Consider the following 57,502-nt stretch of genomic DNA (forward strand, 5'->3'; position numbering starts at 1 on the left):
TTGCGTCGTCGGCATTGAAGCGAACGAGCAGCGCATCGCCGACATCATGGAACGTTCGCTCATGCTGGTGACGGCGCTGGCGCCGACCATCGGCTATGACAACGCCACCACCGTCGCCAAGACCGCCCACAAGAACGGCACCACCCTGCGTGAGGAAGCCATCAAGCTCGGCTTCGTCACCGAGGAAGAGTTCGACCGCGTGGTGCGCCCCGAAGACATGATCGGCCCGAAATAGGCCGTACGCTTTGCTCCGCCGCTTCGGCGGCGGAGCCTGAGAGGCTCCCATGACCCAGCCGATCAATCTGCGTCAGTTCCGCAAGAAGAAGGCGCGTGAGGACAAGGCCAAGCAGGCCGAAACCAATCGCGTCCAGTTCGGTACGCCCAAGGCCCAGCGCGAGCTAGAGAAAGCCCGCGAAGCCAAACTCAAGGCGGCGCTGGAGGCGCACAAGCGGGAGCCTGACAAAAGGTCCGATACATAAAAAACGGCGGCTCGATGAGCCGCCGTTTTCATTTCGGGACGTCCCGTTTCTAGAACCGGTGACGGATTGTCAGGCGCGCATTGAGCGGCTTGCCGGTCGAGATATTGTCGTTCGAGTGCGCGTCGGGGAAGTATTCCTCGTCGAGCAGGTTCTCGATATTGAGCTGCAGGCGGGTCTGTTCGGTCAGATCATAGAACACCGCCGCATCCACGCGGGTGTAATCGGGCACTTCGACAGCATTGTTCTCCAGTACGAAGAAGCTGTCCTGATAGGTCACGCCCAGCGCGAGCGCGAGCTGATCAGTGGCCTGGTACTCGTTCCAGATCGAGATCATGTTCTCGGGGGTCTGGCGGGTGGCGTTGCCATCAAATGCGCCGCCCTCGACCGTGCTGTCGAGATAGCTATAGCCCGCATTCACGGTCCATTGATCGGTCAGCCGGCCCAGCAGCTGAACCTCGAAACCCTCCGTCGTGCTGCCCGGCACCAGCGTGACGATGGAGGGGTCATCGGGGTCCACCGTGGTGAACTGGCCGCGCTCCAGACGGAACAGGGCCGTGGTCAGGCTCAGACGCTCTGCGAAATCCCATTTGACGCCGACTTCGGTGTTCTCGAACCGCTGGGGCTCGATGTCCTCGCTCGTGGTCGTCAGGGTCAGGAACTGATCGCCGGAGCTCGGCAGGAAGGTCTCGGCATAGCTGACATAGACCGAGACGTTTTCCGCCGGCTTGTAGATCGCGCCCAGACGCGGCGAGAATTCCTCGTCCACCCGGCCCCGACGGCCGTCATCGGTCGGGCTGATCGCCAGACGGTCCAGCACCGCCACGTCAAACCGGTCATAGCGACCGCCCAGCACCAGCTTGAACTGGTCGGTGATGTCGATCTGGTCCTGAAGGTAGAGCGAGACAAACTCCACATCCGAGGAGCGGTCGCGCACATTGCTGGTGAAGGTATAGCTCGGCACGACCACCGGATCGGTCAGGCTGACGCTGATCTGGTCGTCCTGAGTCGCGGCGAACAGGGTGTCCTGGCGCGCATTGGTGGTGGACTGGTCGCCATATTCAGCGCCCAACAGCAAAGTGTGCTGGAAGGGACCGGTGGCGAACTCGCCCACCAGATTGCCCTGGATGATCAGGTTCTGACGTGTCGTGGGATCGCGATAGCCGTCGAGCGTGAGCGTGTCGGTCGTCGCATCAAAACCCGCCGCGTAAATGTTCTGATAGAGCTTGTCATAGTCTGCGTACTGCACCGTGACATTGCCGCGCAGCGCGTCCGAGAAGGTGTGTTCGACACGGCCGCGATAGATGCTGGCGTCCAGTGTCGTGTTATTGCCGTCCGCATCGCCAAAGAAGGTATCGCGATACCCCTCAAGCGGCGCATCCGGACCATTGGCGACGGAGACCGACGGCACGCCCCGATCCACCACGCGATCATCGCTCATATACTCATAGCTGAGCACGGCCTGAGTCCGGGCGCCGAGATCGAATGTGAAAGTCGGATTGATGGCGTACCGCTCGCCGTCAAACACATCCCGATGGCTTTCCAGATGCTCGCCATAGGCGTTCAGGCGAAACGCAATTGCGTCAGACAGCACCGTGTTCACATCGCCCGCCAGCTGATAGGCGCCGAACGTGTCCACGCTGGCGTTGAGGCCTGCAAAGTCCTCGTCCAGCTGCGCGGTCTTGGTGACGCGGTTGATCACGCCCCCGCCGCCGCCGCGCCCGAACAGAAGCGCGTTTGATCCGCGCAGGATCTCCACCTGCTCGAGATTGTAGAGCGGACGGTAGTACTGAACATCATCACGCAGACCATCGAGGAAAAAGTCCGCCGTGCTCTGATTGCCGCGGATGATGATGGAATCGCGGTGCCCCTCGCCCTGGCTGACCGCCAGGCCCGGCGTATAGCGCAGGATGTCGCCAATCGAGGTGAAGGCCTGATCCTCGATCTGGGCGCGGGTCACGATCGACAGGCTCTGCGGCACGTTCAGGATAGGAGTGGGCGTCTTCACGGCATTCAGCTGGTCGATCGACAGATAGCGGCCCGTGACCACGATCGTGTCCTCAACTGTCTGATCAGAGGTTTCAGCCGCCTGAGCCGAGCCCAGCGACAGGATGGCGGCCAGCGCCGTCATCATGCGCGCCTTGGTGATGAGCATGGAGATCCGTCCGGTTTGAAGATGAGAATGCTTTTCGTTGTTATGAATTATAAAATGCCGTTTCGATAATCAATCTCATTATCAGTCGCAACTGCAGACACTATGATCCGGAGCTCGAAGGCGCCCACGGGGAAGCCCGGAAAATATCCTCATAGGCGAAACTGCGTATTGCTCTGAAAATTATGGAAAATATCTTGGTCTCGGCAATCCGAGGGGCGCCTTCCCCAGACAAGTCCCTTGATTGTCGCGCGCGATATATCCAACTGATCGCCGTTCATTCGTGCTTTCAGGGGACCCTTCATGCCGAACACCAACGCCCTCTTCCAACCGTTCGAGCTTGGCTCGCTCCAACTCAAGAACCGGATCGTCATGGCGCCCATGACGCGGTCCAAAAGCCCGGGCGGCGTGCCCAACGACAATGTGGTCGGCTATTACGAGCGCCGCGCGGACAATGATGTCGGCCTGATCATCACCGAAGGCACCACCATCAATCGCCCCGGCGCCAGCTTTGATCCGGCGATCCCGAACTTCCACACCGAAGAGGCCCTCGCCGGCTGGAAGAAAGTGGTGGACGCTGTCCACGCCAAGGGCGGCAAGATCGCGCCCCAGCTCTGGCATGTGGGCCTCGCGCGCAAGCCGGGCACCGGTCCGCATCCGGACGCGCCGTCCGACAGCCCGTCCGGCATCATGCCCGGCGGCAAGACCGTCGGCGAACCGATGACCCAGGCCGAGATCGACGACACCATTAAGGGTTTCGCGGACGCCGCCGAGAACGCCGCGAAGATCGGTTTTGACGCCATCGAGCTGCACGGCGCGCATGGCTATCTGATCGACCAGTTCTTCTGGGAGGGCATGAATCAGCGCGACGACAAGTATGGCGGCAGCCTGCTGTCGCGCACTGAGTTCGCTCAGGAAATCATCCGCGCCGTCCGCGCCCGCATCCCGGCGGACCTGCCGCTGATCCTGCGCTACTCGCAGTGGAAGCAGCAGGACTACAACGCGAAGCTGGCGCAAACCCCAGACGAGCTTGAAGCCTTCCTCGCCCCGCTCTCTGAAGCCGGCGTCGACATTTTCCACGCTTCCACCCGTCGCTTCTGGCTGCCCGAGTTCGACGGTTCCGAGCTGAATCTGGCCGGCTGGACGAAAAAGCTGACCGGCAAACCTGCCATAACAGTGGGATCTGTTGGCCTTAATAGTGACTTCATTGGCGCCTTTATGGGGGAAGCCTCTGAAAAGTCTGGCCTCGACAAGCTGATCGAGCGCCTGGACGCGGGCGAATTTGATCTCGTGGGCGTGGGCCGGGCCCTGCTGTCTGATTACGCCTGGGCCCGCAAGGTCAAGGACGGCCGCTTTGAGGATCTGGAAGACTTCAACGCCGAAGCGCTCAAGGAACTGGCCTAGACACCATGCTCAAGAAACGTTCAGTCACCCTCAAGGGACACGCGACCTCTCTGGCGCTCGAGCCGGATTTCTGGTCAGTGATCGACGATGAGCTGAACGATACAGGCGGATCTCTGGCCGGGCTCATCACCTCGATCGACGAGATGCGCGAGCCTGATCAGCCCCTCTCCAGCGCCTGCCGGGTGTGGGCGCTCAAACGCGCCCTGGGCGCCGGTCAGGACTGATCCGGAGTTGACGATACGGGGCGAGCGGGGTTTGAAGATGGCATGAGCACCGCCGTCACCCCGCCGCCCCTGTCGCCGCTCGACAAACTGCTGCGCTATCTCAAGAACAGCTTTGCTGACGGGCGCTCGCCTGCGCTGTGGCTGCTGGCGCTGGTGGTGGGCGTTGTGGCGGGCTACGCCGCCATCGGCCTGCGTCTCGCCATCCAGTCCGTGCAACTTGTCGCCTTTGGCGAATTCTCCGAACGTCTCGCCAGCACCGCCTCCACCCTGCCCCCGGTCATGGTGATCCTGGCGCCGGTGACTGGCGGCTGCGTCGTCGCGCTTCTGCTCTATGTGGGCCTGAAAACAAACTGGCTGCCGGAAGTCCGCGCCGAGGGCGTCGCCGACGTCATGGAAGCACGCGCCGCACAGGGCGGGAAAATGGCGCTGATGCCCAGCGTCTGGTCCGCCCTGATCCACGCTGTCTCCATCGGCGCAGGCGGCTCCACCGGGCGCGAGGGGCCGTCGGTCAATCTGGGCGCCGCGCTTGCGAGCTTCATCAGCCGCCCGCTGAACCTGCCGGCCCGGGGCGCGCGCATCATGCTCGCCTGCGGGGCCTCCGCCGCCGTCGCCGCCAGCTTCAACGCGCCGGTCGCCGGCGCCCTGTTCGCATTCGAGGTGGTGCTGGGCCATTACGCCCTGCGCTCCATCGGTCCGGTCGCCGCAGCCAGCGTGATCGGCGCGATCCTCTCGCGCATCCATTTCGGCGCCACGCCCGCCTTTTCGGTGCCCGAGATCCCGCCCGCAAGTCTCGCGGACTTCATCGCCATCATTCCGCTCGGCCTCGCCTCGGCAGCGCTCGCCATCGCCTGCGTGATGCTGTCCTTCAACCTGCCGCGCGGCCTCGCCCTGCGTGCTCAGGCGCTCTCGGTCCCGCTCTGGATCCTGCCGCCCTTCGGCGGGCTGCTGATCGGAGGCCTGGGCGTCCTGGCGCCGGAAGTGCTCGGCGTCGGCTATGAAGCGACCTCGATCGCGCTGGCGGGCGGCTACGCCATCGGCACGCTGGCGGCGCTGATCGTGCTCAAGCTCGCCGCCATTGTCGCCACCATGGCCTTCCGCTTCGGCGGCGGCATCTTCGCGCCCTCGCTCTATCTCGGCGCCATGCTGGGCGCGCTCTATGGCGCGCTGATCGCCCCGATCCTGGGGCCTGACAGCGCCGGCAGCGCCTATTTCGCCGTCATCGGCATGGGCGCTGTGGGCGGCGCCGTGCTGGGCGCGCCGCTTTCGACCACGCTGATCGTGTTCGAGCTGACCGCCAGCTATGAAGCCTCGATCGCGCTGCTAGTCTGCGTGTCGCTGGCCAGCGTCATCACCACCTCGATCACCAAGGGCAGCTTCTTTCACAAACAGGTCGAGCGGCATGGCTTTGACCTCACCCAGGGCGACGCTCGCGTCATCCTGCAGACCATTCGCGCCCGCGATATCATGACCCCGCTCGACAGCCATGACACGGCGGGCGAGCTCGATGAGGCCTGCGTCTATGACGATGATTATCTGGGCCGGGTGATGGGTTTCTTCTCGGCCGAGAAGATCGACGGCGCCCAGGTCCGCTCCCGCCATGGCGACCAGCCCATTGTGGGCTACATCACCAAGGCCGACGCCCATGCCGCCTACGCCAGCGCGCTGCAAGCGAGGCACGAGGAAGAGCATCGCTAGCGTGACTTGATTTGTTGCGTGTTACGCACTACGTTACATCATGATCCAGAGCTTTGCGGACAAGGCGAGCCGAAGCTTCTTTCTGACCGGCAAGCTTACGAAAGGCTGCGGCTGGTCGGATGTGCAGCGCGTTGTCGCCCGCAAGTTACTGGCGCTTCACGCCGCAACCGCGCTGGAAGACCTGAAGGCTCCACCGGGCAATCGTCTGGAAGCTTTGAAAGGCGACCGCGAAGGACAGCACTCGATCCGGGTCAATGATCAATGGCGCGTCTGTTTCGTCTGGACGGCGCAAGGGCCTGAAGACGTCACCGTCACCGATTACCATTAGGGAGGACTGTAATGACCAAGATTGACACCCCCCTGATGACAGGGCTGACCATTCATCCTGGCGAGTATCTGGCTGAGGAATTCCTTGAGCCACTGGGCCTGTCCATGCGTCGGGCGGCCACTGCGCTCAATATCAGCGCGGCGAACCTGTCCCGGTTCGTGGCGGGCAAACAGTCTGTCTCCACCGAGCTGGCTGTGCGGCTGGGCGCAGCCTTTGGAACGTCGGCGCAATTCTGGCTTAACCTTCAGCAGGCCTATGATCTGGCCGAACTCAGAGCCGGGCGCTGGACCGATATCGAAGCCGAGGTTGAGCGCCTCTCCGCCTGACCGATGACATCGCCGCCCCTACGCTTTGCAAGCGGATGTGCTAGTTTCGTTCTCCTGTGCGAATCGAAGTGCGAAAGCCTGCGTCATGTCCTCTGTCCCCCTTTCCCAGCAGGCGGCCCCACGGGCGCCGCGTGCGGACGCCGCCTATCTTGACGGGTTGAACCCCGAACAGCGCGCCGCGGTCGAGGCGGTGGACGGCGCGGTGCTGGTGCTGGCGGGCGCGGGCACGGGCAAGACCCGCGTGCTGACCACGCGGCTGGCGCATATCCTGGCGACCGGCAAGGCGCAGCCCTGGAACATTCTGGCGGTGACCTTCACCAACAAGGCCGCGCGCGAGATGAAAGAGCGGGTGGGCAAGATCATTGGCGAACAGGTTGAGGGCCTGCCCTGGCTCGGCACCTTCCACTCCATCGCCGCCCAGATCCTGCGCCGCCATGCCGAGCTGGTGGGACTGAAATCCACCTTCACCATTCTGGACACCGACGACCAGCTGCGCCTGCTCAAGCAGATCCTCGAGGCCGAGGGCATTGATACCAAGCGCTGGACGCCGCGCCATCTCGCCAGCCTGATTGATGGCTGGAAGAACCGCGCCCAGACGCCCGAACGCATCCCCGAAGAGGACAAGTGGAGCTTCGCAGACGGCAAGGCGCAGAAACTCTACAAGCTCTATCAGGATCGCCTGAGCGTGCTGAACGCGTGCGATTTCGGCGATCTTCTGCTGCACAACATCACCATCTTCCAGAACCATGACGATGTGCTGGCGGATTTTCACCGCAAGTTCCGCTATCTGCTGGTGGACGAGTATCAGGACACCAACGTCGCCCAGTATCTGTGGCTGCGCCTTCTGGCGCGCGGCTCGGGCAATGTGTGCTGCGTGGGCGATGACGACCAGTCGATCTATGGCTGGCGCGGCGCGGAAGTGGACAACATCCTGCGCTTTGAACAGGACTTCCCCGGCGCCACCGTCATTCGGCTCGAGCGCAATTACCGCTCCACCGGCCATATCCTGGGCGCTGCGGCGGGGCTGATCACCGCCAACAAGGCGCGGCTGGGCAAGACGCTGTGGACCGAGGATCAGGCCGGCCACAAGGTCCAGGTCTCCGGCCTGTGGGATGGCGAGGCGGAAGCGCGCTTTGTCGCCGACGAGATCGAGGCGCATATCAAGGGCGGCGGGCGTCACTCCGACATCGCGGTTCTGGTGCGCGCGTCCTGGCAGATGCGCGCCTTTGAAGACCGGTTCATCATGCTGGGCCTGCCCTACAAGGTGATCGGGGGGCCGCGCTTCTTTGAACGCGCGGAGATCCGCGACGCTCTCGCCTATCTGCGGCTGGTGCGCAGCCTGTCAGATGATCTGGCGTTCGAGCGCGTGGTGAACACGCCCAAACGCGGCGTGGGCGATACGTCCGTGCAAAAGATCGCCATGGCCGCACGCGGCGCACAGGTCTCGATGGCCGAGGCCGCGCGCCTGATGACCCAGACTGACGAGATCAAGGGCAAGGGCCGCACCGGCCTCATCGCCTTCCTGCGCGACCTTGAACGCTGGGCTGAACAGGCCGAGACCATGCGCCATGACGAGCTGGCGGAAGTCATCCTCGATGAAAGCGGCTATACGGCCATGTGGCGCGAGGACAAGAGCCCGCAGGCCGCAGGCCGGCTCGACAACCTCAAGGAACTCGTCCGCTCCATGGGCGAGTTTGACAGCCTTGAAGCCTTCCTTGAGCACATCGCCCTCGTTTCGGATGCCGACCGCACCGAGAACGGCGATGAAGTCTCGATCATGACGCTGCACGCCGCCAAGGGCCTTGAATTCCCGCTGGTCTTCCTGCCGGGCTGGGAAGAGACGGTGTTTCCCTCCCAACGCTCCATGGATGAAGGCGGCACGGCGGCGCTCGAAGAGGAACGGCGCCTCGCCTATGTGGGCATTACCCGCGCCCGCGAACGCGCCGTCATCAGCTTCACCGCCAACCGGATGATCTTCGGTCGCTGGCAATCGGTGCTGCCCTCGCGCTTTATCGACGAAATGCCGGCCGAGCATTGCGAAGCGAAATCGGAGACCGGCTATTACGACGCCGGGCCGGGCTTTGAGGGCGTCGCCGAAGTCGCTGACCCGTTCAAGTCGAGCTATGAAAGCCCTGGCTGGAAACGCTTCCAGGCCAGCAAGGCGTCCGGCCGCCGCGCCGATCCCGGCGTCATCGAGGGCAAGGCCACGCTGATCGACACCAGCTCGGTGAGTGGAAACTCGAAATGGAAACGCGGCGACCGCGTCTTCCACCAGAAATTCGGCTACGGCACCGTCAAAGCCGCCGACGGCGCCAAGCTCACCGTCGCCTTTGACAAGGCCGGCGAGAAAAAGGTCGTCGCCAGCTTTGTGGGAGCGGCGCCTTAGTTTTCCTTTATTTATCGGTGTCATCCCGGACGCCACAGGCGATCCGGGATCTACCGGAACCACTCTGTTCTGATCGCAGAAACGCTATCAGTAGATCCCGGCTCAAGGCCGGGATGACACTCTGTGTTTCCAGCTCGCCCGGGGTTTCATTTGGTTGAAATGTTTATCGGCGCTAGTTTGATCTGAAAACAGAACCGGATACCCCCATGCGCCTCGCCCTCTGCCTCACCGCTGCCCTCCTCCTCTCAGCGCCTGCGTGCGCTCAAGACCCGTACGCCGACGCGCGCCCGATCAGCTGGCGGGATCTGCTCGACCGGGAACGTGCGCCCGCCGACGCCCGGATCGAATACGGCCAGGGCGAGGAGCAGTATGGCGAGCTGTGGCTACCAGAGGGCGACGGCCCCTTCCCGCTGGTGATCATGATCCATGGCGGCTGCTGGCAGGCGGCCATTCCGGGCACCATCCTGCAGGACCAGCTGAACGCGGACCTCAAGGCGCGCGGCATCGCCGTGTGGAACATCACCTATCCGCGTCTGGGCCATGAGACGGGCGGGTATCCCGGCACCTTCAATAGCGTGGCCATGGCGACCGATTATGTCCGGGCGCTGGCCGAGACCTATCCCATCGACCTTGAGCGCTCCGTGCTGATGGGCCATTCCGCGGGCGGGCATCTGGCATTGTGGGCCGCCGCGCGCGGCCAGCTGCAGGACACGCCGCTTTATATGGAAGACCCGTTCATCCCCAACGGTGTCATAACGCTCGCGGGCATCAATGATCTCGAGCTTTATCGCGCTGAAGGCCCCGGCCGCTGCGGCGAGCCGGACACGGTGGACGCCCTGATCGCGGGCCATCCCGGCGATGCGCCCTATGCCGACACCTCACCCGATCAGCTGCTGCCAATGCATGTGGAGCAGGTGATCGTTTCAGGCGAACTCGACCCGATCGTGCCGCCGCAGTTCGGCGCGGCCTACGCCGCTGAAGCCGAAGCCGCAGGTGATACGGTGACCGAGATCACGCTGGAAAACGCCGGTCATTTCGAGCTGATCGACCCGACTGCGCCCGCGTGGGCGGTTATTCTGGATGAGGTCGAGCGGTTGCTGGGGGAGTAGGCGCTCACTTTCTCTTCCCCTGCATAGGCAGGGGCCCAGAGCCGACAACGCAAAGTCCTGATGATCACTGGGTCCCCGCCTTCGCGGGGAAAGAGGAAATTCAAATACCTCGCACACATGTCATCCCCCGCTTCATGCGGGGGATCCATGCCGGTGGCTCAGATCACAGGTCACGGCATGGGTTCACCGGATAAACCGGTGAATGACACGTTGAGAGGGAGAGGCGCTCACCCCCCGATGAGCGCCAGCCATTCATCCTCGGTCATCGTCTGGACGCCCAGCTCCTGCGCTTTCTTCAGCTTGGAGCCCGCGCCGGGACCGGCGACGAGGATGTCGGTCTTGCCCGAGACGGAGCCCGAGACCTTGGCGCCGAGTGATTGCGCCTTGGCCTTCGCCTCGTCCCGGGTGAAGCGTTCCAGAGAACCGGTGAACACCACCGTCTTGCCCGCGACGGGGCTTTCGGCGGCCACCTGTTCGGCGTCTTCGACCGTCACATGGGCGAGCAGGGCGTTGAGCGCGTCCTGATTGTGGCTTTCGGCGAAGAATTCGGCGAGGGCTTTGACCGCCGTCTCGCCAATGCCGTCAATGTCCATGAAGGCGGCGAAGGCTTCGCCAGGCTCGTTCGCGGCTTCCGCTGTCTCGCGCACGACCTGCCAGCTGGTGAAGCTGCGCGCGATCAGACGCGCGGTTTCCTCGCCCACATGACGGATGCCGAGGGCGAACAGGAAACGCGCGAGGCCAATATTGCGGCGCTGATCGATGGAGCCAAAAAGGTTCGCCGCCGAGCGCTCGCCCCAGCCTTCGCGGGTCTGGATGGGCGGGTTGATCTCGCCCGCCTCGTTGCGTGCACGCAGGGTGAAGATGTCGGCGGGTTGCTTGACGAGGCCTTCATGGAAGAAGGCCTCGATCTGTTTGGCGCCCAGCCCTTCAATGTCGAACGCCTTGCGGGAGACGAAATGCTTGAGCCGCTCGACCGCCTGTGCGTCACAGATGAGACCGCCCGTGCAGCGACGGACGACCTCGCCCTCCTCGCGCACGGCATGGCTGCCGCAAACGGGGCACAGGGTGGGGAAGGCGAAGGGTTCGGCGGCCTCGGGGCGCTTGTCGAGGACGACTTCAACCACCTGCGGGATCACATCGCCGGCGCGCTGGATAATCACGGTGTCGCCCACGCGCACATCCTTGCGCTCGATTTCATCCTGATTGTGCAAGGTGGCGTTCGACACCACCACCCCGCCCACGGTGACGGGTTCGAGCTTGGCGACAGGGGTCAGCGCGCCTGTGCGGCCCACCTGGATCTCGATGGCGTTGAGCCGGGTGACGGCCTTTTCGGGCGAGAATTTGTGCGCAATCGCCCAGCGGGGCGCGCGGGCGACAAAGCCCAGCCGCTCCTGCCAGTCGAGCCGGTCCACCTTGTAAACCACGCCATCAATGTCATAGCCGAGATCGGCGCGTTTGGCTTCGAGCGCGCGGTAATGGGCGAGCACATCCTCGACGCTCTCAACCCGCACCATGTCGTCATTGATGACGAATCCCAGCTGCCCGAGGCGTTTGACGGCGTCATACTGGGTCTCGGCCAGAGGCTCGCTCAGCTCACCCCAGGCATAGGCGAAAAAGCGCAGCGGGCGCTCTGCCGTCACATTGGGGTCGATCTGGCGCAGGGAGCCGGCGGCGGCGTTGCGCGGATTCTTGTAGGCGGGCTTGCCGCGTTCTTCCTGCATGGCGTTGAGCTGGGCGAAATCAGCGTGGCTCATATAGACCTCGCCGCGCACCTCCAGCACGTCCGGAACATCGCCCTCAAGCCTGTGGGGAATGTCGGCGATGGTCTTGAGGTTGGCGGTGACGTTCTCGCCCGTCCGGCCATCGCCCCGCGTGGCGCCGATCACCAGCTCGCCCTGTTCATAGCGCAGATTGGCGCTCAGCCCGTCGATCTTGGGCTCGGCGGTGAAGACGAGTTTCTCGTCCTTGAGATTGAGGAAGCGGCGGATGCGGTCGGCGAAATCGCGCACATCCTGATCTTCGAACGCATTGCCCAGCGACAGCATGGGCACGGCATGGACCACTTCACCGAACTGCTCGGACGGTTTCGCGCCCACCCGGTCAGACGGGCTGTCCTTACGCTTGAGCTCGGGAAAGCGCGCCTCGATGGCGCTATTGCGCGCACGCAGGGCGTCATAGGCCGCATCCGAGATCTTCGGCGCGTCCTTTTCGTAATACGCCTTGTCGTGCCTGGAGATTTCACGGGCGAGACGTTCAAGCTCGGACGCGGCCTCATCGGAGGTCAGCGCGTTTACATCCTTTAGCGCAGCGGTCATGAGCCCATCAGCTGGTCGGCGGCGGCGCGGGCCGCATCGGTGATTTCCGCGCCCGACAGCATGCGGGCGATCTCTTCTCGGCGGTCGGCTTCGGCGAGGCGCCGCACCGTGGTGCGCATGCCCTCGCCCTGCTCCGCCTTCTCGATACGATAGTGCGCATCGGCGCGGGCGGCCACTTGCGGGCTGTGGGTCACAACCAGCGCCTGACCGGTTTCAGCGAGACGCTTCAGGCGCGAACCGACCGCATCGGCGACGGCGCCGCCCACGCCCTGATCCACCTCGTCAAACACCATGGTGCGGGCGTCATCGCCCACAAGGCAGACCTTCAGCGCCAGCGCAAAGCGCGAGAGCTCGCCGCCCGAGGCGATCTTGTCGAGCGGACCGAACGGCGCGCCGGGATTGGTGGCGACTTCAAAGGCGACCTTGTCCCAGCCCGAGGTGCCGGGCTTGTCTTCATCGGTTTCGACGCGGACCCGGAAGCGCGCCTTGTCCATTTTCAACGGCGCGAGTTCGGCCTCGACCGCGCCAGCGAGCGTATCGCCCGCGCTCTTGCGCTTTGCGGTCAGGGCTTTCGCGGCGCGGCCGTAATCGGCTTCAGCGGCCTTGAGCGCGCCTTCGGCCTCTTTCAGCCGGTCGTCGGCGTGCTCGATCATGTCGAGACGACTGGCGAGGCGATCGCGCAGCTCGGCCAGCTCATCCACGTCCACATGATGCTTGCGAGCGGCGGCGCGCAGGGCGAACAGGCGCTCTTCCACCTCATTGAGCCGGCCCGGCTCCACATCAAAGCGGGCGGCGGCTTCAGACAGCGCCTCCTCGGCCTCGTTGAACTCGATGAGCGCGCGATCGAGCGCCCCCGCGGCGCGCTCGACCGAAGCATGGGCTGCGCCCGCCTCGCCTTCCCCGCCCTCCGCGCCTTCAAGAGCCGCGCGCACGCGTTCGAGACCCCGCAGGGCGGTGTTGAGACGGTTGGAGAGGCCATCGCCCCCGGCCACCGCATCCATGGCGTCGTTAAGTTCGGAGAGCGCTGATTCGGCCTGCTGGAGGAATTTGCGCTCGGCGGCGAGACCGTCCTCTTCGCCGGTCTGCGGGTTGAGCGCTTCAAGCTCTTCCACGCTGTCACGCAGGAACGCCTCTTCGCTCGCGGCCTTGTCGCGCGCATCCGTCAGCTCATCCAGGCGATGGCGGGCTTCGCTCAAGGCTTTCCAGGCCGCCTTCACGGATTTGAGCTCAGCGTCCGCATCGGCATAGGCGTCCAAAAGGCCGCGATGGCTCTTGGGGTCCATGAGGCCCCGCCCGTCATGCTGGCCGTGGATCTCGACCAGCACTTCGCCGAGTGAGGCCAGAAGACCCACGCTGGCGGGCTGATCATTCACATGAGCGCGGGAGCGACCATCGGCGGTCAGGGTGCGGCGCAGAATCACCGGCTCACCCGGCTCCACAATGACGCCCGCCTCATCGAGCAGCGCATAAACAGGATGGCCGACAGGCGGTTCGAACAGGGCGGTCGCCACGGCCTTGTCGGCGCCGGCGCGCACCTGGGCCCGTTCGGCGCGCTCGCCGCAGGCCAGCCCCAGAGCGCCCAGAAGTATGGATTTGCCCGCACCGGTCTCGCCCGTCAGCGCGGACAGACCAGCGTCAAACGTCAGATCGAGCGTGTCGATCAGGACAATGTCGCGGATGGAGAGCGAAGCCAGCATTCAGGTTCGCAATCTGGTTCGAGCCTAGCCGAAGACGCGGTTCAGGGCGCGCCGCAGCAGGGACGGTTCGCGCTCCTGATCCTCCGATCCCGGCACGGCGATGCCGCGCGAGGTCAGAAGGTCATAGCTGTCCTCATACCACTCCGAGCCCGGAAAGTTGTAACCCAGAACGGCCGCGATCTGACGCGCTTCCTCGTCGACGCCCAGACTGACATAGGCCTCGACCAGTCGGTGCAGCGCTTCAGGCGTATGGCTGGTGGTCTCGTAATCGCGGATGACGTTCTGGAAGCGGTTGATCGCCGCCAGGTGATAGCCATTGCGCAGATACCAGCGACCCACGCTCATTTCCTTGCCGGCCAGGTGGTCGCGGGTCATGTCGATCTTCAGACGGGCGTCCTGAGCGTAGGGCGTGTCGGGATAGCGCCGCACCACCTGCTCCAGCGCTTGCAGCGCCTGCTGGGTGGTGGACTGGTCGCGGCCCACATCATAGATGCGCTCATAATAGCTCAGCGCAATCAGGTAATAGGCGTAAGGCGCGCTGGCATTGCCCGGGTGGAGCGCGATGAAGCGCTGCGCATCCGAGATCGCCTCGTCATACTTGGACTGGCGGTAGTTGGCGTAGGCGGCCATCAGCATGGACCGGCGCGCCCATTCGGAGAACGGGTGCTGGCGCTCCACCTCGTCGAAATAGGCGGCCGCCTCGTCATAGCGACGGCGCTGCATCTTGTCGAAGGCTTCCGCGTAGAGCGTCTCGACAGGCTGCTCCACATAGGCCAGCTCTTCGCGATCCCGCCCTGCACAGGCAGTCAGGGACAAGGCGACGGCGCCCAGTAGTGCAACACGCAGAACAGTCTTCATGGACGTACGCCCTCAAGCCGGCGACCGCCTGCCCCGGGGTTCGGAACGCAGCGGACTCTTAGGTATTGAGAATAGTTTAACCCATCGCGGGCGCGGGCAAAAGCACCCTGTCAGGCCGAGTGTGAATAAGATCGGCTTTTGACGGGAAAATCAGGAATGAACGAGACGCTCGCTCTGCACCGAGCTGTCGCTCATGGAGGTCCAGCGCCAGGCGCTTTCATCGGCCAGCAGCGCCGCGAGGGCCTTGGCGTTCAGGCCATGCCCCGGACGATGCGCCTTGTAGAGCCCGATGATCGGGGCGCCAAGAAGATACAGATCTCCCAGTGCATCGAGCGCCTTGTGACGCACGAACTCGTCCGCAAAGCGCAGACCCTCGGGGTTGGCGACGCCGTCATCATCAACCACCACGGCGTTTTCCATGGAGCCGCCGCGCGCCAGTCCTGCTTTCAGGAGCGCGCTGAACTCACGACGGAAACCGAAGGTGCGCGCCGGCGCGACCAGCTCCTGGAAATTGGCGCGGCTGACCTCGAAGGCGAAGTGCTGGCGACCAATGGCGGGGTCGTCAAAGTCGATCTCGACATCAATGCCGGGGCGCAGGGCCGGCAGGAAGACCGCATGACGCGCCCCATCCTCGACCTCGACAGGCTTGAGCACCTGCAGCGCCTTGCGCGGCGCCGGGCGGGTCTTCAGGCCGGCATGCAGGATCAGGTCGACAAACGGCGCGGACGAGCCGTCCATGGCCGGCACCTCAGGACCGTCGAGCTCGATGATCAGATCATCCACGCCCAGACCGGCCAGCGCCGCCATCAGATGCTCCACCGTCGCCACCGAGGCGCCGGCGTCATTAACCAGAGTGGTGCCCAGATCCGTCGAGCGCACAAACTCGCGGCGCGCAGGAACAAGACGGTCCGACACATCGAGATCGGTCCGCTCAAAGACAATGCCCGACCCCAGAGGGGCGGGCTTCATCGCCATGCGAACACGGGCTCCGGTGTGCAGGCCGATCCCGGCGCAAAGCGCCGGCGCCGCCAATGTTGCGCGTTCAATCATGAAGCAAGCCCAATCCAGTCTTTTATCAATCCAGGAGCCTGACATGCAGGAAGATGCTTAACAGGCTCCGCCCCTCGCCCTGCACACTACGGGCCGTGATGCATCCCGCAATTAAAGGATTGTTGCACCGTGTTACGAAACCGGGGGCGCAATGAAAAACGCGCCGCTCTGGACTGACAGAGCGACGCGTTTTCAAGGAGTTGGCGCTAGAGCCTAGTTGGCCTGGCGACGCAGGAAGGCCGGAATTTCCAGCTCGTTCTCGTCCAGTTCCTCGCCGAACAGGTCGCCAGACGGCTGGCTCGGACGCGGTGCGGACTCGACCGGACTGACCACAGAGGGACGCTCGGGCTGGGCCGGCGCCTTGTTCTCGACCGGGGCGGACTTGCGGCGGCCGAACAGCGACAGACCGCGACGCGGCTCACGGGCAGGCTGGGCGTCTTCGGCCTTGGGCTGTTGAACCGGTTGCTGCGGCTGGACCTCGACCGGCTGCTGGTGCTGCATGTGCGCCTGCGGCTCGGCCGGGTGGGTCATTTCACGCTCAAGGCGCTCACGGGTCTCGACAACGGCCGGCTTGGCGACCGGATGGACCGGCTGTCCGCCGGTAAAGCTGTCCGGCGCACTGACCGTGTCGCCACCGCGCGCCGTGACTTGCGGCGCTGACGGGGCTTCGGCCCGCGGCGTTTCATTCACCGCGACGGCGTCAGAAGCGCGACGCACCAGGGGCTCGGCCTGCCGCTGGGGGCGGGTTTCACGACCTTTCCAGACCGGAGCCACCGGCTCGGCGCCCTGACGGCGACGCGGGTCATGCATTTCGTTGAGTTCGGCGTCGATGCCGGTGGCCACGACGGACACGCGGATGATGCCTTCCAGCTCGGGGTCGAAGGTGGAGCCGACGATGATGTTCGCGTCCGGATCGACCTCGTTGCGGATCTCGTTGGCGGCCTCGTCGACTTCGTACAGCGTCATGTCCATGCCGCCGGTGATGTTGATGAGCACGCCCTTGGCGCCCTTCATCGACACATCGTCGAGCAGCGGATTGTTGATGGCGTTGTGTGCGGCTTCCACGGCGCGTTTCTCGCCGCTGGATTCGCCGGTGCCCATCATCGCCTTGCCCATCTCGTTCATCACGGTGCGGACGTCAGCGAAGTCGAGATTGATCAGGCCCGGCATGACCATGAGGTCGGTGATGCCGCGCACGCCCGAATGCAGCACCTGGTCGGCCATGCCGAAGGCTTCCGCAAAGGTCGTCTTCTCGGTGGCGATCCGGAACAGGTTCTGGTTCGGGATGATGATCAGGGTGTCCACATGCTCCTGCAGGCGCTCAATGCCCGATTCGGCCAGGCGCATGCGGCGGGTGCCCTCGAAATGGAACGGCTTGGTCACGACGCCGACGGTCAGGATGCCCTGCTCCCGCGCAGCGCGCGCGATTACAGGCGCAGCCCCGGTGCCGGTGCCGCCGCCCATGCCGGCGGTGATGAACACCATGTGCGCGCCTTGCAGGTGCTCCTGGATTTCCGCCAGGGAGTCTTCCGCCGCCTGTTCACCCACTTCCGGGCGCGCCCCAGCGCCCAGACCTTCGGTGATCGCAGCGCCCATCTGGATGCGGCGATCGGTGCGCGCGCGCTGAAGCGCCTGCGCATCGGTGTTGGCGACCACAAAGTCCACGCCCTCGAGCTGGGCGTCGATCATGTTGTTAACGGCGTTGCCCCCGGCGCCGCCGACACCACACACAAGAATGCGAGGTTTCAGTTCGGTGGTTTCCGGCGCGGACAGGTTCAAGGGCATGGCAGGTCTCCGTGGGGCGGCAGGGTTAACGAATCACCCCGTGAGACTGCGCTCGCTTGTTTAATCGAGCGTTAAGCCGCTCCCCTCAGAGCAAACCTTTTTTCGCATAGAATAACAGGACCCTGAGTCTGTTCGAGGAGTCTAGAAACTTTCCGCGAACCAGCGCCAGACCGCCTTCATGCCGCCCTCGCCCGTCGCCCGTTCGCGAATGCGGGCCGGACCCTGGTCAAACCGGGGCGGGCCGGAGATTGCTTCTGATGGCCCCTGAACACATCGCAGCAGCAGACCGGCCGCCGCGCTGAAGCCCGGACCGCTGACCGCATCGCCCAGTCCGGCGAGCGAATCAGGACGCCCCAGACGCACCTGCTTGCCCAGCACCCGACCGGCCAGCTGGGCGGCGCCCGGCAATTGCGCCGCGCCGCCAGTCAGGACCACAGAGCGGCCCGACGCGCTGGCGGCGCCGGCGGCGTCCAGCCGATCACGCACCATTTCGAAGACTTCTTCCAGACGCGGCCGGATGATGGCGTTCAGAAGCGCCTTGGGCTGCTGGTTCATGGTCACCACGCCAGACCCGGCCACGGGGGGCGTCTCGATCATGATCTGATCGTCATCGGGACTATCAAGCGCACACCCATGCAGCGCCTTGATCCGCTCGGCCGCGTTGACCGGCGTGGACAGCCCCCGGGCGATGTCGTTGGTGACATGGGCGCCGCCGACCGGCACCCCGTCCACATGCTGTAGAGAGCCTTCATTGAAGACGGCCACGGTCGTTGTATGTGCGCCCATATCGATCAGCAGCGCGCCGAGATCGCGCTCATCCGGCGCCAAGGCCGCAATGCCGGAGACATAGGGCGTCGCCGCCACGCCCGCGACGGTCAGCTGGCAGCGCTCGACGCAGGAAATGAGGTTCTGCAAGGGGTCGGCGGCGGCGCTGACCAGATGCAGGTCCACGCCCAGGCTTTCGCCGAACATGCCGCGCGGATCCTTGACGCCGCGATGGCCGTCCACGCGCCAGGAGAGCGGCAAAGCGTGAAGGAGAACCCGGCGTTGTTCATGGTGACGGCGCAGCGCCTCGGCGAGAATGCGGCGCAAATCCCGGTCGGTCACTTCACGGGCGGCGAGATCCATCTCGACGGAGATGCGCGCGCTCGCGGGGGCGCCCGCGGACGCCGCCAGATACACCTCGCTGACCGTGTGCCCGGCCATGCGCTCGGCGTTCTCCACCGCCGCGCGGATGCTGTCCACCGCCAGATTGACGTCCACCACCTGACCGGCGCGCACGCCTCGCGTGGACTGGTGGCCGACCCCGATCACCCGCGGACGCAGGCCCGCCAGCGTCTCTTCGGTCTTGGCGATGAAACACACAGTCTTGGACGCGCCGATATCAAGCGCGGCGAACACGCCCGCCTTGCGCGGCGGCGTGGCGGCGCTTGCAGCGCCTCCTGACTTGAAAAACCCCATCGCACCCATCGCTTAAGCCCCTCGCCCTGCGCGTTCCGCCGCCCGGTCCGGCCAGGGGCGCATGACCATCTCCCCGGCATTTCGAAGATCAAGGATCTGCGCCTCGTAATCGAGCACGCCGCGTTCCTCATGCATCGCCGCCAGCAACGCCAGCGCACTCGCCGGATCATCCTCTGGCAACAGCACATCGCCGCCGCTCTGCAGGCGCAGATTCCAGCGCCGCTCGCCCACGCGAATGGCGTTGGTCACACGGTCGCGAATTTCAGGATGAAGCTCGAGCAGCGCAATCACAGCATGGGCTTCACGGTTCGCGCCTTCTCCCACCACGCGCGGCAGGTCCAGAAAGTCGCGGGGATCCGCCGCATCGATGACATAGCCATCGGGATCAATCACATGATGGGTCTGGTTGATCTGCCAGATGGCATAGGGCTGGCGCTCCTCGATCAGCACCGCGATCCGGTCCGGCCACAGGCGCAGGACCTCGGCGGACTTCACCCAGCTCAGTGACTGGATGGAGTCGCGCGCCGCATTGAGATCCACGCGGCTCAGCCCCCGGCCAGGCGCGGCGCCCACAGCGAGGGCCACTTCTTCAACCCCCGTGCGTTCAGCGCCCGCCACATCAAGCCAGTCCAGCGTATAGCCCGCGGTTTCAAGCTCGCGCTCGGCCCGACTGGCCAGCATTCCGCCCACATCATCGATCTGGCCAAACGCGGTGAGGATCAGGACCGTGCCCGCCAGGAGGACGCCGCAAACGGTGAGAATCAGCTTGAAGGCGTAGCCCGCCCGGTTCCGCGCCGCACGCCATTGCGCCGCCGCCCAGTTGGACAGCTTGCGCCCGCCCGCCGCTTTGGGGGCTGTCTTTGACTTGCGCCGGGCTTTCGATGTGTCTCGAGCGCCGGCGGCCTTCAGTTTGGACACGCCGCATTCTCCACCATCCACGCTACGAGATCGGGAAAACCGATGCCGCAGTGCGCCGCCTGTTCGGGCGCGAGGGATGTGGGAGTCATGCCGGGTTGGGTGTTAATTTCGAGTAACCACACGCCGCCTGTTTCCGGATCATACCGGAAATCGGACCGGGTCAGGCCGCGGCACCCAAGGACCTGATGGGCCTTCAGCGCCTCGGCCATGCACTCGTCAAAAACAGCTTGCGGCACATCGGCGGGCAGCTGGTGCACCGAGCCGCCATCGGAATACTTGGCGTCGTAATCATAGAAGGCGGTCTTGGGGACGATCTCGGTGACGGTCAGCGGCTTGTCGCCCATGACCGCAACAGTCAGCTCGCGGCCCGGAATGAAGCGCTCGATCAGCACTTCCTCGTCATAGGGCCAGTCCTCCGAGCCCAGAATGGCCGGCGGACGGTTCGCGCCCTCAGGCACGATCACCACGCCCACCGAACTGCCCTGCGCATTGGGCTTGGCCACATAGGGCGGCTTCATGACATGGTCACGCGCGGCTTCGAACCGGCTGATCAACTGGCCTTCAGGGCACTGGATGCCCGCCTCGCGCAGCACCGCCTTGGCGCGTTGCTTGTCCATGGCCAGCGCCGACGCCGCGACGCCCGAATGGGTGTAGGGATAGCCCAGATAATCGAGCACGCCCTGCACCCGGCCATCCTCGCCCCAATCGCCATGCAGCGCATTGAACACCACATCAGGCTTTACGCCGTCGAGTTGGTCGATCCAGTCGTGATCGCGAGGATCGATGGGGGAGACCTGATAGCCCTTGGCTTCCAGCGCCTCGATCACCTTCCTGCCCGATACAAGCGAGACGTCGCGCTCCGGACTGCGCCCGCCCAAAAGAACCGCCACATGCTTGCTCATTCGGGCTCTCCGATCCGTTTGACTTCCCAGTGCAATTGAACGCCGAACTTGTCTTTCACCTCGGCGCGCACGGTTTCGCCCAGGGTTTCGAGATCGCTGGCGGTCGCCGTGCCGTCATTGATCAGGAAATTGCAATGCTGTTCGGAAAAGCGCGCGCCGCCAATGGGTTTGCCGCGCCAGCCCGCCGCATCCACCAATTGCCAGGCCGAGCGCCCGCCCGAGGTTTCCGGATCGGGGTTCTTGAAGGTCGAGCCGGACGTCTTCTCGCGAATGGGCTGGCTCGCCTCGCGCCGCTCGGTGATGGCGTTCATGCGTTCTGTGACGGCTTCAGGATCATCCGCCTGCCCTTCGAATACCGCCTCGATGAAGATCCAGTCTTCCGGCGCGTCCGAATGGCGATAGGCGTAGCCCAGCTCTTCCACCGGCGCGATGATGCGTCGTCCGGTGCGATCAAGCGCGACGGCCTCGACCAGAACGTCCTTGGTTTCGGTCCCGTAGCAGCCCGCATTCATGCGCAGCGCGCCGCCAATGGCGCCCGGCACGCCCACATAGAATTCCAGTCCGGCGATCCCGGCTTTCGCGGCCGCCTTGGCGACCATCTTGTCGAGCGCGGCGGCGCCCGCGCGAATGCGATTGTTCTCCAGCGCCTCGACCTTGCCGAAGGCGGGGGTGAGCTTGACCGTCACGCCCGGCAGGCCGCCATCGCGCACCAGCGTATTGGAACCGGCGCCCAGCACCCGCACGTCGATATCGCGCGGAGTTTCGGCCAGAAAGCGCGCCAGATCAGCTGCGTCGGCGGGCAGGAACAGAACCTGCGCCGGACCGCCCACACGCAGCCAGGTGATATCAGCAAGGGACGCGTTCTCGATCAGCTTGCCGCGCACGGACGGCAGGCGATCCAGAAGGGACGGCCAGCCCATGCTCAGCCCTCCAGACGGGCAGGCAGGTCTGCGGCCCAGGCGGTGATGTCGCCTGCGCCCAGACAGACGATCAGATCCCCCGGCTGCATCACCGATTTGAGGTCGTCAGGCAGGGTCTCGCGGGTCGTCGCATTGGGATTGCGATGGCCGTGACGTTGCAGGCCCGCCACCAGGGAGTCCTGGCTCGCCCCCTCGATCGGGGCTTCGCCCGCAGCATAGACCGGGGTCACCCAGACGCTGTCGGCGTCGTTGAAGCAGGTGCAGAAATCCTCAAACAGATCATGCAGGCGCGAATAGCGGTGCGGCTGCACCACGGCGTGCACCCGTCCCGCGCCCACGCGCTGGCGCGCGGCTTTCAGCACCGCCGTGATCTCGACCGGGTGATGACCGTAATCATCCACCACCGTCACGCCATGCGCCTGGCCCGTGATCGTGAAGCGGCGCTTGACCCCGGTGAAACCCGACAGCGCCGTGCGCGCTTCCTCCTCGCCGCCGCCCAGCGCCTGAACCACCGCCAGAGCGCCTGCGGCGTTGAGCACATTGTGTTCGCCCATCATGGGCAGGCTCATCCCCGCCCAGGTGACCGGCTCGATTCCACGCGGCTGGAAGGTCAGGTCGAAATGACCACCCGTCTCGTCCATGACGAGATTGGACAGGCGCACATCCGCTTGCGGAGAGAAGCCATAGGTGATGACCCGGCGATCCTCGATCCGCGCGGCCAGCGCCTGCACTTCAGGATGATCGATGCACAGCACGGCGAACCCATAGAACGGCAGGTTCTCGACAAACTGGGCGAAGGCGTCGCGCAAGGCGTCGAACGAGCCGTAATGCTCCATATGCTCGGGATCGATATTGGTGATGATCCCGACCGAGCCGCGCAATTTGAGGAAGGAGCCGTCGCTTTCATCGGCCTCGACCACCATCCACTCGCCCTCGCCGATCTTGGCGTTCGAGCCATAGGCGGAAATGATCCCGCCATTGATCACGGTCGGGTCAAAGCCCGCCGCATCCATCAGGCAGGCCACCAGCGAGGTCGTGGTGGTCTTGCCGTGGGTGCCCGCGACCGCCACCGCGTGCTTGAGACGCATCAGCTCCGCCAGCATCTCGGCGCGGCGCACCACCGGGGTGCGTTTGGCGCGCGCGGCGACGAGTTCAGGATTGTCCTTCTTGACGGCGCTCGAGACGACGAGCGCGCCCGCGCCCTCCACATTCTCCGCGGCGTGGCCGATATGGACGACCGCGCCCTTCTCACGCAGGCGCTGGACATTGGCGCTGTCCTTGATGTCCGAGCCCGTGACCTTGTAGCCGAGCGTCAGCATGACTTCGGCGATGCCGCTCATGCCGATGCCGCCAATGCCGACGAAGTGAACAGGACCAACCGAGGCGGCGAGATCAATGGGCGGCATCAGAGTTTCGGCTCCGCAGCTTGTACAATCAGATCAGCAAGACGCTCATGAGCGTCAGGTCGGCCCTCTGTCCGGGCCAGGCGCGCGCGCGCATCCAGAGCTTCGCCGTCCGCCAACAGGGTTTCAAGGCGCGCCCGCAGGTGATCCACGGTGAAGTCGGCCTCGGTGATCATGTCGGCTGCGCCCTTGCGCACCAGTCCTTCGGCATTCGCCGTCTGGTGATCATCCATCGCAAGTGCGAGGGGCACGAATATGGCGGGACGGCCGATCGCGGCGATTTCGGACACCGATGACGCGCCCGAGCGCGAGATCACGAGATGGCTCTCGGCGTAGAGCCGCCCCATATCGCGGAAGAACGGGCTGAGCTCCGCCTGAACACCGGCTTCGGCGTACACCTGGCGCGCGCTATCAAGGCTCTCTTCACGCGTCTGCTGAACGACCTTCAGGCGCAGGCGCAAGTCTTCCGGCAAGGCTGCCACCCCCCGGGGCACGGTTTCAGACAGGATGCGCGCGCCCAGCGACCCGCCCAGCACCAGAAGCCGGATCTCGCCTTCCGGCCCGGGCGGCGCATAGTCAACTTCACGCGCCTGAAGCACATGGGCGCGCACGGGATTGCCGGTGACGGCGTGCACAGCGCCCTGGGGCATCTTGTCGAGCCGGGCGAAGCCGGACGCGACACTGACCACCGAGCCCGCAAACAGGCGATTGACCCGTCCCAGAACGGCGTTCTGTTCGTGAATGATACGGGGAATGGAATAGCTCCACGCCGCGCTCAGAACCGGAAAGGCGGGATAGCCGCCAAACCCGGCGACCACATGGGGCTTGAATTCAGCCATGATGGTGCGGGCCTGAAACACGCCCCGGGTCAGCTTCAGCACCGACTGCGCCATCCTGACCGGGTTCTTGGCGAAGGGGCTCGACGCCTCGATCTCACTCACCGGCTCTCCGGGAAAGTCTGTCGCGTGACGCGCCCCGCGCGCATCGGTGACCAGCTTCACCGACCAGCCGCGCGCCATGAGCGCGTCCGCGGTGGCGCGAGCCGGGAACATATGGCCGCCGGTGCCGCCGGCGGCGATGAGCAGACGTTTGGGGGTCACGCGGACAAATCTCCCTGACGAGGGCGAGGCGCATAGGCGCCGGGACGGCGGCGGGTCAGCGCCAGCAGCAAGCCCGCAGAGAAACACAGGGCCAGCATGGACGATCCCCCGTAGGAGATGAAGGGCAGGGTCATGCCGGTGGGCGGGGCGATATCGAGATTCACGCCGATATTCACAAGCGCCTGCAGCGCGAAGAGCAATGCCAGGCCCGACGTGGCGAGCTGGGCGAACGGATCGGTCAGACGCAAACCCAGCATCCAGGCGCGCGCGAACAGGAGCGCGTAAAGCCCGATGATCGCGAGGGAAGCGATCAGGCCATATTCCTCCGCCGCCACCGAGAAGACGAAGTCCGTATGCGCTTCAGGCAGGAGGTGCTTGACCTGTCCCTCGCCGGGACCCGCGCCCCAGACGCCGCCGCGCGCCATGGCGTCGAGCGCGGTTTCGGTCTGTGTGCGCTCGCCGCCCGGGCCAATGAAATCCAGGATGCGATCGCGGACATGCGGCAGAGCGACATAGGCGCCGCCGCCGCCCACAAGCGCCAGAGCGCCCAGAACCATGGAATGCAGCCAGGACAGGCCGCCCGCCCACAAGAGCGCGCCAAACACCAGCGAGATGAGAACGGTCTGGCCAAAATCGGGCTGCAGCATGAGAAGCACGACCGAGACGCCGTAGAAGCCGAACGCCACCAGCCGTCCCGGCACCGGCGCGCCGCGATCCTCTTCGGAGAACAGCCAAGCGGCGATGACCACGAAGGCCGGCTTGAGAAATTCGGAAGGCTGCAGTGAAAAGGATCCGATCCTGATCCAGCGCGTCGCGCCCTTCACATCCGCGCCCAGCACTAGCACCAGAACCAGCGTGATTAACGCCGCGACGAGCGCCAGCCCCGCGAACCGCCTGACCCCTGTCACGGACAGCGCGGAGGTGAAGCCCAGAATGCAAAGCCCGGCACCGACGAAGAAGAGCTGGCGATACAGGTAATAGAACGGATCGTCGATCCAGCTGGTGCGCTCGACTGCCGCCGGGCTGGCGGCGAAGGCCAGAACAATCCCGATCGTCATCAGAAAGATCACGATGACCAGGATCGGGCGGTCCAGTCCGCTCCACAATCCGGCCTTGCGACGGGTGCTCATGGGCTCTTCCTAGTTCGGCGGCTCCTTGCGCGGCTCAGACCGGCAAGCGCGCCCTATCGCAGCTTCAGGGTCGACAGGCCGATCAGGGCCAGAACGAAGGCGATGATCCAGAACCGCACCACAATGGTGGATTCCGCCCAGCCCAGCTTCTCGTAATGATGGTGAATCGGCGCCATGCGGAAGACCCGCTTGCCGGTGAGCTTGAAACTCGCCACCTGGACCATCACCGACACGGCTTCGAGCACGAACAGGCCGCCAATGATCACGAGAACGATCTCGTGCTTCACCGCCACGGCGATCGTGCCCAGCGCGCCGCCCAGAGACAGCGAACCGGTATCGCCCATGAACACCATGGCGGGCGGGGCGTTGTACCAGAGGAAACCGAGACCCGCGCCGATCATTGCGCCGCAGATCACGGCAAGCTCGCCGGTGCCCGGGGTGAAGTTCAGGAACAGGTATTCGGAATAGACCGAGGAGCCGACGAAATAGGCGATGAAGCCGAAGCTGCCCGCCGCGATCATCACCGGCACGATGGCGAGGCCATCAAGGCCATCGGTGAGGTTCACCGCATTGGACGCGCCGACGATCACCACCATGCCGAACAGGTAGAAGGCGAAGCTGAGCGGGACCATCAGATCCTTGAAGAAGGGCACGGCCACGGACGTCGCGAAGTTGTCCGGCGTGTCCGGCGCGGTGTCGAGCAGGTAGACCATGGCCACCACCGCCACCGCCGCGATGGCGAATTGCAGGATCAGCTTGCCCTTGCCCGACAGGCCCTCGGTGGATTTCTTGGTGACCTTGCGCCAGTCATCAATGAAGCCGATGCCGCCAAAGCCCGCGGTCACGAAGATCACCACCCACAGATAGGGGTTGGAGATGTCGCCCCAGATCAGCGTACCCGCCAGAATGCCCGCGAGGATGATGAAGCCGCCCATGGTGGGGGTGCCCGCCTTGGCGACGATATGGCTTTCCGGACCATCGGTGCGAATCGGTTGGGAGCCCTTCGTGCGCAGCCAGCCAATGAAGGGATTGCCGATGGCCAGCGCCAGAATAAAGGCGGTCATCATTGCCGCCCCGGTCCGAAACGTCAGGTAATTGATCAGGTTAAGGGCCTGGAACTGGTCTGCGAACGGAGACAGCAGAAGATAAAGCATAGTCGGTCAGGCCCTTCAGGCGGAGGCAGGTTTGGCTTTGTCGCGCAGCGATGACACAAGTTTATGAACACCGGAAGCGTTTGATCCCTTAACAAGGACCACATCGCCATCCCGCGCCAGTTCGCTCAAGGTTTCAATTGCGCTCTCTGCGGTCTCGCACCAGGCGGCGCGATGCTCCGCAGGCAAGGCATCCATCAACGCCCGCGCGCCCTCGCCCACCCCGATCACCTGATCGACGCCCGCGGTGATGAGCGGTTCCGCCAGAGCGGCATGCAGGGCGCGACTGTCAGGCCCGAGCTCGAGCATTTCGCCAATAACGGCGATCTTGCGGTCCTGCCCTGACGGCTTGCGCAGCTTGAGCACGCCAAAGGCCGCCCGCATGGAGGCGGGATTGGCGTTATAGCTCTCATCGACGACTTCGATGACGCGCCCCCTGGAGAGCTGGGCGTAAAAGGCGACGCCCCGCCCCTCGGTCGGCTTCAGCTCTGACAGGGCGTCCAGCGCCAGGTCCGGGTCGACGCCGGCGCCCAGCGCCGCCGCCACCACTCCCGCCGCATTCACCGCCTGATGCGCGCCGGGCAGGCGCAAGCGGAAATCCATCGGCTTGCCCATCACATCCATGCGGCCCACGCCTCCATCCGGTCCCTCATCATAGGACAGGATGCGCACCGCGGCGCCCGGAGTAAGACCGAAATCAAGCATGAATCCGGCGCCCGATCCCTGCACCGCCTGCATCAGTCGCGGGGCGAACTCGTCATCGGCGGGGATCACCGCCACGCCGTCCGCTTCAAGCCCTTCAAAGATTTCGGCCTTGGCGTCGGCGATGGCCTCCATCGAGCCCAGATTCTCAAGATGGGCGGGCGCGATCTTGGTGATCATCGCCACATGCGGACGCACCATGCGGGTCAGCTCGGAAATCTCACCCTTATGGTTCATGCCCATCTCGAAGACGGCGTGACGGGTCGCTTCAGGCATGCGCGCCAATGTCAGCGGCACGCCCCAGTGATTGTTATAGCTCTTCTCGGACCAGTGCGCCGGGCCGGCCTTTATGAACACCGCCGCCAGCGCCTCTTTCACGCTGGTCTTGCCCACAGACCCCGTCACGCCCACGCGCACGGCGTCCGAGCGGCGACGCGCGCCCTCGCCCAGACGGATCAGACCGTCGAGCACATTCTCGACCACCAGGCGCGGCCCCGAGCAGGCCTCCGGATTGGACACGAGAACCGCGGCTGCGCCCTTGTCGAGCGCAGCCTGAGCGAAGTCATGGCCATCGCGCTGCGCAGTGAGCGCCACAAAAAGATCGCCGGGTTGCAGGGTCCGCGTGTCGATGGAGACGCCGGACGCAGCCCAGCCGCCTTCAGTCAGCCGCCCCTGCGACGCTTCGGCGGCGTCCCTCGCCGTCCAGAGCGGTGCGGTCATGCCTCGCCCCCCAGCTCCTTGAGAATGCGGGTGACGATCTCGGTCTCGTCAAAGGGAATTATGCGATCGGCGAGGATCTGACCGGTCTCATGCCCCTTGCCCGCCACCAGCAGCACATCGCCCGCTTTCAGCATCTCGATGCCGGCCCGGATCGCCGCCTCGCGGTCACCGATCTCCTGCGCGCCCGGACAGGCGGCCAGAATGGTCTTGCGGATACCGGCGGGGTCCTCAGAGCGAGGATTGTCATCGGTGACGATGGCGACATCCGACAGGCGAGCGGCGATCTCACCCATTGGGGCGCGCTTGGTCGGGTCGCGATCCCCGCCCGCGCCAAACACCAGAATGATCCGCCCCTGGGTGTGCGGACGCGCGGCGCGCAGCAGCTTGTCCAGGCCGTCGGGCGTGTGCGCGTAATCGAGCAGCACAGGCGCGCCATCCTTCGTTGTGCCCACCGTCTGCAAACGTCCGGCCACACCTGTCAGCTGGCCCATGGCTTCAAAAGCGGCATCCGGCGAGACGCCGCTGGCGATCGCCATGGCCGCAGCGCCCAAGGCGTTCGCCGCCTGGAATTCGCCAATCAGCGGCAGGTCGACCTCCCGCTCCTCGCCCTTCCAGCTGAATCGCACCATCTGGCTCGCCGGATGCGGCGTGATTTCGTGCACGGTCAGATCCCGACCGCGCCAACCGATTTCGACCGGCGACAGACCCGCCGATTGCGCGGCCTGGGCGACACGCTGGGACCAGTCGGAATCCATGTTGATGACGGCGGGCGCGCCCATCGGGGCCAGTGCCGAGAACAGCCGCATCTTGGATGAAAAATAGTCCTCGAAATCAGGATGGTAGTCGAGATGGTCCTGGGTGAGGTTGGTAAAGCCCACCAGCGAGAGGCGCACCCCGTCCATGCGGCGTTGCTTGAGCCCGTGCGAGGAGGCTTCCATGGCGAGATGGGTCACGCCCTCCTCGGTCAGCAGGTCCAGGCTCTTGTGAAGGGCGATGGCGTCCGGGGTCGTATAGCCCACATCGGTGCGACCCGAAGCGCGGGTGACCCCAAGCGTGCCCAGCGCCGCCGCCTCGATTCCGGCCTTCGCCCAGATCTGGCGCAGGAACTCGACGGTGGAGCTCTTGCCATTGGTGCCGGTAATCGCAGCGATGGTGGCGGGCTGACGCGGATAGAAATTCGCCGCGATGGCGGACAGGGCTTCGGCGGGATCCTCGGCCTCGATCACCGGGACGGGGGCGGTCACGCCCTTGGGGGCCAGAATGCAGACCGCGCCCTTTTCGATCGCCATCGGGATGAATTGCGCGCCGTCCACCTTCACGCCCGGCAGGGCCGCGAACAGATCGCCAGGCCTTACCTTGCGGCTATCGAGCGCCAGCCCCGTCACCTCTACGCCATCCGCTCCCTGGGGCGCGCTCAGCGTCTCGGGCAGAAGGTCAGCAAGCGTGCGGATCATTGCAGGTCCTCGGTTTCGGCGTCTTCCAGCGCGACCGGCTCTTCGGACGGAGCCACCAGCCGCGGACGGGGCGCAAACAATTCAGCGACGACTGAGACTTGAGCCTCAGGGTCGGCGTCATGACGGTCAATGTCCAGCACGCCGGCCAGCGACCGAATGATCTCGCCGGCTGCTGGCATGGAGGTCCAGCCCGCGGTCGAGAAACCATGGGTTTCCGGGGTCGGCTGGGGCCGGTCCATGGACACGGTCAGCACATATTGCGGATCATCGAACGGAAATATGGCGACAAAGGTGTTGAAGGTGTTGCGCTCCATATACTGGCCGCCCACCACGCGTTCCGCCGTGCCGGTCTTGCCCGCCACCGCCAGGCCTTCCACATCGGCCGATCCGGTCTGGGACCGCGCCACATATTCGCGCATCACGCCCAGCACCTGGGCCGCCACGCTGGGACTCATCACGGGCACCCCGGCGACCGTTTCGCCCGGAGCGACCGGACGCAGGGTCGGCGGCGTATAGACGCCGCCATTGGCGAGCGCGGCATAAGCCGCGGCCAGCGCCAGCGGGCTGACCTGGAAACCGTGCCCATAGGATGCGGTCATGGTCTGGATGCGGCCCCAGCGACGCGGCAGGTTCGGTCCCGCCGCCTCCATCAGCTCGATGGGCGGCGCCTCGAACAGACGCAGGTCGGAATAGAACCCTGTCAGATCATCCGCGCCAATGACATCCGCCATGCGGGACGCAGCAATATTGGAGGAATAGAGCACCATTTCCCGCGCCGTCAGCGGCCGGTTCTCGCCGCGATAGTCGCCGATCGTGTGTCCGCCAATCCGCACCGGCGAGGACGCATCATAGACGTCATCCATGTGCACGCTGCCCGCTTCCAGCCCGGCCGCCAGCGCCAGCGGCTTGAACACCGAGCCCAGCTCGTAGACGCCCTGGACCGGCTGGTTGAACAGGGGATCAATGTCAGAGCCCGGGGCGGTCGCTTCGGCAAAGCGGTTGGGGTCATAATCTGGCAGCGAGGCCATGGCGATGATCTCGCCCGTCCCCACGCGCATCAGCACGGCGGAAGCGCCCGCCGCTTGGTGCGCGGCCATGCGTTCGCGCAGCACGCTCTCGACACGGTATTGCGCCGTCAGGTCAATGGACAGGCTGACCGGGCGGCCGCCCTCCGCCAGCTCCGCCTCGAAGGCGCGCTCGGCGCCGGCGACCCCCTGCATCTGTCCGTCCACATAGCCCACAAGATGCGCAGCAACGCGCTGTTTGGGATAGATGCGACCCGGCTCGACCTCGAAATAGATGCCAGGCAGGCCCAGAAGGTGGATCGCCTGGCGCATGCGCGGACTGAGCCCGTCCGCGATGGGCACATAGCGGGAATTGGACGACAGGCGCCGGGTCAGACGCTCCACATCGAGATCCGGCAGGACCGTGGCAAGCTGCTGCGCCACCTCTTCCGCATCCCAGACATAGAGCGGGTCAGCGTAGACCGAGTGAAAATCGAGTGTGGCGGCGAGGATTTCGCCATCACGGTCCAGAATCGAGGCGCGGCGCACCGGAGCCGTTTCGGCGACCACCATTTCCTCTTCGTCATTCGCCAGAGCGCCAAAAGCAGCGATCTGCACCGCGCGGCCCGCCGAGATGACGAAGCCGACGCTCAGAACAAGGCCAATGACGCTGAGACGCGAGCGACGACGCCCCGCCTTGTTGGCGCGGTTCTCGATGCGCACCCGCTGCATGGCCCGCGCCGGGGCGCTCTCCACCGGCGCAGGCGGCGTGGCGCGACGGTCATCACTGACCCGCACTCGCCGCGAGAAGCGCCGGAGGAACTTCATCATTGACGTCCGGGTTGAGCGTAGGAGACACGCGCCGTCGCCAGCGCGTCCTGCGGATCGCGCAGGCCTTCCGGCGCATCCTCTGCGCTCAGACGCGGCAGCTCGGAAAAGGCCAGCTCCTGTTCGGGGCGCACCGGCTCAAAGCCCAGATAGGCGCGCGCCAGACGGCGCAGATTCTCGGGCTCTTCCTGGTGAGAGATCTCTGCGTCCAGCGCACTGATCCGCCCCCGCTCCCGTGCGAGCTCGGCCTGGAGCTGAGCGAGCTTCTCCTGATCGTTCGCCGTACCGGACTTGGCCACGTAAAGCGCGGCGAGCAGAACGGCGGCGACCAGAACGCCGACGATTTCAACGATGCGGATCATTGAACACACTCCTCAAGACGGCGATAGGACGGAACGCCCGCAAAGCCCTCATCCTCACGCGGCCAGGCCTCGTGCTCATTGCGGATCGCGGCGCGCAGCTTGGCCGACCGAGAGCGCGGGTTTTCAGCGGCCTCGGCTTCGGTGGCGGACAGGGCCTTCTTGCTGACCAGCGCAAAGCTGGGGTCGCGTTCAGCCTGGATTTCCGGTTGATGGCGCGAGCCGCCGCCCGTGAGCCCGGCGCGTTCGCGCAGAAAGGTCTTCACAATGCGGTCTTCCAGCGAATGGAATGTCACGACCACCAGACGCCCGGCGGGCCGGAGCACGCGTTCGGCGGCCTGCAACCCCCGCACAAGTTCGCCCAGCTCGTCATTGACGTAGATGCGCAAGCCCTGAAACGAGCGGGTGGCCGGATGGATGCGCCCCGGCTTGCCGCCGACAGCCCTGCCGATGATATCGGCCAGCACCAGCGTGCGGGTGATCGGCTCGACCTCGCGGGCGCGCACGATGGCGTTCGCGGCGCGGCGCGCATGACGCTCCTCGCCATAGACCTTGAAGATCGCCGCCAGCTCATGGGCTTCAAGATGGTTCACTGCATCCGCCGCCGTCGGGCCGGACTGGGACATGCGCATGTCCAGCGGGCCGTCCTTCTGGAAGGAAAAGCCGCGCTCGGCCTGATCAAGCTGCATCGAGCTGACCCCGAGATCGAGCACTACGCCGTCCACGCCAGAGCTGCCCGCCGCCTCGATGATGTCTTCCATCATGGAGAACGGACCGAACCCGAAGGCGAACCGGCCCTTGTAGGCGGGCTTCATCCGTTCGGCGGTTTCCCGCGCGCTCGGATCGCGGTCGATCCCGAGCACCCGGCAGTCCGCGGCGCCCAGAATGCCGCGCGTATAACCGCCCGCGCCGAAGGTGCCATCCACATAGAGGCCGCCATCGCGCGGCTGCAGATGGGTCAGCACCTCGTCGAGCATCACCGGGATATGCGGCTGATCGCTCATGCCTCATCTCCCCGGCGGCGAGACGGACGACGCAGCGCAGACTTGTTGTCGCGCGCAAAGCTCAGATCATCGACCTGTTGTTCGGCATGGGCGGTCGGATCCCAGATCTCGAAGCGCTTACCCATGCCGATGAAGACCGCCTGCTTGTCGAGGCCGGCATGGTCGAGAAATTCCTTCGGCAAGGAGACCCGGCCCGTGGAGTCAAAGCTCAGCGCCTTCGCGCCGCCAAAGATCACACGCTCGAACGCGGTCCGGGCCGGATCATACGGGTCCAGATCCTCGATGGCGTCCGAATAGTCTTCGAGAAGGCGCTGGCCGCCCCCTTCCAGGAAGGGGCCGTTGAAGGAGCGCCAGACATAAATGCCGGGAAAGCCCTGGCCGGACACGGTCGCGCGGAAATCGGCCGGTACAGACACCCGCCCCTTCGCATCGATTCCGTTTGTCGTCGTGGAGACGAACATGACCGGTTAAGCCCCATACTCACCCGCGCCCCATCTTGGCGGGTTAACTATGGGATAACATGGGAAAGCATGGGTTACAATGGTTCTAACCTGTTGCGCAGATCGTTTTCCCGCATGAAAACAGAAAATCCCGCGTAAAGCGGGACACAAGATCAAGAACAGATTGAGAACAGATCAGGCGTCGCGTTAACCTTTTGCGCACCATAAACACCTGAAAAACAGGATCAGAGGGCCTGTAAGCCGGGTTCTGTCCCATGTCATCCCATGTGATGACCGGGGGCGACCATTCCTCTAGGACGCCGCTTGCACGACGCCTCCAGCAACCTACCCGGACCTCGACGCGGAGGCGCGTCTGCTGCGCCGAAGCACAGCGCGGGTCCCTATTCGGTCTTGCTCCAGGCGGGGCTTGCCGTGCCCCCTTCCTTGCGGTCGGGGCGGTGGGCTCTTACCCCACCGTTTCACCCTTGCCGCACCTGAGTGCGGCGGTCTGATTTCTGCGGCGCTGTCCCTGAACCGGCGAACCGGCCCGCCGGGATTTCCCCGGCGCCTTGCCTCCATGGAGCCCGGACTTTCCTCTCCTGCAGGGTTTCCCCTCTCGCAGCAGCGGCCGCCCGGCCCTCTGATGGATCATCCCATCAAGAAAAAGGCCGCCGCGGTCAAGCGCGACGGCCAGTCTGTCTGACTGCGAGGCAAGCAATCAGCGGATAGAAAGCTCAAGCTCGACGCCTGCCTCTCCAACGGTCACGGCCGCATCGCGGAACCGGGGCGGACCGAAATTCATGGGCGGATCATTGGAGATCACAACCGGCTCGGCCGGGATGCCGAACGCCATGGTGCGCATCTCGCCATCCCCTTCAGGGTCCCGCCAGACCTGCACCGCCCATTGCCCCGCCGGCACATCGTCGAACACGAAAACGTCTTCAGCCGTCGCGGCTCGGCGCAGGCCATGCTCGCAGGCGCCGCTCAGGAAGGTGTCTTCCGAACAGATGGAGACATACATGTCGCCTTCCGGGTTCGGCGTGCTGACGGTGACGGACACGGAGCCCAGAGCGGCGATCAAGGACAACAACATGGGGCAAGCTCCTTTGCTTTGTTGCCCCGAGACTGCCCGTGTCCCGCCCCCTGATCAGGTTGCAGGCGTCACCTTTTCGAAGTGACAGATGTCACCTTCCGACGCAGACCCTCGATGAGGACGCACGTCTCCTCATCCGCATTTCCGCTCAAGAGGTCTGGACGGAAGCGTCGCTGGAAGGCCAGAACGACAGACTTCAGGGCGTCGTCATAAGCCCCCGTACGCGCAACGCCATAACCGATCTCAAAGAGGGACTGACGCAAGGCCTCGACAGCCTCGCCGTCATCGCCAGGCGCAGACGGCGCAAAACCGGCCGGCGCCGGATCAGGCCACAGACCGACGCCATTCTCGGCCAGACGCTTCCAGGGAAATTTCTCGCCCGGATCCTGCTTGCGGTCAGGCGCAAGATCAGAGTGTCCGATGACATCACAGGCCGCAATGGGATGACGGGACAGGATGGCCCGGGACAGGGCCAGAACCGCCACGATTTGCGCTTCGGGATAGTCCGGCAGACCGAAATCATGGCCGCCATTGACGATCTCGATGCCGATGGAGGCCGAATTCACATCCTCGCAGCCACGCCAGACGCCCTTGCCCGCATGCCAGGCGCGCTTGTCCTCGGCGACCATCTGGATGATCCGACCTGTCTCCTCGACCACATAATGCGCGCTGACGCCCGCATCGGAATCGGCCAGACGCTCGATCGCGGCCTCCCCCGTTTCCATCCCGGTATAGTGCAGGACCAGCATGGAGAGCGGCAGGCGGCGCTCGTTGAAATTGGGCGAGGCGTGCTTGATCACCTGCATTCCGATCTCCTAACGCGGTCGCCCCATGGGCGTCGCCGGATCGACGGTCTTGGCGCGGCGCGCGGCGACCACGCCGACGCCCGCCAGCGCCAGCAGGCCGCCAACGATCAGCTGCCAGGTCACCGGATCGCCCAGCAACACCACGCCCAGAATGACCCCGATCAGCGGGCCCATCAGCGTCATGGGCGCAATGAGCGAGGCGTCATAGCGGCGCAGGAGGTAATAGAAAGAGCCATGGCCAAAGATGTTCACCAGCAGAACCGTAAAGGCCAGCGAGGCGACGAACAGCCATCCACCGTCCAGAGAGGACGCGATCTGGTCGCGTTCGGACAGCAAGGTCATGATCAGCAGCGGCGGCCAGGAGATCAAACCGATCCAGGCCTGGAGCGACATGGCGGACATGTCCGCCTTCTTCACAAGGATCGAGCCCGCCGCCGCCGCGAAAGCAGCGCCGACACCGGCCAGCAGCCCGGCCGTAAAGGAGAACTCGGCCGGTTTGAACACCACCAGCGCCGCGCCCACAAAGGCGATCGCCATGCCCGAGCCACGCACCCAGCGCACTTTCTCCTTGAGGAAGAGAATGGAGAGCACTGTGGTGAAGGGCACGGCGAGCTGCACCACGATCGCGATCGCCGATGGGGAGGCGTATCGCAAACCCACGAACAGGAGCGCGAACTGGATCGCGCCCATGGTCAGCGCCGCCCCGATCACTGCGCCCATGCGCTTGGGCACGGGCCGCAGCCAAGGACCGAGCACGGCGTAGAGCAGAAAGAATCTCAGAAACGCGAAGAAGAAGGGCGGACTGCCCTCGAACCCTTCCACCAGCACAGGCGTGCCTGAGAGCGACCATTTCGCAACGACGAAATTGAAGCCCCAGACCAGGCAGATACCGAACAGAAGAGCGAAGTGGCGTAAAGACATGAACCGGCTCTAAGCGAGCCGGCCCCAGCCTGCAAGCACTGTATCGCTCACGATGCTTTTCAGAGTGTGACGCCTAGGCGCCGCGGGGCTGGTCCTCACCATCCACCGTCCAGCCGTGGGGGCCGCGGCGGGCCACCAGAACCGTCTCGTCCGCAGAGCGCTTGTGCGAGCCCCGGGTCAGCTTCCGCCAGGCCCAGTAGCCAGCCGCGCCAACGGCGGCGACGCCGGCGACCACAAAGGCCGCCATGGTCAGAAAGGCTGCAAGCACCAGGACAAGACCTATCACGGCGATCGCCGCGACACCGGCGAGAAGCGCACGCAACGCGTTCATGAGGTTGCCCCCGTCAAAGGTCGGTTGGTGCGTCATAATCAGCTCTCCACGGTGAGTCATCAGTCCCAGCCTTACAGTGATCATCTGGGAAGTGAACGCCTCAGGTCAATGTTCGATCCCGAACAGTGAAGGATTTGTCATTCAGCAGGTGCGGCCAGTCCGCCGCCCGTTTGTCTCTGGCGATTGATGGCGGCGTAGGCGGCGTTGATCACCGCCATCTTCTCCACCGCAATGCGTTGCATCTCCGCCGGCGCGCCGCGCGCGATCAACCGGTCAGGGTGATTTTGAGACGCCACGCGGCGATAGGCTCTCTTCACCGCCTGATCATCCGCATCCCGATCAATGCCGAGAATCACATAGGGATCATCCTCGGGCGCCCCCAGATGCCCCACGCGGATACGGTCATACTCGCGCTCGGAAAATCCGAACAGATTGGCGACCTGCGCGAGGAAGTCATCCTCGTCCTTCGTCACGCGGCCATCGGCCTTGGCGATGTGGAACAGACCATCCAGAACGTCTTCGAGCACAGCCGGATGATCCTTGAAGCGCCGCCCCAGTCTGCGGGCGTAGCCGTCAAAGCCCAGGGTCGTCTGCTTGGAGAGATCGAAGGCGCGACGCAGGGATTCTTCAAAGCCGGGCGGCGCCCGGAAGACCTGCAGGAAGGCGCGCTCTTCATTGCGCGTCACCACGCCATCGGCCTTCGCCATCTTGGCGCCGAGCCCGATCAGGGCCATGGCGAATTCCGCATCATCCACCGCCCGTCCGGGCGGGCAGTCCTTGCCCCGGCATTCGAACGGATCATGATGTCCGGTGATGAAATCGGCCAGTCTGCGCCAAAAACTCATGCCCCCGCCTCCCGTGGCGAGCCGCCGCCGAGGCGGCATGGGATGAAAGGACGACGCTGCATCCGCGAAATAATACCCAAGAGGGGAGCTTTGCGCCATGATTTCCCGCATCCGACTCCTGTCGCACATGTGGGCGCGTTCTTGCTCTGTCCGGGCAAGGTATGCTGTTCATAGCGGCAGGCCTTCACAGTCGCCGCCAAGGAGTTCCGCGTGACCCGATCTCAAGCCGCCCAAGCCGAATGGGAAATCTGGATTGATCGGGGCGGCACGTTCACGGACATCATCGGGCGAGCGCCGGACGGCGAGCTCAAGGCCCTCAAACTCCTGTCCAACTCCGACGCCTATGAGGACGCCGCGACCGAGGGGGTGCGTCGTCTTCTGGGCGTTGAGACCGGCGCTCCGCTGCCCCAGGGCGCGCTCGCTGCGGTGAAGATGGGCACGACGGTGGCCACCAATGCCTTGCTGGAGCTCGATGGCGCCAAGACGCTGTTCCTGGTGACGTCCGGATTCGGCGACATTCTGAGTATCGGCGACCAGACCCGCCCGGATATTTTCGCGCTGGAGATCAAGCGACCCTCGCCCCTGCCGGCCCAGACAGTCGAGGTCAAAGGCCGCATCGCCACGGATGGTCAGGAAGTCGAGGCGTTTGACGCCGAAGCGGTCAAGGCCGCGCTGAAGACCGCCCGGTCGGACGGGTTTGAAAGCGTCGCCATCGCCTTCATGAACGCGCACGCCAATGACGCTCACGAACAGGCCGCCGCCTCTCTGGCGCGCGAGGCCGGGTTCGAACACATCACCTGTTCCAGCGAGGCGAGCCCATTGATCAAGCTCGTGCCGCGCGCCTCAACCGCCGTGATCGACGCCTATCTCGAGCCTGTGCTGCGCGACTATGTGGGCCGGGTGGATCGGGGCCTCGAAGGCGCGCCGCTCTATTTCATGCAATCGGGCGGCGGTCTTTCGAGCGCCCGGCGTTTCAAGGCGCGCAATGCGGTGTTGTCCGGGCCTGCCGGCGGCGTGGTCGGGATGGCGCTGACCGCCAAATCCGCCGGGCATGACAAGGTCATCGGTTTTGACATGGGCGGCACCTCGACGGATGTCTCCCGCTTTGACGGGGACAGCTATTCGCGCACCGACATGGCCAGCCTTGATGGCCGGGTGCTGCGCGCGCCCATGCTCAGCGTGCATACGGTGGCGGCCGGCGGCGGCTCCGTGCTCGACTTTGATGGCGAACGCGCGCGGGTGGGGCCGCGCAGTGCGGGCGCCGATCCGGGACCGGCCTGCTATGGACGCGGCGGACCTGCGGCTGTCACCGACGCCAATGTGGTTCTGGGCCGCATCCAGCCTGACTGGTTCCCCAAGGTGTTCGGCCCCAATCATGACGGGCCGCTGGATGTGGACGCGGCCCGCACAGCGCTTGGCAAGCTGGCGGACAAGATGGGGCTCGACAGTCCCGAGGCCGCTGCGGAAGGCTTCCTGTCGGTCGCGATTGAAGCCATGGCCGACGCCATCAAGCAGATCTCCACGGCTCAGGGCGTGGACCCGCGCGGCTATGCGCTGAACGCCTTCGGCGGCGCGGGCGGCCAGCATGCCTGCAAGGTGGCTGAAGCGCTTGGCATGCGCACTGCGCTGATCCATCCCAAGGCCGGGCTTCTCTCCGCCTATGGCATCGGCCTCGCTCCGCTGCGCGACACGCGTCAGGCCGGGTTGGAAATCGTGTTTGACGATGAGGGCCTGGCCGCTGCGGAACGGGTTCTGGCCCAGCTGGAAGACGAGGCGCTGTCCTCACTCAAGGCCCAGCACGCTCGCGACATCAAGGTCAGCCGGGAAGTGCGCATCAGGGTCCAGGGCTCTGACACCGCCCTGCCCGTCGCCTGGGCGGACGACGCGCAGATGCGCAAGGACTTTGACGCCGCCCACAGTCAACTCTTCGGATTCACGCCGGAGAACGCCGTGCTGATCCTGGATTCCGCTGCTGCGGATGCGGAGGGCGCGCCCGCCGGCGCGCCGCGTGCGGAAGCCGATTTGCCAGCACAGAGCGGCGATGTGGACGCCCGTGCAGAGGCCTCCATGCACATCAAGGGCGAAACCCGCTCCGTGCCGGTCTACGACCTCGCCGATCTGGGCGCTGAGGCGCGCGTTCAGGGCCCCGCCCTGATCATGGACGCCAACCAGACCATCGTGCTCGATCCGGGCTGGCGGGCGGATCGCCTTGCGGACGGCATGCTGGTGCTGACCCACGAAGCCGCCGCCCCCCTGCAAGCGGGCGATACGAGCCTTGATCCGATCCGGCTTGAATTGTTCAACCGCCGCTTCATGTCGATCGCCGAACAGATGGGCGTGGTGCTCGAACGCACGGCGCACTCGGTGAACATCAAGGAGCGGCTCGATTTCTCCTGCGCGGTGTTTGACGCCGAGGGCGGTCTGGTCGCGAACGCGCCCCACATGCCCGTTCATCTGGGCTCGATGTCCGCCAGCGTCCGCGCGGCGGTGGATGCGCATCCCGATCTCGGCCCCGGCGACGCGGTGGCGGTGAACGCGCCCTATAATGGCGGCACCCACCTGCCGGACGTCACCGTGATCCAGCCTGTGTGCGACGAGCGCGGCGAGCGGATGTTCTATGTGGCCTCGCGGGGGCACCATGCCGATATCGGCGGCATTGCGCCGGGCTCCATGCCGCCCTTCTCGAAAACCATCGACGAGGAGGGCGTGATCTTTGACAGCGTGAAGATCCTCACCCGGGGCCGCTTCGAAGAAGACGCCGTGCGCAAGGTCCTTGCCTCGGGCGCCCACCCCGCCCGCAATCCCGATCAGAACATTGCCGACCTCAAGGCCCAGCTTGCCGCCTGCTCGAAGGGCGCGGCCGAGCTGACCAAGCTCAACACGCTTGAGGGCACGGCGGTGGTCCGCGCCTATATGGGGCATGTGCAGGACAATGCCGAACGCGCCGTACGTCGTGTGATCGAGGCTCTGAAGGATGGTGAAGCGGAAATGCGGCTCGAGGACGGCGCGGTCATCAAGGTGAAGATCAGCGTCGACCAGAAAGACCGCACCGCCGTGATCGATTTCACCGGCACGTCCGAACAGCGCCCGAGCAATTTCAACGCGCCCAGCGCCGTGACCCGAGCGGCGGTGCTTTATGTGCTGCGGTGCCTCGTGGATGACGCCATCCCGCTCAATGAAGGATGCCTCAAACCCATCACGCTCATCGTGCCCGAGGGCAGCCTGCTCAATCCCGTGCCGCCCGCCGCAGTGGTGGCCGGCAATGTGGAGACCAGCCAGCTGGTGGTGGACGCCCTGTTCATGGCGACGGGCCGCATGGCCTGCGCGCAAGGCACGATGAACAATTTCACCTTCGGCGACGAGACTCGCCAGTATTACGAGACGATCTGCGGCGGGGCCGGCGCAGGCTATTATGCTGACGGTTCGGGCTTTGCCGGCGCCAGCGCGGTACACACCCACATGACCAATTCACGGCTCACCGATCCCGAAGTGCTTGAGGCGCGCTATCCGGTCCGGGTGCAGACCCATGCGATCCGCCAGGGCTCTGGCGGCCAGGGCCGTTTCCCGGGCGGAGACGGTTCAATCCGGCGAATCACATTTCTGGAGCCAATGCAGGCGGCGCTGCTGTCCGGGCGCAGGAGCGAGCATCCGGCCGGACTTCGCGGCGGCGGCCCGGGCGCCACAGGCGCACAATGCCTCTGGCGAACCGATGGCAGCCAGCAACTTCTGGATGCGCTCTTCAGAATTGAAGTGAACCCAGGCGAAACACTTGAAATCCTTACTCCGGGTGGCGGAGGCTCCGCCTAGACAGGCAAATACAGCTCACAATGAATACGCGTAAAACTGCTTAGAACTACAATAAATGCGTTCACTGTAGCGAATTCGCCTTTTTTCGTCGGCTGACTTCCATAAGTTCCTAACAAGTTTGAAGGAATCCATCAGGAGACTTGGGTGTTCCGAGTCGCATATCGCAGCGTGTTGCGCGCCGATCTCGGCGTAGCGGAAATTGAATCGTTGCTGACCAGCAGCGCAGAACATAACGCCCGTGTCGGCGTGACCTCTGCCTTCCTGATGAATGACCGGCGCTGCCTGCATGCTATGGAAGGCTCTCCGAAGGTCATCCGCTCAATTCTCGAATGCATATGGGATGATCGGCGCAATGAGGAATTCGCCATTCTGGACATCGCCTATGGCGAAGCGGCGCTTTTTCCCGACTGGCCGCTCAAGGTGATCACCGCTGAAACCCTGCAGGAGGATGACAGCCTTCAGCAGCATCCCGGCGTCCTCTGGCTCGCCAATATGGGGGGCGGTCTGGACGTGTACTTCCAGCCCGCGCAGCGCGGCGCGGACTAACGCCCGATTGCGCCGGGACGCTCAACCCCCGGTCGAACGTAAAAATTTCCTGTCATTAGTGAACTGAGATTGATCCGGTTGCGCAGACGCTGCGTAACCATGGGTGTTCCAGTCGCATTGGAACGCCGGCAGGCATACCGTCTGCAGGCCTGATCACACCCATATGGGAGACCAGACATGCGTAAACTGACTGTTCTGACCGCCGCCGCTCTGAGCGCAGCCCTGGCCGCGCCGGCGTTTGCGACCCCCGCCGAAACCTCTGCTCCGAAAATGAGCAAGGACCATCACGCCAGCCAGCCCTCCATCGTCAGCATCGCCACGGGCGATGAGAACTTCTCCACCCTGGTGACGGCGCTTCAGACCGCCGGCCTGGTCGACGCCCTGTCCGGTGATGGCCCCTTCACCGTGTTCGCGCCGACCAATGACGCCTTCGCCGCCGTGGGCGACGATACGCTCAACGCGCTTCTGCAGCCGGAAAACCGCGATCAGCTGACCGCGATCCTGACCTACCATGTGGTTCAGGGCGAGTATTTCGCCGAGGACGTTGCGCCGGGTTCCTATGACCTGACCACCCTGCAGGGCGACACGGTCAATGTCGTTGTGGGCGACGACGGATCCGTCATGGTCGACGGCGCGAATGTCATCGCCGCCGATGTGGACGCCTCGAACGGCGTCGTGCACGTCATCGACAGCGTGATCATGCCGGGCATGTAATACCGGATCGCCCGGGCGCTCCCTGAGCGCCCGGGCGTTTTCTTATTCCGCCGCTCCGGCGTCCGTCGCCTTGGTCTTGCGGCGGCGCGCCGGCGGACGGCGCAGGGCGCGCACATGGGCTTCGATATGATCAATGATCATCTCGGCCACATCCTTGCCGCTCGACTTCTCGATCCCCTCAAGACCGGGCGAAGAATTCACCTCGAGGACTTTCGGTCCTTCATCCGAGCGGAGCATGTCCACGCCCGCCACAGAAAGCCCCAGCGCCCGCGCCGCCTTCACAGCGGCGGAGCGCTCTTCCTTTGAAATGCGCACACGGCTGGCCTGGCCGCCGCGGTGCAGGTTGGAGCGGAACTCGCCCGCCTGGGCTTCGCGCTTCATGGCGGCGACCACCTTGCCGCCAATGACAAAGCAGCGAATGTCCACGCCCGAGGCTTCCTTGACGAAGTCCTGAACGATGAAGTTCGCATCCAGCCCGCGGAAGGCGTCAATCACGGATTCGGCCGCCTTGCCGGTTTCCGCCAGCACCACGCCTCGGCCTTGTGTGCTCTCCAGCAATTTCACCACCAGCGGCGCGCCGCCCACATGCTCGATGAGGTTCTTGGTGTCCTTGGGAGAGTGGGCGAACGCCGTCGTCGGCATGCCGATCCCGGCGCGCGCCAGCACCTGATGGGCGTAGAGCTTGTCCCGGCTGGCGCCAATGGCGTCAGGCGTGTTGAGAATATACGCGCCCGTCATGGCGAACTGGCGCAGAACCGCCATGCCGTAATTGGTCATCGACGCGCCAATGCGCGGTATGACGGCGTCATAGCGCGGCAAGCGACGACCATCATAATAGATCGCCGGGGACAGGGCGTTGATCGCCATGGTGCAACGCGCCGTGTTGATCATTTCCGCCACGTGGCCCTGGGCCTCGGCGGCCTCTTTCAGACGCTGGGAGGAATAATTCTTCGGCTCACGCGTCAGAATGGCGATGCGCAAGGGACGGTGCACCGGCTTGCTGCGCGGCAGGTGCTGATAAAGATCATAACTCAGCGCTTTCTGGGCGCAGGACTGGGTCGGGCTGACCACCATGTCATCAAGGATCGCCGAGCGCCCCAGCAGCATGCGGTACGCCATGTTCTCACGATTGGTCAGCGTGACCTCGATGGGCCAGGTGCGCTCACCTATGGTGACTTTCGCCTCGATCACCCAGCGCAGCTCGGTTTCGCCATTCGAGGACGTCACCTCCCGGCGATCCACCGCCGGGGCGGCGCAAACCACCTCCAGATCCGGCTGATCCGGGATCGGGTGCATGACGAAGCGGACCTGCGGCTTGTTGGCAGGACCGAAGGGCTCGATCGCCACGGCATGCAAAGCGCTGGTCTTCGCGCCGGTGTCGATCTTGGACTTGATGGCGGGAAGCGCCAGCCCGGGAAAGGCGGCCCATTCTTCCCAACCCAGGACGAACGGCTCTTGGGACATGCCGTCGTTTCCTCCGGTAAATAGTCAAAGGCGATGCGTTACAGCGCTCCTAGGGTTTCGTCCATCGCGACATGATGCAAGGACTGATTATTCTCAAATCGGAAAAGCTGCCTGTCTGATTGCGCCCTCGCCTTGAGGGTGTCTGGCCCCCATCTTCCTTCTGAACAAGGAAAACGGAGGCTTTGATGAGCGCTCACTATCGCCCCATCGTCAAAATTACCCAAGGCCGTCCCACCTCTGATGGCGCGGGCGTGAAGCTGACGCGCCTTCTGGGCACGCCCGATCTGCAGGTGCTCGACCCGTTCCTGATGCTGGACAAGTTCCACTCGGACAATCCGGGCGACTATCTGGCGGGCTTCCCGCCCCACCCGCACCGCGGGTTTGAAACCGTGACCTACATGGTCGAGGGCCGCATGCGCCACAAGGACAACAAGGGCCATGAAGGCGTGATCGAGCCGGGCGGCGTGCAGTGGATGACCGCCGCACGCGGCATCGTGCATTCCGAAATGCCCGAGCAGGAAGACGGGCTGATGAGCGGCTTTCAGCTCTGGGTGAACCTGCCCAAGGCGGAAAAGATGAAGGATCCCGGCTATCAGGAGTTCGACGAGAACCGGGTGCCCTCTGACGTGCGTGAGGGCGTGGTCGCCAAGATCGTCACCGGCAGGACCTCCGCCGGGATCGAGGGTCCAGTGCGCGACGTCACCGTCGAGCCGCTCTACGCCGAACTGCGCATGGAGCCTGGCGCGACCTTCGAGGAACCGATCTCTGACGCCAAGACGGCTTTCATCGCCGTACACACGGGCGATGTGGAAGCGGGCGGCCTGAAGCTGACCGAAGCCCAGCTCGGCGTGTTCGGACGCGGCGACACGATCCGCATCAAGGCCGGCCCCAAGGGCGCGCGCCTGATGCTGGCGGCCGGCAAGCCCATTGGAGAACCCATCGTCTGGGGCGGTCCGTTCGTGATGACCACCGAGGGCGAAGTGCGCCAGGCGATGCTCGATTACCAGCAGGGCCGGTTCTAGGTCGGCTCATCACTCTGCAGGGGCGCAAACAAGGAGAAACTCATGGGATTGCTCGTCGACGGCGTCTGGCATGATCAATGGTACGACACCAAGTCCAACGGTGGGCGCTTCAAGCGCTCTGAAGCCATCTTCCGCAACTGGGTGACAACGGACGGTTCGGCCGGACCGACTGGCCAGGCCGGGTTCAAGGCCGAGCCGGGCCGCTACCATCTCTATGTGTCACTGGCCTGCCCCTGGGCGCACCGCACCTTGATCTTCCGCCGCCTCAAGGGCCTGGAGGAGATGATCGATCTCTCGGTCGTGCACTGGCTGATGCGCGAGAACGGCTGGACCTTCAAGGACGGGCCCGGCGTCATTGCGGACCCGTTGCACGATGCCGAATTCATGCACCAGGTCTATACCGCCGCAAAGTCCGACTATTCGGGCCGGGTCACGGTGCCCGTGCTGTGGGACAAGAAGACGAACACCATCGTCTCCAACGAAAGCGCGGACATCATCCGAATGTTCAACTCCGCCTTTGACGGCGTGGGCGCCAAGCCGGGCGATTACTATCCCGAGGCGTTGCGCGAGGAAATCGATGCGGTGAACGCGCGCGTCTACGACGAGATCAATAACGGTGTTTACAAATCCGGCTTCGCCACGACGCAGGACGCCTATGAAGAGGCGGTGACGACGCTGTTTGAAGCGCTCGACTGGATTGAGGACCGCTTGTCAGACGGCCGCGCCTATCTGATGGGCGATGACGTGACCGAGGCCGACTGGCGGCTCTACACCACGCTGGTGCGCTTCGACCCGGTCTATCACGGCCATTTCAAAACCAATCTCAAGCGCCTGATCGAATACCCGCACATCAACGCCTATGCCCGGCGCCTGCACACGCAGCACGGGGTCGGTGATGTGTTCAATCTCGAACACGCCAAGCGGCACTATTACGAAAGCCATGACATGATCAATCCGACCGCGGTCGTTCCGCTCGGACCGGACGTGCATGTGGCGGATGGCGACGCTGAATAGATCCTATGGGGCTGGCGGCACTGTAACCTCAACGGGGTCCCCGAAGGATCCCTCTGGCGTCCAGGCCGTCAGCACCCAGTCTCCTTCCGGCAGCATCAGCGGCAGCCTCTCTCCCGGATAGAGCATCAAACGCTCGACGGGGATCATCCCAAGGTCCTCACCGGGCGCCCGGGCCTCGATGATGATGCGCGTCTCTTCCGGAAGCAGGGATGCAGGAACGGCGACAGGCCGATCGCCGATGGCGTAGCGCCAGTCGGGGCGTCCATCGGTAAAGCGCATGGGCGGACGCCCGAGAAACAGATCAACCCAGCCCGGCTGCCTCTGGGAGACGAGCAAGCCAGAGCCATCCACCAGCGGGCTTTCGGTCAGGGCGACCATCCCAGCCCCTGACTCGACGCTGCAAGAGGTCTGGGTAATCGTCAGGGGGTCGATGCCCGTCTTGTCACGCAGGCGCGCGGCGAACCAGCGCGACGTCTCCTCGCCGTCTTCGCCGCCGACTTCATTGAGATGGCTATACCCGACATGCACCAGGATGCGGGCGTCCGGATAGGCTTCGAGCGCATTTGCGATGAAATTGACCGCCTGCGCCTCCTCGCGCTCGGCAATGCTCGCCATGTATCCTTCGCTCCGATCCACAAGGCGTTGCTCGCGCGTGATCTCGTAAGCCGCGAAGCGGTATCCAAGATCGACCAGCGTCCTGAGCTGACGCCCGTAAATCGGCTCGCTTGAATACCAGCCGATATCCATGCTCGCTTGTGGAACCAGCGCGTCCACATCCCCTTCGTTTGAAAAGGTCTCGGCAGCGAAGATCGTGAAGTCAGGCGCCAGCGCCTCGGCCAGTCGGGCGATGACCCAGCGATGATAGGGGTCGTCATGCGCCTCGTTGATCATGACGACCCGGGCGTCTCCAACAGCCTCCAGGACCGCCTGCAAGCCGTCTTCACGCAGCACAGGACACGTTGGCTGCATGTAGGCGGTGTCCTGCAGGCGCTGGGTCAGATCCTCGCGCCCGACAAAACTGAAGAGCTGTGTCGCCATGCCGAGTTCATTGCCGTCTGGCGCATAACCCTCGAGCACCTCCGGCGTCATGTCGAAGTAGGACACGATCCTGTCAGGCAGCCCGTTGTCCGGCCCGGCATCTGACTGAGCGAATGCCGACTGAAAAAGCATTGCGCCTGCAAAGGCGACATAGATGGTCTTGTGCATCGAGTTTCTCCCCTTGGGAGAACCAAACCATGATGCTACATTTGTCGCAAGCGCTTTCTATTCGGCCGCTTCCGCCGCCGCAACCGCCTCTGCATCCGGCTCATAGCCGAGGATCGGAGCGAGTTCCTTCTCCACCCGTTTCAGGGTCCAGCCCTTGCGCTTGGCGTAGTCCTCGACCTGATCCCTGGCGATCCGGCCCACCGCGAAATAGACGCTGTCGGGATGGGCGAGGTAGAGCCCCGACACGGACGAGGCCGGGCTCATCGCCCAGCTTTCCGTCAGGCTGATGCCCGTACGGTCGGTCGCTTCGAGAAGCTTGAACAGCAGATCCTTCTCGGTGTGATCGGGCTGAGCGGGATAGCCCGGCGCCGGGCGGATGCCGGCGTAGGCTTCCTTGATCAATTCCTCATTGGACAGCGTCTCGTCGGACGCATAGCCCCAGATCGAGCGGCGCACGCGCTGGTGGAGATATTCCGCGAAGGCTTCGGCGAACCGGTCCGAGAGCGACTTGAACAGGATCTCGGAATAGTCGTCATTGTTCGCCTTGAAGCGGTCAATGATCGCCTGCTCGCCCTCGCCCGCCGTCACCGCGAAACCGCCGATCCAGTCGTCCTGCTTGGCCGAAATGAAATCGGTGATCGAGAAATTGGGCTTGTCGCCCTCTTTCCTTGATTGCTGGCGCAGACCGAAGAAGCGCCCGGCCTCCTCGCTGCGTTCCTCATCAGCGAAGACAATCACGTCATCGCCGTCGCGGCGCGCCGGCCACAATCCGACGACGCCCCGCGGCTTGAGCCAGTCCTCTTCAACCATGGTCTTGAGCATGGCCTGCGCATCCTTGAACAGGTTGCGCGCCGCCTCGCCCCGGTTGGGATCGTCGAGAATGGCGGGATAGCTGCCCTTGAGCTCCCAGGAGAAAAAGAAGGGCGTCCAGTCGATATAGTCCACGAGATCGGACAGCCGGACATCGTCGATGGTGGTCAGGCCGGTCTTTTGCGGCGCTACGGGTTGATAGTCGCCCGCATCGGCGTCGAACGCGTTCTGACGGGCGTCCTCGATGCTGACGCGTTCGCGACTGCCCTGGGTGCGGGCGCGGGTTTCACGGATCTTTTCGTAGCGGGTCGAAACTTCGTCCCAGAGCGGCTGCCGCTCTTCCCTGGACAGAAGGCGCGAGACCACGCCCACAGCCCGGCTGGCGTCGGTGGTGTGGATGACGGGCGCCCTGGAATAGGCCGGTTCGATCTTCACCGCGGTATGGGCGGGCGAAGTGGTGGCGCCGCCGATCATCAAGGGCAGGTCAAAGCCCTGACGCTGCATCTCGGACGCCACATGCACCATTTCATCGAGCGACGGCGTGATCAGGCCGGACAGGCCGATAATGTCGGCCTTCTCGGCGCGCGCGGTCTCGAGAATGGTCTCGGCGGGCACCATCACGCCCAGATCGACCACGTCATAGCCGTTACACTGCAGCACGACGCCGACGATATTCTTGCCGATATCGTGCACATCGCCCTTCACGGTCGCCATGATGATCTTGCCGGCGGCCTCTTCCTCGGCGCCGCTCGCGAGGCGCTCCTCCTCCATGAAGGGGAAGAGATAGGCGACGGCCTTCTTCATCACGCGCGCGGATTTGACGACCTGGGGCAGGAACATCTTGCCTTCGCCGAAGAGGTCGCCGACCACATTCATCCCCGCCATCAGCGGGCCTTCGATCACGTGCAGCGGACGTTCGGCGGCCTGACGGGCCTCCTCTGTGTCCTCTTCCACACAGGCGTCGATGCCCTTGACGAGGGCGTGCTTGAGCCGCTCCTCCACGGGCAGGGCGCGCCAGGCTTCATCCTGTTTCTCGGCGGCTTCGCCAGAATCCCGATAGCGCTCGGCGGCCTCGAGAAGGCGCTCGGTCGCATCCTCGCGGCGGTTGAGGATCACATCCTCGACAAGCTCGCGCAGCTCGGCGTCAATCTCGTCATAGATGTCGAGCTGGCCGGCGTTGACGATCCCCATATCCATTCCCGCCTTGATGGCGTGGTAGAGGAAGACCGAGTGCATGGCCCGGCGCACCGGCTCATTGCCGCGGAAGGAGAAGGAGATGTTCGACAGACCGCCCGAGACGTGACAGCCGGGCAGGTTCTCGCGGATCCAGCGGGCGGCCTCGATGAAGTCCACCGCATAATTGTTGTGCTCCTCGATCCCCGTCGCCACCGCGAAGATATTGGGATCAAAGATGATGTCGTTGGGGTCAAAGCCGATCTTGTCGACGAGGATCTTGTACGCGCGCTCGCAGATCTCGATCTTGCGCTTGGCCGTGTCCGCCTGCCCCTCTTCGTCGAACGCCATCACCACGACGGCGGCGCCATAATCCTTGCAGGCCTGGGCGTGCTTGAGGAACTCGGCCTCGCCCTCCTTCATGGAGATGGAGTTGACGATGGCCTTGCCCTGCACGCATTTCAGGCCCGCCTCGATCACCTCCCATTTGGAGCTGTCGATCATGATCGGCACGCGGGCGATGTCGGGCTCGGCGGCGATCAGATTGAGGAAGGTGGTCATGGCCTGCTTTGAATCCAGCAGGCCCTCATCCATGTTCACGTCAATGATCTGGGCGCCCGCATCCACCTGCTGACGCGCCACATCGAGCGCAGTCGCATAATCGCCCGCCTTGATCAGCTTGCGGAATTTCGCAGAGCCAGTGACGTTGGTGCGTTCGCCCACATTGACGAACGTCGCGCGAGAGGGTGAGGCGTCAGACATACGGGCTCCTCAGGCCAGCTCGAAGGGTTCAAGACCGGACAGGCGCATGGCCCTGGGCCGGTCATCGCGTTTGCGCGGCGCGCCGGCGCGCGCGTCCCGCGCAATGGCGGCGATATGGGCGGGCGTGGTGCCGCAACAGCCGCCGGCGATATTGATCAGGCCCGATTGCGCCCAGTCCGCGATGAAGGCGGCGGTCTCGTCCGGGGTCTCGTCATACTCGCCAAAGGCATTGGGCAGGCCCGCATTGGGATAGGCCAGCACATGGCATTCCGCGATCCGCGCCAGCTCGGCCACATAGGGTCGGAGTTGCTTGCCGCCGAGAGCGCAGTTCAGACCCACCGCCCAGGGCTGGGCGTGTCGGATGGAATTGTAGAAGGCTTCGGTGGTCTGGCCCGACAGGGTCCGGCCCGACGCGTCGGTAATCGTGCCCGACAGGATGATCGGAATGTCGGCGTCGATCCGGCCTTCATTGCGCAGATCGAGAATCGCCTTGATCGCCGCCTTGGCGTTGAGCGTGTCAAAGATCGTCTCGATCAGGAAGAAGTCCACATGTTCGGCCATGGCCTCGACCTGCTCGGCATAGGCCTCGCGCACCTGATCGAAGGTCACTTCGCGAAAGCCGGGATCCTCCACATTGGGCGACAGCGACAGCGTCTTGTTGGTCGGGCCAATCGCCCCCAGCACGGCCTTGGGCGAACCGGTCTCGGCCTCGGCGGCATCGGCGGCCTCTCGCGCCAGACGCGCCCCCTCAGAGGCGATCTGGGCGGCGAGGTCTTCCATCTTGTAGTCGGCCTGGGCGATCTGGGTGGCGGAGAAGGTATTGGTCTCCACCAGGTCGGCGCCGGCGTCGAAATACTCTTTATGGATGGCGCGCACGGCGTCGGGGGTCGACAGGTTCAGGATGTCGTTATTGCCCTGGATCGGGCAGGACCAGTCCGCGAACCGTTCGCCGCGATAGCCCGCCTCATCCAGCTTCAGGGTCTGGATCTGGGTGCCCATCGCGCCGTCCAGGATAAGAATGCGCTCCAGCGCCAACGCGTCCAGCGCGGCGCGGCGTTCAGCTTTGGTCATGTCGCTCGTCCTGTCAGGCGGCTTTAACGTCTTGAAGGGACTTAACGCCCAGCAACGCACAGGTCGACAGCGCCAGTCCGGCCCGGTTCAGGGTGTAGAAGTGGAACGCGTCGGCCCCGCCCTGATTGAGCGTTTCGCACATTTCGGCGGCGAGGTGAGCGGTCACCAGTTCGCGCGTATCGGGATCCTCGTCCAGACCCTCATAGACGGCGTGAATCCGGTCGGGTATGTGCGCGCCGCACATTTGCGCCATGCGCTTGAGCCCCTTGAAGTTGGGCTGCAGCATCACGCCCGGCACGATCGGAATGTCGATGCCGGCTTTGCGCACGCGTTCGAGATAGCGGAAATACACGTCCGGATCGAAGAAGAACTGGGTGATCGCCCGGGTCGCGCCCGCGTCGATCTTGGCCTTCAGCATATCCAGATCCGCATCCCAGTCCGCACTGTCGGGATGTTTCTCGGGATAGCAGCCGACAGACACTTCGAAATCGCCAATGGCCTTGATGCCCCTGGTCAGATCCGCGGAATTGCCATAGCCGCCCGGATACGCCTGATACCGCTCGCCCAGCCCTTCGGGCGGATCGCCGCGCAGCGCCACGATGTGGCGCACGCCCGCATCCCAGTAATCGCGAATGACCTCGTCCACCTCCTCGCAGGTGGCGGAGACGCAGGTCAGGTGCGCGGCCGGCTTCATGTCGGTTTCGGCCACGATGCGGCGCACGGTGCGGTGGGTGCGGTCGCGGGTGGAGCCCCCCGCGCCATAGGTCACGGAGACGAAGTCGGGGGCGAGCGGGTACAGCCGTTCAATGGACGACCACAATTTCGCCTCGGCTTCCTCGCTTTTCGGCGGGAAGAATTCAAAGGACACTTTCGGCCCTTGTGAAGAGGAGCGGCCCATAACGGTCATCACCATCCTGCCCTGGCTGGCGCCGCGCCGACCGCGCGACACATCCACATAAAGATATCTTTATGCGATTATTGATGATCGAGCAAGGCTGTATTCACTCCGGAACAGTACCTAATGGATCACACTGACTTGATATCGCGCCCCCAGACACGACATTGCTCCCAACCGAATATACGACCCAAAGGACCCTCCATGCGCATTGACGCTCTGACCTCTTACGCCGCAGTCCTGCTGGCGGCGCTCAGCCTGACCGCTTGCGCATCGCGTGAGCTGGCGCAGGAGACCGGCGACCCGTTCGAGCCGACCAACCGGGCCATCTTCGCGGTGAACCAGACGCTGGACGATGCGGTGATTGGTCCGGGCGCGCGCGCCTATGACGCCGTCACGCCCGATCCGGTGCAGACCGGCGTGCGCAATTTCATGACGAATCTCAACCAGCCGGTGGTGTTCGCGAACGCCCTGCTGCAAGGCGATGTGCATGCGGCGGGCGATACGTTCGGCCGTTTCCTGATGAACACCACGATCGGCGTGGCGGGCGTTTTTGATGTCGCCACCCATGAGGGCGTGCCCGAACATCGCCGCGACTTTGGCCAGACCCTCGCCCATTGGGGCGTTGGCGATGGGCCGTATCTGGTGCTGCCCGTGATCGGCCCTTCGAACGTCCGCGATGCAACCGGACGCTTTGTCGATCGTTATCCTCATCCGCTCAACTGGAATGAAGAGGAATCCGGCGAGGCCTGGGCCTGGGGCGTTCGCGGACTGAACGGCGTTCAGACCCGCGCCGACCTTGATGACGCCATCGGCAGCCTCAATCGCACCGCAATCGACCCCTATGTTCAGGCGCGTTCAGCCTGGCGTCAGTCCCGCCGCGCCTTCATCCAAAGCCAGGGTGAGACGGACGAGGATTACCAGGACCTGCCTGAGTTCGAATAAGCACGCCGAAACGGCGGCAAGGAGCACTCCCCGATGATGAAACTGCTGATTTCGGCGTTTGCGCTGGCGCTGGCTGCGCCTGCAGCTCTCGCCCAGTCCACAACGGCTGAAGACGCCGAAGCCTTTGTCCAGACCCAGGCCAACCAGGTCATCGAAACCCTGTCCGAACTGCAATCAGGCCAGACCGATCTGGAGGCCGTTCGCCAGGACTTCCGTGATCGCATCGACGAGCTCGCCGATGTGGAGCGCATCTCCAACTTCGTGCTGGGCCGCTATCGCCGCACCGCCTCCGAGGCCGATCTGAACGCGTTTCGCACCGCATTCCGCAACTACGCGATCGGCGTCTATGAAAGCGAGCTGAGCGCCTATGCCGGTCAACAGCTGGACGTGACCGGTTCGGTGACCCGCAATCCGGGTGACTACATTGTCCGTTCGCGTGTCTTCGGCGGCCCCCAGAACGAAGAGTACGAAGTGAACTGGCGCATTCTGGAAACCGATGGCGACCTCAAGGCCGTGGACGTGGAAGTGCTGGGCGTGTGGCTCGCCCAGACCCAGCGCGAACAGATCCTGTCGGTGATCGGCGACAATGGCGGCGATGTGAGCGCGGCGACCGAGATGCTGCGTAATCGCGAGCCGGGTCAGGACAGCTAGACCCACGACATGGCGTCGCGCCTGGGCGACCTCAGTTGAATGGCCCGCCGGGGCGCGCTAACGAGCGCGCTCCGGCGGTTTCGTATCCGGCCTTCGCGTCGCATGATCCGCCTCTGTCAGACCGGACCCGCGCCATGACCGCCTTTCCCGCCCCAGAAATCCTCCCTGCGCAGAGCACGCCGTTTGAGCGCACCGCCCAGCTGAGCTGGTTTGACGGCATGGACGATCCGCGGCTGAACCTCAGCGCCGAGCTGGAAGCGCCGGATTTTGTCACCAAGGCCAAGTCCGGGGTCCTGCCCCCCTTCGCCGTGCTGTTTCACGCGATTTGCGGAGCCAGTCTGGATGTGGACGCCTTCCGCTGGCGCCTGACATCGGACGGTCAGCCCTTTCGCATCAATGCGCTGTTGCCCAGCTACACGGTCCGGAACGCCCAGGGGCATGTGAATTTTTCCTACGTCCCGTTCACTGAAGATCTCGACGCCTTCATCACCGCCTATCACGCCGACAAGCCCGAAGCGGAGAGCGCGACCGAGATGCGCACCAATGTCGAGACCGGGCCGGAATGCGGCCAGCTCTATTGCACCGGCCTGCCCTTCCTGCGCTTCAGCTCGATCGAGCATCCCAGAAGCGGCGGCGGCGCCTTTGCGGCGACGCCCAATATCGCAGCCGGCCAATGGCGCATGGAAGCCTGGGGTCGCCTCACCCTGCCGCTGTCAGTCCAGGTCCATCACGGACTTGTGGACGGCGCGCATGTGGCGGATTGGTTCGAGGCGGTGAGCTCAAGGCTTGAGCGCTTCGTGAAGGGCTAGGTCCTGTCCAGAAATCCCAGCAGGGCATCGGGCATGCCCGGCGCAGGATGGGCGGGCGGCGCATCGGATCTCAGATCGAGATAAGCCGTCACAGCCGCCTTCAGTGCGTTCCGAACAGCATCGGGGTCAGCCTCCGCCAACGTCGCCTTGAGCGCTTCCGCCCCCGGCGCGTCATCGAGCTTGCGCACGCCGCGTTCGGGCCAGCCCAGACGCCGCGCCAGCATCGGCCCCAGCACCTGCTCGCGGAAAAAGCCCAGCATGCCGATGGCCTCAAACACTTCGCCCCGGCCCAGCTTGGCCGCCCCGTAGTGCAGCCAAATCCAGGCCCGGTCCTCGAGCCATTGCGCATCCGCTTGCGGCCAGGCGATCTGCGCCTGATCCAGTCGCGCCTCCAGCGCCGCCCGGTCCCGCGCCCATAAAATCGCCGGACGCTCCACCCGGTGATCAAGGTCGGTCGCGTCTGCGAACTTCAGATCCACGTGCAGAAGCTCGGGCCCGTAAAGCGTGATCAGCAGCCGCGGCTCGCCCACATGCTCTCCGGTGAAGGACGAAACGAGATCCCCCAGCCGCATCGCCAGCGCGCGCTTGTCATTCAATGTGACAGGCGGAGCGTCGTAAACGAGCACCAGATCAAGATCGGACCAGGCGTCAAACCCGCCATGGACCAGAGAGCCGCCGCCCAGGACCGCGGCCAGTCCCGGTTCCTGAGCGAAGACAGCGAGGGCGCGGTCCAGAAACCGCTGATGATGTTCGGGAAGCGTGCTGGTCATACCATCCTCCAGGCCAGCACCTCAGGATTATCGAGGCGCCCCCGCACGCGCAACGCCAAACCTGCCCTGTCAGGAAAACTTCACGCCTAGCCCGGCGCGGTCAGGAAAGCCGGCAACAGCCCTTGTGCGGCCAGCGCGCCCAGCCCGACCCCCAGCGCATTGTTGACCGCATGAGCGAGTATGGCGGGCCAGATCGAGCCTGATTGCTCATAGAGCCAGATCAGGACGAGCCCCATCACCGCCGCATTGATCGCCTGATGCGGGACGATATGGGACGCCCCGAAGATGATCGAGGAGACAAGCGCCGCCAGCCAGACCGGACGATGCCCTTTCATCCATTTATAGACAAAGCCGCGAAAGAAGACTTCCTCGGCGAACGGCGTGACCACAAGCGTCATCCCCACAAAGGCCGCGATCATGCCCGGCGAGGCGGACGGTCCGAAATCAAACGGCGCCCGGGTCATCATCGCCCAGGACGGGATCAGCCCGGTCAACGCCTTCACCAGCATCAGCCCCGTCACCGTGAAGCCCAGGCCCGCCGCCGCGCCGGTCAGAAGCCAGCCCGTCCCGACGGGCCTTAATCCCACCGCACGCCAGTCGAGCCCCTTGAGCAAAAGTCCCAGCCCCCAGAGCACGCCCAGAAGCGCGACCGCCTTGCTGAGCTGACTGATGACGAGGATTTTGAGCGGCAGTCTGTCGCCGGAGCCAACATAGGCCTCCATGCCGACCGTCTCGCTGACGAGCGCCATATGCGCCCAGCTTAGCGCCGTGTAGGCGGCCATGGCTGTGGCGAGCACAACGATCCCGTCCCGAAACCGCCACAGCGGCTGTGTCACATCTTGATGCATGATGTCCTCCCTTGCATGGGAGGAGGCTGTCGCGCGGAGGGTTTTGCACCTATCGACGGATGTCAGTGATCTGTCAGTCTGCAGATGTCAGCGCGGCGCCGCGGGCGAGTTTCACCGCCTCGCCGCGCCCTTGAACGCCCAGCTTGGCGTAGAGGGTGCTGTTATAGGTGCGCACGGTCGTCGGAGAGAGATTGAGCCGCCGCGCAATCGCCTTGTCGCTCAACCCTTCCGCCAGAAGCGCCAGCAGGGCGCGCTCACGCTCTGTCAGCTGATCCGCGATGACCGGGTCCAGCCCCGCCTCTTGTCGGGAGGCTCGCTCGATGGACAACAGAGCGCCAGAAGCCGGGGCGTAACGCGCGGTCAGCCAGACGCCCGGCGTCACCGCGCCCGCCATATCGTCCTCAAGCGTGAACCGCCGCCCTTCAAGCTCCAGCGTCGCACTCAGGCCTGAGAACAGGCCGGGACGTCTTCGCCAGTAAACATGGGCGACGCCGCTGTCCATTTCGACCGCATCGCCTTTGAGATCATCCAGTGCGCCGCGCCATTGAAGGGGCGCACGCCAGCACCGCGCCACGACGATCAGCACGGGCAGCAGGAGCACCAGAACAGGGGAGCGGAACACCCATTCGGGCCGCGCAATCATGAAAACGATGAGCGCGGCGCCCGTGAGCGCCGCGCAGATCACCGCCAGAGACGCCCACCGCCGTCCCGCCATAAATGCGGTCAGGCGGCGGCGTTCAGCGGACGTCATCGTCGAAGTCCTAGCGTTCGAACTTCTGGAACTTCACGCGCTTGGGCACCAGCGCGTCATCGCCCAGGCGGCGCTTCTTGTCGGCCAGATAGTCGGTGAACGAGCCTTCGAACCATTCCACATGGCTGTCGCCTTCAAAGGCGAGGATGTGGGTGGCGATCCGGTCGAGGAAGAAGCGATCGTGCGAGATCACCACGGCGCAGCCGGGGAAGTCCTCGAGCGCGGCTTCCAGGGCCGACAGGGTTTCAACGTCGAGATCGTTGGTCGGTTCGTCGAGGAGGAGCAGATTGCCGCCCTCCTTGAGCATCTTGGCGAGGTGCACGCGGTTGCGCTCACCGCCGGACAGGATGCCGACCTTCTTCTGCTGGTCGCCGCCCTTGAAATTGAACGCGCCCACATAGGCCCGGCTCGGCACTTCCTGCTCGCCCAGCATGATCATGTCATTGCCGTCGGAAATCTCTTCCCAGACCGTCTTGTTGGGGTCGAGCGCGTCACGCGACTGGTTCACATAACCCAGTTTCACGGTCTCGCCGAGGGTGACAGACCCGCTATCGGGCTGTTCCTCGCCGACGATCATCTTGAACAGGGTGGTCTTACCCGCGCCGTTCGGACCGATCACCCCCACAACGCCGCCCGGCGGCAGTTTGAAGTCGAGATCGTTGATCAGCAAGCGGTCATCAAAGCCTTTCGACACATGGTCGAACTCGACCACATTGCCCCCGAGGCGCGGGCCCGGGGGAATGCGGATGACGGCGGTCGAGATCTTTTCCTTCTCCGCCGCGTCCCGCTTTTCCTCATAGGACTTGATACGCGCCTTGGACTTGGCCTGACGCGCTTTCGGCGCGGCGCGGATCCATTCCAGTTCGCGAGCCAGAGCGCGCTGCTTGGCGCCCTCTTCGCGGGATTCCTGCTCGAGGCGCTTGGCCTTCTGCTCCAGCCAGTCCGAA

51 protein-coding genes and 1 other RNA gene (2 of these 52 running past the window's edge) are annotated in these 57,502 nt (G+C 64.5%); 17 read left to right on the forward strand and 35 right to left on the reverse strand.

The genetic code is table 11. The features are described 5' to 3' along the window. A protein-coding gene (fumC, locus tag OA2633_RS05320) for a class II fumarate hydratase (protein WP_009801465.1) crosses the window boundary here: on the forward strand, positions 1-235 show its 3' portion. 1,157 nt of this gene lie to the left of the window's left edge; 235 of the gene's 1,392 nt are visible here — the last part of the coding sequence; its start codon lies off the left edge, out of view; it ends in the stop codon at positions 233-235. A gap of 49 nt (positions 236-284) precedes the next feature. After that, positions 285-479 carry a DUF4169 family protein gene (locus tag OA2633_RS05325; protein WP_009801466.1) on the forward strand — a complete coding sequence of 65 codons (195 nt, stop codon included), beginning with the start codon at positions 285-287 and terminating at the stop codon, positions 477-479. Positions 480-528: 49 nt separating this feature from the next. On the opposite strand, the gene OA2633_RS05330 is transcribed toward OA2633_RS05325, so the two are convergent. Beyond that, entirely contained in the window at positions 529-2,631 is a 2,103-nt protein-coding gene (locus tag OA2633_RS05330; RefSeq protein WP_009801467.1) for a TonB-dependent siderophore receptor, read from the reverse strand. A 300-nt stretch (positions 2,632-2,931) separates the two neighbouring features. On the opposite strand from OA2633_RS05330, the gene OA2633_RS05335 reads away from it, so the two are divergent. From OA2633_RS05335 to OA2633_RS05365, 7 genes are all read left to right on the forward strand, one after another. Further along, a complete protein-coding gene (locus tag OA2633_RS05335) occupies positions 2,932-4,032 on the forward strand; it encodes an NADH:flavin oxidoreductase (RefSeq protein ID WP_009801468.1) in 1,101 nt (366 codons plus the stop codon). A gap of 5 nt (positions 4,033-4,037) precedes the next feature. Further along, complete coding sequence (locus OA2633_RS05340; RefSeq protein WP_009801469.1) at positions 4,038-4,256, forward strand: ribbon-helix-helix domain-containing protein; 219 nt, start codon at positions 4,038-4,040, stop codon at positions 4,254-4,256. Between the two features lie 42 nt (positions 4,257-4,298). Next, a complete protein-coding gene (locus OA2633_RS05345) occupies positions 4,299-5,951 on the forward strand; it encodes a chloride channel protein (protein ID WP_009801470.1) in 1,653 nt (550 codons plus the stop codon). Positions 5,952-5,991: 40 nt separating this feature from the next. Continuing rightward, positions 5,992-6,279, forward strand: a complete 288-nt coding sequence (locus OA2633_RS05350; RefSeq protein ID WP_009801471.1) for a type II toxin-antitoxin system RelE/ParE family toxin — start codon at positions 5,992-5,994, stop codon at positions 6,277-6,279. Positions 6,280-6,290: 11 nt separating this feature from the next. Further along, positions 6,291-6,605 carry a HigA family addiction module antitoxin gene (locus OA2633_RS05355; RefSeq protein WP_009801472.1) on the forward strand — a complete coding sequence of 105 codons (315 nt, stop codon included), beginning with the start codon at positions 6,291-6,293 and terminating at the stop codon, positions 6,603-6,605. An 85-nt stretch (positions 6,606-6,690) separates the two neighbouring features. Further along, positions 6,691-8,991, forward strand: coding sequence for an ATP-dependent helicase (locus OA2633_RS05360; protein ID WP_009801473.1), 2,301 nt, complete (start codon positions 6,691-6,693; stop codon positions 8,989-8,991). Positions 8,992-9,197: 206 nt separating this feature from the next. Beyond that, positions 9,198-10,100 carry an alpha/beta hydrolase gene (locus tag OA2633_RS05365; protein ID WP_009801474.1) on the forward strand — a complete coding sequence of 301 codons (903 nt, stop codon included), beginning with the start codon at positions 9,198-9,200 and terminating at the stop codon, positions 10,098-10,100. Between the two features lie 227 nt (positions 10,101-10,327). Here OA2633_RS05365 and ligA read toward each other — a convergent pair whose 3' ends face one another. The 25 genes from ligA to OA2633_RS05485 all read right to left on the reverse strand — a co-directional run bounded on the left by ligA (position 10,328) and on the right by OA2633_RS05485 (position 37,297). Continuing rightward, on the reverse strand, positions 10,328-12,415 hold the full coding sequence (gene ligA, locus OA2633_RS05370; protein ID WP_009801475.1) for an NAD-dependent DNA ligase LigA: 2,088 nt from the start codon (positions 12,413-12,415) through the stop codon (positions 10,328-10,330). Further along, positions 12,412-14,112, reverse strand: a complete 1,701-nt coding sequence (gene recN, locus OA2633_RS05375) for a DNA repair protein RecN (RefSeq protein WP_009801476.1) — start codon at positions 14,110-14,112, stop codon at positions 12,412-12,414. Before recN ends, ligA begins: the two co-directional genes overlap by 4 nt. A 24-nt stretch (positions 14,113-14,136) precedes the next feature. After that, a complete protein-coding gene (locus tag OA2633_RS05380) occupies positions 14,137-14,970 on the reverse strand; it encodes an outer membrane protein assembly factor BamD (protein ID WP_009801477.1) in 834 nt (277 codons plus the stop codon). Positions 14,971-15,120: 150 nt separating this feature from the next. After that, the gene (gene lpxC, locus OA2633_RS05385) at positions 15,121-16,020 is read right to left on the reverse strand and encodes a UDP-3-O-acyl-N-acetylglucosamine deacetylase (protein ID WP_040612487.1); all 900 of its coding nucleotides are present in this window, start codon (positions 16,018-16,020) and stop codon (positions 15,121-15,123) included. Between the two features lie 213 nt (positions 16,021-16,233). Beyond that, the gene (gene ftsZ / locus OA2633_RS05390; protein WP_009801479.1) at positions 16,234-17,805 is read right to left on the reverse strand and encodes a cell division protein FtsZ; all 1,572 of its coding nucleotides are present in this window, start codon (positions 17,803-17,805) and stop codon (positions 16,234-16,236) included. 141 nt (positions 17,806-17,946) lie between these two features. Further along, the gene (ftsA, locus tag OA2633_RS05395; protein WP_009801480.1) at positions 17,947-19,266 is read right to left on the reverse strand and encodes a cell division protein FtsA; all 1,320 of its coding nucleotides are present in this window, start codon (positions 19,264-19,266) and stop codon (positions 17,947-17,949) included. A 12-nt stretch (positions 19,267-19,278) separates the two neighbouring features. Next, positions 19,279-20,184 carry a cell division protein FtsQ/DivIB gene (locus OA2633_RS05400; protein WP_009801481.1) on the reverse strand — a complete coding sequence of 302 codons (906 nt, stop codon included), beginning with the start codon at positions 20,182-20,184 and terminating at the stop codon, positions 19,279-19,281. After that, positions 20,172-21,086, reverse strand: a complete 915-nt coding sequence (locus OA2633_RS05405) for a D-alanine--D-alanine ligase (protein WP_009801482.1) — start codon at positions 21,084-21,086, stop codon at positions 20,172-20,174. The genes OA2633_RS05400 and OA2633_RS05405 overlap by 13 nt, the downstream gene beginning before the upstream one ends. After that, positions 21,083-22,006: a UDP-N-acetylmuramate dehydrogenase gene (murB, locus tag OA2633_RS05410; protein WP_009801483.1), complete on the reverse strand. Its 924-nt coding sequence runs from the start codon at positions 22,004-22,006 to the stop codon at positions 21,083-21,085. The genes OA2633_RS05405 and murB overlap by 4 nt, the downstream gene beginning before the upstream one ends. Before the next feature lie 2 nt (positions 22,007-22,008). Next, the gene (gene murC / locus OA2633_RS05415) at positions 22,009-23,403 is read right to left on the reverse strand and encodes a UDP-N-acetylmuramate--L-alanine ligase (RefSeq protein WP_371262345.1); all 1,395 of its coding nucleotides are present in this window, start codon (positions 23,401-23,403) and stop codon (positions 22,009-22,011) included. Between the two features lie 8 nt (positions 23,404-23,411). After that, the gene (murG, locus tag OA2633_RS05420; RefSeq protein WP_009801485.1) at positions 23,412-24,509 is read right to left on the reverse strand and encodes an undecaprenyldiphospho-muramoylpentapeptide beta-N-acetylglucosaminyltransferase; all 1,098 of its coding nucleotides are present in this window, start codon (positions 24,507-24,509) and stop codon (positions 23,412-23,414) included. Further along, entirely contained in the window at positions 24,506-25,639 is a 1,134-nt protein-coding gene (locus OA2633_RS05425) for an FtsW/RodA/SpoVE family cell cycle protein (RefSeq protein ID WP_009801486.1), read from the reverse strand. Before OA2633_RS05425 ends, murG begins: the two co-directional genes overlap by 4 nt. 53 nt (positions 25,640-25,692) lie before the next feature. Beyond that, positions 25,693-26,793 (reverse strand): phospho-N-acetylmuramoyl-pentapeptide-transferase, encoded by a 1,101-nt coding sequence (gene mraY / locus OA2633_RS05430; RefSeq protein WP_009801487.1) that lies wholly within the window; start codon positions 26,791-26,793, stop codon positions 25,693-25,695. 15 nt (positions 26,794-26,808) lie between these two features. After that, entirely contained in the window at positions 26,809-28,212 is a 1,404-nt protein-coding gene (gene murF / locus OA2633_RS05435; RefSeq protein WP_009801488.1) for a UDP-N-acetylmuramoyl-tripeptide--D-alanyl-D-alanine ligase, read from the reverse strand. Beyond that, positions 28,209-29,666, reverse strand: coding sequence for a UDP-N-acetylmuramoyl-L-alanyl-D-glutamate--2,6-diaminopimelate ligase (locus OA2633_RS05440; RefSeq protein ID WP_009801489.1), 1,458 nt, complete (start codon positions 29,664-29,666; stop codon positions 28,209-28,211). The genes murF and OA2633_RS05440 overlap by 4 nt, the downstream gene beginning before the upstream one ends. Next, entirely contained in the window at positions 29,663-31,501 is a 1,839-nt protein-coding gene (locus OA2633_RS05445) for a penicillin-binding protein 2 (protein ID WP_009801490.1), read from the reverse strand. Before OA2633_RS05445 ends, OA2633_RS05440 begins: the two co-directional genes overlap by 4 nt. Then, positions 31,498-31,860, reverse strand: coding sequence for a hypothetical protein (locus OA2633_RS15225; protein ID WP_009801491.1), 363 nt, complete (start codon positions 31,858-31,860; stop codon positions 31,498-31,500). Before OA2633_RS15225 ends, OA2633_RS05445 begins: the two co-directional genes overlap by 4 nt. Continuing rightward, entirely contained in the window at positions 31,857-32,861 is a 1,005-nt protein-coding gene (gene rsmH / locus OA2633_RS05455; protein ID WP_009801492.1) for a 16S rRNA (cytosine(1402)-N(4))-methyltransferase RsmH, read from the reverse strand. Before rsmH ends, OA2633_RS15225 begins: the two co-directional genes overlap by 4 nt. Next, the gene (locus OA2633_RS05460) at positions 32,858-33,277 is read right to left on the reverse strand and encodes a division/cell wall cluster transcriptional repressor MraZ (RefSeq protein WP_348764603.1); all 420 of its coding nucleotides are present in this window, start codon (positions 33,275-33,277) and stop codon (positions 32,858-32,860) included. The genes rsmH and OA2633_RS05460 overlap by 4 nt, the downstream gene beginning before the upstream one ends. Before the next feature lie 265 nt (positions 33,278-33,542). Further along, an RNA gene (rnpB, locus tag OA2633_RS15645) (RNase P RNA component class A) lies at positions 33,543-33,945 on the reverse strand. Between the two features lie 74 nt (positions 33,946-34,019). Next, the gene (locus OA2633_RS15230; protein ID WP_009801494.1) at positions 34,020-34,394 is read right to left on the reverse strand and encodes a DUF2141 domain-containing protein; all 375 of its coding nucleotides are present in this window, start codon (positions 34,392-34,394) and stop codon (positions 34,020-34,022) included. 68 nt (positions 34,395-34,462) lie between these two features. Continuing rightward, positions 34,463-35,200 (reverse strand): N-acetylmuramoyl-L-alanine amidase, encoded by a 738-nt coding sequence (locus OA2633_RS05470; protein WP_009801495.1) that lies wholly within the window; start codon positions 35,198-35,200, stop codon positions 34,463-34,465. 9 nt (positions 35,201-35,209) lie between these two features. After that, positions 35,210-36,121 (reverse strand): DMT family transporter, encoded by a 912-nt coding sequence (locus OA2633_RS05475; protein ID WP_009801496.1) that lies wholly within the window; start codon positions 36,119-36,121, stop codon positions 35,210-35,212. A 73-nt stretch (positions 36,122-36,194) separates the two neighbouring features. Then, positions 36,195-36,488, reverse strand: coding sequence for a hypothetical protein (locus OA2633_RS05480; protein WP_009801497.1), 294 nt, complete (start codon positions 36,486-36,488; stop codon positions 36,195-36,197). 101 nt (positions 36,489-36,589) lie between these two features. Then, entirely contained in the window at positions 36,590-37,297 is a 708-nt protein-coding gene (locus tag OA2633_RS05485; protein WP_040613104.1) for a molecular chaperone DjiA, read from the reverse strand. A 210-nt stretch (positions 37,298-37,507) separates the two neighbouring features. Here OA2633_RS05485 and OA2633_RS05490 point away from each other — a divergent pair, with 210 nt between their 5' ends. From OA2633_RS05490 to OA2633_RS05500, 3 genes are all read left to right on the forward strand, one after another. Then, the gene (locus tag OA2633_RS05490; protein ID WP_009801499.1) at positions 37,508-41,104 is read left to right on the forward strand and encodes a hydantoinase B/oxoprolinase family protein; all 3,597 of its coding nucleotides are present in this window, start codon (positions 37,508-37,510) and stop codon (positions 41,102-41,104) included. Positions 41,105-41,248: 144 nt separating this feature from the next. Continuing rightward, positions 41,249-41,650, forward strand: coding sequence for a BLUF domain-containing protein (locus OA2633_RS05495; protein WP_162010969.1), 402 nt, complete (start codon positions 41,249-41,251; stop codon positions 41,648-41,650). Between the two features lie 177 nt (positions 41,651-41,827). Next, complete coding sequence (locus tag OA2633_RS05500) at positions 41,828-42,364, forward strand: fasciclin domain-containing protein (RefSeq protein ID WP_009801501.1); 537 nt, start codon at positions 41,828-41,830, stop codon at positions 42,362-42,364. Positions 42,365-42,406: 42 nt separating this feature from the next. Here the strand turns inward: OA2633_RS05500 and rimK are convergent, their stop codons facing one another. Beyond that, positions 42,407-43,828 carry a 30S ribosomal protein S6--L-glutamate ligase gene (gene rimK / locus OA2633_RS05505; RefSeq protein WP_009801502.1) on the reverse strand — a complete coding sequence of 474 codons (1,422 nt, stop codon included), beginning with the start codon at positions 43,826-43,828 and terminating at the stop codon, positions 42,407-42,409. Between the two features lie 185 nt (positions 43,829-44,013). On the opposite strand from rimK, the gene OA2633_RS05510 reads away from it, so the two are divergent. Together OA2633_RS05510 and OA2633_RS05515 are read left to right on the forward strand one after the other, a co-directional pair. Continuing rightward, entirely contained in the window at positions 44,014-44,850 is an 837-nt protein-coding gene (locus OA2633_RS05510; RefSeq protein ID WP_009801503.1) for a pirin family protein, read from the forward strand. Positions 44,851-44,892: 42 nt separating this feature from the next. Then, positions 44,893-45,864, forward strand: a complete 972-nt coding sequence (locus OA2633_RS05515) for a glutathione S-transferase family protein (RefSeq protein WP_009801504.1) — start codon at positions 44,893-44,895, stop codon at positions 45,862-45,864. A 3-nt stretch (positions 45,865-45,867) separates the two neighbouring features. On the opposite strand, the gene OA2633_RS05520 is transcribed toward OA2633_RS05515, so the two are convergent. The 4 genes from OA2633_RS05520 to metF are packed head-to-tail and all read right to left on the reverse strand — an operon-like array spanning position 45,868 to position 51,799. Continuing rightward, positions 45,868-47,070 (reverse strand): hypothetical protein, encoded by a 1,203-nt coding sequence (locus OA2633_RS05520; protein WP_009801505.1) that lies wholly within the window; start codon positions 47,068-47,070, stop codon positions 45,868-45,870. Between the two features lie 57 nt (positions 47,071-47,127). Then, positions 47,128-49,815: a methionine synthase gene (gene metH, locus OA2633_RS05525; RefSeq protein WP_009801506.1), complete on the reverse strand. Its 2,688-nt coding sequence runs from the start codon at positions 49,813-49,815 to the stop codon at positions 47,128-47,130. Positions 49,816-49,824: 9 nt separating this feature from the next. Beyond that, entirely contained in the window at positions 49,825-50,886 is a 1,062-nt protein-coding gene (locus OA2633_RS16350; RefSeq protein WP_009801507.1) for a homocysteine S-methyltransferase family protein, read from the reverse strand. Between the two features lie 13 nt (positions 50,887-50,899). Further along, a complete protein-coding gene (gene metF, locus OA2633_RS05535) occupies positions 50,900-51,799 on the reverse strand; it encodes a methylenetetrahydrofolate reductase [NAD(P)H] (RefSeq protein ID WP_040613106.1) in 900 nt (299 codons plus the stop codon). Positions 51,800-51,985: 186 nt separating this feature from the next. Here metF and OA2633_RS05540 point away from each other — a divergent pair, with 186 nt between their 5' ends. From OA2633_RS05540 to OA2633_RS05550, 3 genes are all read left to right on the forward strand, one after another. After that, complete coding sequence (locus OA2633_RS05540; protein ID WP_009801509.1) at positions 51,986-52,726, forward strand: VacJ family lipoprotein; 741 nt, start codon at positions 51,986-51,988, stop codon at positions 52,724-52,726. Between the two features lie 33 nt (positions 52,727-52,759). Then, on the forward strand, positions 52,760-53,377 hold the full coding sequence (locus OA2633_RS05545) for a phospholipid-binding protein MlaC (protein ID WP_009801510.1): 618 nt from the start codon (positions 52,760-52,762) through the stop codon (positions 53,375-53,377). Positions 53,378-53,511: 134 nt separating this feature from the next. Next, positions 53,512-54,186 (forward strand): CatA-like O-acetyltransferase, encoded by a 675-nt coding sequence (locus tag OA2633_RS05550; protein WP_040612489.1) that lies wholly within the window; start codon positions 53,512-53,514, stop codon positions 54,184-54,186. Here OA2633_RS05550 and OA2633_RS05555 read toward each other — a convergent pair. The 4 genes from OA2633_RS05555 to ettA form a co-directional block, all read right to left on the reverse strand. Next, positions 54,183-54,956 (reverse strand): hypothetical protein, encoded by a 774-nt coding sequence (locus OA2633_RS05555; protein ID WP_009801512.1) that lies wholly within the window; start codon positions 54,954-54,956, stop codon positions 54,183-54,185. The two genes, OA2633_RS05550 and OA2633_RS05555, sit on opposite strands and share 4 nt — an antisense overlap. An 86-nt stretch (positions 54,957-55,042) precedes the next feature. Continuing rightward, positions 55,043-55,804 carry a CPBP family intramembrane glutamic endopeptidase gene (locus tag OA2633_RS15235; protein ID WP_009801513.1) on the reverse strand — a complete coding sequence of 254 codons (762 nt, stop codon included), beginning with the start codon at positions 55,802-55,804 and terminating at the stop codon, positions 55,043-55,045. Between the two features lie 73 nt (positions 55,805-55,877). Next, the gene (locus tag OA2633_RS15240) at positions 55,878-56,555 is read right to left on the reverse strand and encodes a LuxR C-terminal-related transcriptional regulator (protein WP_009801514.1); all 678 of its coding nucleotides are present in this window, start codon (positions 56,553-56,555) and stop codon (positions 55,878-55,880) included. Positions 56,556-56,565: 10 nt separating this feature from the next. Beyond that, positions 56,566-57,502, reverse strand: partial view of an energy-dependent translational throttle protein EttA gene (gene ettA / locus OA2633_RS05570; protein WP_009801515.1) — the 3' portion only. 728 nt of this gene lie beyond the right edge of the window; 937 of the gene's 1,665 nt are visible here — the last part of the coding sequence; its start codon lies off the right edge, out of view — the gene reads right to left on this strand; the stop codon is at positions 56,566-56,568.

The organism is Oceanicaulis sp. HTCC2633 (assembly GCF_000152745.1).
In the GTDB taxonomy this organism is placed as follows: Bacteria; Pseudomonadota; Alphaproteobacteria; order Caulobacterales; family Maricaulaceae; genus Oceanicaulis.

Excerpts from the sequence above, each read along its gene's own strand:
- OA2633_RS05325 (WP_009801466.1), top strand. The coding sequence starts at position 285 with ATGACCCAGCCGATCAATCTGCGTCAGTTCCGCAAGAAGAAGGCGCGT.
- OA2633_RS05330 (WP_009801467.1), bottom strand. The coding sequence starts at position 2,631 with ATGCTCATCACCAAGGCGCGCATGATGACGGCGCTGGCCGCCATCCTG.
- OA2633_RS05335 (WP_009801468.1), top strand. The coding sequence starts at position 2,932 with ATGCCGAACACCAACGCCCTCTTCCAACCGTTCGAGCTTGGCTCGCTC.
- OA2633_RS05340 (WP_009801469.1), top strand. The coding sequence starts at position 4,038 with ATGCTCAAGAAACGTTCAGTCACCCTCAAGGGACACGCGACCTCTCTG.
- OA2633_RS05345 (WP_009801470.1), top strand. The coding sequence starts at position 4,299 with ATGAGCACCGCCGTCACCCCGCCGCCCCTGTCGCCGCTCGACAAACTG.
- OA2633_RS05350 (WP_009801471.1), top strand. The coding sequence starts at position 5,992 with ATGATCCAGAGCTTTGCGGACAAGGCGAGCCGAAGCTTCTTTCTGACC.
- OA2633_RS05355 (WP_009801472.1), top strand. The coding sequence starts at position 6,291 with ATGACCAAGATTGACACCCCCCTGATGACAGGGCTGACCATTCATCCT.
- OA2633_RS05360 (WP_009801473.1), top strand. The coding sequence starts at position 6,691 with ATGTCCTCTGTCCCCCTTTCCCAGCAGGCGGCCCCACGGGCGCCGCGT.
- OA2633_RS05365 (WP_009801474.1), top strand. The coding sequence starts at position 9,198 with ATGCGCCTCGCCCTCTGCCTCACCGCTGCCCTCCTCCTCTCAGCGCCT.
- ligA (WP_009801475.1), bottom strand. The coding sequence starts at position 12,415 with ATGACCGCTGCGCTAAAGGATGTAAACGCGCTGACCTCCGATGAGGCC.
- recN (WP_009801476.1), bottom strand. The coding sequence starts at position 14,112 with ATGCTGGCTTCGCTCTCCATCCGCGACATTGTCCTGATCGACACGCTC.
- OA2633_RS05380 (WP_009801477.1), bottom strand. The coding sequence starts at position 14,970 with ATGAAGACTGTTCTGCGTGTTGCACTACTGGGCGCCGTCGCCTTGTCC.
- lpxC (WP_040612487.1), bottom strand. The coding sequence starts at position 16,020 with ATGATTGAACGCGCAACATTGGCGGCGCCGGCGCTTTGCGCCGGGATC.
- ftsZ (WP_009801479.1), bottom strand. The coding sequence starts at position 17,805 with ATGCCCTTGAACCTGTCCGCGCCGGAAACCACCGAACTGAAACCTCGC.
- ftsA (WP_009801480.1), bottom strand. The coding sequence starts at position 19,266 with ATGGGGTTTTTCAAGTCAGGAGGCGCTGCAAGCGCCGCCACGCCGCCG.
- OA2633_RS05405 (WP_009801482.1), bottom strand. The coding sequence starts at position 21,086 with ATGAGCAAGCATGTGGCGGTTCTTTTGGGCGGGCGCAGTCCGGAGCGC.
- murB (WP_009801483.1), bottom strand. The coding sequence starts at position 22,006 with ATGGGCTGGCCGTCCCTTCTGGATCGCCTGCCGTCCGTGCGCGGCAAG.
- OA2633_RS05425 (WP_009801486.1), bottom strand. The coding sequence starts at position 25,639 with ATGAGCACCCGTCGCAAGGCCGGATTGTGGAGCGGACTGGACCGCCCG.
- mraY (WP_009801487.1), bottom strand. The coding sequence starts at position 26,793 with ATGCTTTATCTTCTGCTGTCTCCGTTCGCAGACCAGTTCCAGGCCCTT.
- murF (WP_009801488.1), bottom strand. The coding sequence starts at position 28,212 with ATGACCGCACCGCTCTGGACGGCGAGGGACGCCGCCGAAGCGTCGCAG.
- OA2633_RS05440 (WP_009801489.1), bottom strand. The coding sequence starts at position 29,666 with ATGATCCGCACGCTTGCTGACCTTCTGCCCGAGACGCTGAGCGCGCCC.
- OA2633_RS05445 (WP_009801490.1), bottom strand. The coding sequence starts at position 31,501 with ATGATGAAGTTCCTCCGGCGCTTCTCGCGGCGAGTGCGGGTCAGTGAT.
- OA2633_RS15225 (WP_009801491.1), bottom strand. The coding sequence starts at position 31,860 with ATGATCCGCATCGTTGAAATCGTCGGCGTTCTGGTCGCCGCCGTTCTG.
- rsmH (WP_009801492.1), bottom strand. The coding sequence starts at position 32,861 with ATGAGCGATCAGCCGCATATCCCGGTGATGCTCGACGAGGTGCTGACC.
- OA2633_RS15230 (WP_009801494.1), bottom strand. The coding sequence starts at position 34,394 with ATGTTGTTGTCCTTGATCGCCGCTCTGGGCTCCGTGTCCGTCACCGTC.
- OA2633_RS05470 (WP_009801495.1), bottom strand. The coding sequence starts at position 35,200 with ATGCAGGTGATCAAGCACGCCTCGCCCAATTTCAACGAGCGCCGCCTG.
- OA2633_RS05475 (WP_009801496.1), bottom strand. The coding sequence starts at position 36,121 with ATGTCTTTACGCCACTTCGCTCTTCTGTTCGGTATCTGCCTGGTCTGG.
- OA2633_RS05480 (WP_009801497.1), bottom strand. The coding sequence starts at position 36,488 with ATGACGCACCAACCGACCTTTGACGGGGGCAACCTCATGAACGCGTTG.
- OA2633_RS05485 (WP_040613104.1), bottom strand. The coding sequence starts at position 37,297 with ATGAGTTTTTGGCGCAGACTGGCCGATTTCATCACCGGACATCATGAT.
- OA2633_RS05500 (WP_009801501.1), top strand. The coding sequence starts at position 41,828 with ATGCGTAAACTGACTGTTCTGACCGCCGCCGCTCTGAGCGCAGCCCTG.
- rimK (WP_009801502.1), bottom strand. The coding sequence starts at position 43,828 with ATGTCCCAAGAGCCGTTCGTCCTGGGTTGGGAAGAATGGGCCGCCTTT.
- OA2633_RS05510 (WP_009801503.1), top strand. The coding sequence starts at position 44,014 with ATGAGCGCTCACTATCGCCCCATCGTCAAAATTACCCAAGGCCGTCCC.
- OA2633_RS05515 (WP_009801504.1), top strand. The coding sequence starts at position 44,893 with ATGGGATTGCTCGTCGACGGCGTCTGGCATGATCAATGGTACGACACC.
- OA2633_RS05520 (WP_009801505.1), bottom strand. The coding sequence starts at position 47,070 with ATGCACAAGACCATCTATGTCGCCTTTGCAGGCGCAATGCTTTTTCAG.
- metH (WP_009801506.1), bottom strand. The coding sequence starts at position 49,815 with ATGTCTGACGCCTCACCCTCTCGCGCGACGTTCGTCAATGTGGGCGAA.
- OA2633_RS16350 (WP_009801507.1), bottom strand. The coding sequence starts at position 50,886 with ATGACCAAAGCTGAACGCCGCGCCGCGCTGGACGCGTTGGCGCTGGAG.
- metF (WP_040613106.1), bottom strand. The coding sequence starts at position 51,799 with ATGGTGATGACCGTTATGGGCCGCTCCTCTTCACAAGGGCCGAAAGTG.
- OA2633_RS05540 (WP_009801509.1), top strand. The coding sequence starts at position 51,986 with ATGCGCATTGACGCTCTGACCTCTTACGCCGCAGTCCTGCTGGCGGCG.
- OA2633_RS05545 (WP_009801510.1), top strand. The coding sequence starts at position 52,760 with ATGATGAAACTGCTGATTTCGGCGTTTGCGCTGGCGCTGGCTGCGCCT.
- OA2633_RS05550 (WP_040612489.1), top strand. The coding sequence starts at position 53,512 with ATGACCGCCTTTCCCGCCCCAGAAATCCTCCCTGCGCAGAGCACGCCG.
- OA2633_RS05555 (WP_009801512.1), bottom strand. The coding sequence starts at position 54,956 with ATGACCAGCACGCTTCCCGAACATCATCAGCGGTTTCTGGACCGCGCC.
- OA2633_RS15235 (WP_009801513.1), bottom strand. The coding sequence starts at position 55,804 with ATGCATCAAGATGTGACACAGCCGCTGTGGCGGTTTCGGGACGGGATC.
- OA2633_RS15240 (WP_009801514.1), bottom strand. The coding sequence starts at position 56,555 with ATGACGTCCGCTGAACGCCGCCGCCTGACCGCATTTATGGCGGGACGG.